The organism is Paraburkholderia aspalathi (genome assembly GCF_900116445.1).
GTDB lineage: Bacteria > Pseudomonadota > Gammaproteobacteria > Burkholderiales > Burkholderiaceae > Paraburkholderia > Paraburkholderia aspalathi.
The window spans coordinates 461,372-519,042 of sequence record NZ_FPBH01000003.1 but is presented as its reverse complement, the minus strand read 5'-3'; the positions used below and the strand labels follow the sequence as shown (position 1 = coordinate 519,042).

At 62.0% G+C, this 57,671-nt stretch carries 50 protein-coding genes and 1 tRNA gene (1 of these 51 cut by a window edge); 39 read left to right on the top strand and 12 right to left on the bottom strand.

What is annotated here, in order from left to right; translation table 11 throughout:
* From BM438_RS07285 to BM438_RS07225, 11 genes are all read left to right on the top strand, one after another.
* Positions 1-977, top strand: the 3' portion of a protein-coding gene (locus BM438_RS07285; protein WP_093633608.1) for an FAD-dependent oxidoreductase. The gene continues 697 nt to the left of window position 1, outside the view; only the last 977 of its 1,674 coding nucleotides appear in the window; its start codon lies off the left edge, out of view; its stop codon occupies positions 975-977.
* Positions 978-1,335: 358 nt separating this feature from the next.
* Positions 1,336-2,184 carry a polysaccharide deacetylase family protein gene (locus tag BM438_RS07280; RefSeq protein ID WP_167378327.1) on the top strand — a complete coding sequence of 283 codons (849 nt, stop codon included), beginning with the start codon at positions 1,336-1,338 and terminating at the stop codon, positions 2,182-2,184.
* Between the two features lie 31 nt (positions 2,185-2,215).
* Positions 2,216-2,914 (top strand): response regulator, encoded by a 699-nt coding sequence (locus tag BM438_RS07275; RefSeq protein ID WP_093633606.1) that lies wholly within the window; start codon positions 2,216-2,218, stop codon positions 2,912-2,914.
* A 3-nt stretch (positions 2,915-2,917) separates the two neighbouring features.
* Entirely contained in the window at positions 2,918-4,213 is a 1,296-nt protein-coding gene (locus BM438_RS07270) for a sensor histidine kinase (RefSeq protein ID WP_093633605.1), read from the top strand.
* Between the two features lie 143 nt (positions 4,214-4,356).
* Positions 4,357-5,664 carry a family 8 glycosyl hydrolase gene (locus BM438_RS07265; RefSeq protein WP_208620617.1) on the top strand — a complete coding sequence of 436 codons (1,308 nt, stop codon included), beginning with the start codon at positions 4,357-4,359 and terminating at the stop codon, positions 5,662-5,664.
* Between the two features lie 121 nt (positions 5,665-5,785).
* On the top strand, positions 5,786-6,961 hold the full coding sequence (locus tag BM438_RS07260) for a glycosyltransferase (RefSeq protein WP_093633604.1): 1,176 nt from the start codon (positions 5,786-5,788) through the stop codon (positions 6,959-6,961).
* Between the two features lie 35 nt (positions 6,962-6,996).
* Positions 6,997-7,392 (top strand): hypothetical protein, encoded by a 396-nt coding sequence (locus tag BM438_RS07255; protein WP_093633603.1) that lies wholly within the window; start codon positions 6,997-6,999, stop codon positions 7,390-7,392.
* Between the two features lie 108 nt (positions 7,393-7,500).
* A complete protein-coding gene (locus tag BM438_RS07250) occupies positions 7,501-7,770 on the top strand; it encodes a hypothetical protein (RefSeq protein WP_093633602.1) in 270 nt (89 codons plus the stop codon).
* A gap of 676 nt (positions 7,771-8,446) precedes the next feature.
* Positions 8,447-8,755, top strand: a complete 309-nt coding sequence (locus BM438_RS07235) for a hypothetical protein (RefSeq protein WP_054039802.1) — start codon at positions 8,447-8,449, stop codon at positions 8,753-8,755.
* Positions 8,756-9,003: 248 nt separating this feature from the next.
* Positions 9,004-9,648, top strand: coding sequence for a hypothetical protein (locus BM438_RS07230; protein ID WP_093633600.1), 645 nt, complete (start codon positions 9,004-9,006; stop codon positions 9,646-9,648).
* Between the two features lie 59 nt (positions 9,649-9,707).
* Positions 9,708-10,211 (top strand): M48 metallopeptidase family protein, encoded by a 504-nt coding sequence (locus tag BM438_RS07225; protein WP_093633599.1) that lies wholly within the window; start codon positions 9,708-9,710, stop codon positions 10,209-10,211.
* Positions 10,212-10,282: 71 nt separating this feature from the next.
* Here BM438_RS07225 and BM438_RS07220 read toward each other — a convergent pair whose 3' ends face one another.
* The gene (locus BM438_RS07220; RefSeq protein WP_093633598.1) at positions 10,283-12,601 is read right to left on the bottom strand and encodes an FdhF/YdeP family oxidoreductase; all 2,319 of its coding nucleotides are present in this window, start codon (positions 12,599-12,601) and stop codon (positions 10,283-10,285) included.
* A 168-nt stretch (positions 12,602-12,769) separates the two neighbouring features.
* Here BM438_RS07220 and BM438_RS07215 point away from each other — a divergent pair, with 168 nt between their 5' ends.
* From BM438_RS07215 to BM438_RS07200, 4 genes are all read left to right on the top strand, one after another.
* Entirely contained in the window at positions 12,770-14,203 is a 1,434-nt protein-coding gene (locus tag BM438_RS07215; protein ID WP_093633597.1) for an aminotransferase-like domain-containing protein, read from the top strand.
* A gap of 32 nt (positions 14,204-14,235) precedes the next feature.
* Positions 14,236-14,544 carry a helix-turn-helix domain-containing protein gene (locus tag BM438_RS07210; RefSeq protein WP_093633660.1) on the top strand — a complete coding sequence of 103 codons (309 nt, stop codon included), beginning with the start codon at positions 14,236-14,238 and terminating at the stop codon, positions 14,542-14,544.
* A gap of 161 nt (positions 14,545-14,705) precedes the next feature.
* Positions 14,706-15,836 carry a BMP family ABC transporter substrate-binding protein gene (locus tag BM438_RS07205; RefSeq protein ID WP_093633596.1) on the top strand — a complete coding sequence of 377 codons (1,131 nt, stop codon included), beginning with the start codon at positions 14,706-14,708 and terminating at the stop codon, positions 15,834-15,836.
* Between the two features lie 51 nt (positions 15,837-15,887).
* Positions 15,888-16,436 (top strand): nucleoside deaminase, encoded by a 549-nt coding sequence (locus BM438_RS07200; RefSeq protein WP_093633595.1) that lies wholly within the window; start codon positions 15,888-15,890, stop codon positions 16,434-16,436.
* 2 nt (positions 16,437-16,438) lie between these two features.
* Here the strand turns inward: BM438_RS07200 and BM438_RS07195 are convergent, their stop codons facing one another.
* The gene (locus BM438_RS07195; protein ID WP_093633594.1) at positions 16,439-16,993 is read right to left on the bottom strand and encodes a lysozyme inhibitor LprI family protein; all 555 of its coding nucleotides are present in this window, start codon (positions 16,991-16,993) and stop codon (positions 16,439-16,441) included.
* Positions 16,994-17,218: 225 nt separating this feature from the next.
* Here BM438_RS07195 and BM438_RS07190 point away from each other — a divergent pair, with 225 nt between their 5' ends.
* Complete coding sequence (locus tag BM438_RS07190) at positions 17,219-18,061, top strand: SH3 domain-containing protein (RefSeq protein WP_093633593.1); 843 nt, start codon at positions 17,219-17,221, stop codon at positions 18,059-18,061.
* A gap of 38 nt (positions 18,062-18,099) precedes the next feature.
* On the opposite strand, the gene BM438_RS07185 is transcribed toward BM438_RS07190, so the two are convergent.
* Complete coding sequence (locus BM438_RS07185; RefSeq protein WP_093633592.1) at positions 18,100-18,963, bottom strand: LysR family transcriptional regulator; 864 nt, start codon at positions 18,961-18,963, stop codon at positions 18,100-18,102.
* Between the two features lie 95 nt (positions 18,964-19,058).
* On the opposite strand from BM438_RS07185, the gene BM438_RS07180 reads away from it, so the two are divergent.
* From BM438_RS07180 to BM438_RS07135, 11 genes are all read left to right on the top strand, one after another.
* Positions 19,059-19,625, top strand: a complete 567-nt coding sequence (locus BM438_RS07180) for a DUF4865 family protein (RefSeq protein WP_093633591.1) — start codon at positions 19,059-19,061, stop codon at positions 19,623-19,625.
* Complete coding sequence (locus BM438_RS44685) at positions 19,622-19,837, top strand: hypothetical protein (RefSeq protein WP_143131659.1); 216 nt, start codon at positions 19,622-19,624, stop codon at positions 19,835-19,837. Before BM438_RS07180 ends, BM438_RS44685 begins: the two co-directional genes overlap by 4 nt.
* A 111-nt stretch (positions 19,838-19,948) precedes the next feature.
* Entirely contained in the window at positions 19,949-22,258 is a 2,310-nt protein-coding gene (locus BM438_RS07175) for a putative bifunctional diguanylate cyclase/phosphodiesterase (RefSeq protein WP_093633590.1), read from the top strand.
* 239 nt (positions 22,259-22,497) lie between these two features.
* Entirely contained in the window at positions 22,498-22,686 is a 189-nt protein-coding gene (locus tag BM438_RS07170; protein ID WP_054043350.1) for a hypothetical protein, read from the top strand.
* Positions 22,687-22,880: 194 nt separating this feature from the next.
* Complete coding sequence (locus tag BM438_RS07165) at positions 22,881-24,281, top strand: FAD-containing oxidoreductase (protein ID WP_093633589.1); 1,401 nt, start codon at positions 22,881-22,883, stop codon at positions 24,279-24,281.
* An 88-nt stretch (positions 24,282-24,369) separates the two neighbouring features.
* Positions 24,370-24,717 carry a cupin domain-containing protein gene (locus BM438_RS07160; protein WP_093633588.1) on the top strand — a complete coding sequence of 116 codons (348 nt, stop codon included), beginning with the start codon at positions 24,370-24,372 and terminating at the stop codon, positions 24,715-24,717.
* A 68-nt stretch (positions 24,718-24,785) separates the two neighbouring features.
* Positions 24,786-25,103, top strand: a complete 318-nt coding sequence (locus BM438_RS07155) for a hypothetical protein (RefSeq protein ID WP_093633587.1) — start codon at positions 24,786-24,788, stop codon at positions 25,101-25,103.
* A 102-nt stretch (positions 25,104-25,205) separates the two neighbouring features.
* On the top strand, positions 25,206-25,592 hold the full coding sequence (locus BM438_RS07150; protein ID WP_093633586.1) for a DUF488 domain-containing protein: 387 nt from the start codon (positions 25,206-25,208) through the stop codon (positions 25,590-25,592).
* A gap of 92 nt (positions 25,593-25,684) precedes the next feature.
* Positions 25,685-26,260 carry a TMEM175 family protein gene (locus BM438_RS07145; RefSeq protein ID WP_093633585.1) on the top strand — a complete coding sequence of 192 codons (576 nt, stop codon included), beginning with the start codon at positions 25,685-25,687 and terminating at the stop codon, positions 26,258-26,260.
* A gap of 2 nt (positions 26,261-26,262) precedes the next feature.
* Complete coding sequence (locus BM438_RS07140; RefSeq protein WP_167378326.1) at positions 26,263-27,072, top strand: hypothetical protein; 810 nt, start codon at positions 26,263-26,265, stop codon at positions 27,070-27,072.
* Between the two features lie 24 nt (positions 27,073-27,096).
* Entirely contained in the window at positions 27,097-27,585 is a 489-nt protein-coding gene (locus tag BM438_RS07135; protein WP_093633658.1) for a metallophosphoesterase family protein, read from the top strand.
* A gap of 148 nt (positions 27,586-27,733) precedes the next feature.
* Here the strand turns inward: BM438_RS07135 and proP are convergent, their stop codons facing one another.
* The 3 genes from proP to argA form a co-directional block, all read right to left on the bottom strand.
* Positions 27,734-29,236, bottom strand: coding sequence for a glycine betaine/L-proline transporter ProP (gene proP, locus BM438_RS07130; protein ID WP_234475448.1), 1,503 nt, complete (start codon positions 29,234-29,236; stop codon positions 27,734-27,736).
* Between the two features lie 712 nt (positions 29,237-29,948).
* Positions 29,949-30,224, bottom strand: coding sequence for an oxidative damage protection protein (locus tag BM438_RS07125; RefSeq protein WP_054043359.1), 276 nt, complete (start codon positions 30,222-30,224; stop codon positions 29,949-29,951).
* Between the two features lie 54 nt (positions 30,225-30,278).
* Complete coding sequence (gene argA, locus BM438_RS07120; protein WP_054043361.1) at positions 30,279-31,667, bottom strand: amino-acid N-acetyltransferase; 1,389 nt, start codon at positions 31,665-31,667, stop codon at positions 30,279-30,281.
* A gap of 23 nt (positions 31,668-31,690) precedes the next feature.
* On the opposite strand from argA, the gene hrpA reads away from it, so the two are divergent.
* Complete coding sequence (hrpA, locus tag BM438_RS07115) at positions 31,691-36,199, top strand: ATP-dependent RNA helicase HrpA (RefSeq protein ID WP_093633584.1); 4,509 nt, start codon at positions 31,691-31,693, stop codon at positions 36,197-36,199.
* A gap of 268 nt (positions 36,200-36,467) precedes the next feature.
* Here hrpA and BM438_RS07110 read toward each other — a convergent pair whose 3' ends face one another.
* Complete coding sequence (locus BM438_RS07110; protein ID WP_093633583.1) at positions 36,468-39,161, bottom strand: YadA-like family protein; 2,694 nt, start codon at positions 39,159-39,161, stop codon at positions 36,468-36,470.
* Between the two features lie 607 nt (positions 39,162-39,768).
* Between BM438_RS07110 and BM438_RS07105 the strand changes: the two genes are divergently transcribed.
* From BM438_RS07105 to BM438_RS07090, 4 genes are all read left to right on the top strand, one after another.
* Positions 39,769-40,788 carry a YVTN family beta-propeller repeat protein gene (locus BM438_RS07105; RefSeq protein WP_093633582.1) on the top strand — a complete coding sequence of 340 codons (1,020 nt, stop codon included), beginning with the start codon at positions 39,769-39,771 and terminating at the stop codon, positions 40,786-40,788.
* A 46-nt stretch (positions 40,789-40,834) separates the two neighbouring features.
* Positions 40,835-41,833: a sterol desaturase family protein gene (locus BM438_RS07100; protein WP_093633581.1), complete on the top strand. Its 999-nt coding sequence runs from the start codon at positions 40,835-40,837 to the stop codon at positions 41,831-41,833.
* Positions 41,834-41,980: 147 nt separating this feature from the next.
* Complete coding sequence (locus tag BM438_RS07095) at positions 41,981-42,811, top strand: EI24 domain-containing protein (protein ID WP_054037984.1); 831 nt, start codon at positions 41,981-41,983, stop codon at positions 42,809-42,811.
* A gap of 30 nt (positions 42,812-42,841) precedes the next feature.
* Positions 42,842-43,672 (top strand): competence/damage-inducible protein A, encoded by an 831-nt coding sequence (locus BM438_RS07090; protein ID WP_093633580.1) that lies wholly within the window; start codon positions 42,842-42,844, stop codon positions 43,670-43,672.
* A 166-nt stretch (positions 43,673-43,838) separates the two neighbouring features.
* Here the strand turns inward: BM438_RS07090 and BM438_RS07085 are convergent, their stop codons facing one another.
* Positions 43,839-44,303, bottom strand: a complete 465-nt coding sequence (locus BM438_RS07085) for a rhodanese-like domain-containing protein (RefSeq protein WP_054037988.1) — start codon at positions 44,301-44,303, stop codon at positions 43,839-43,841.
* Between the two features lie 439 nt (positions 44,304-44,742).
* Here BM438_RS07085 and glnA point away from each other — a divergent pair, with 439 nt between their 5' ends.
* Positions 44,743-46,158 (top strand): type I glutamate--ammonia ligase, encoded by a 1,416-nt coding sequence (gene glnA, locus BM438_RS07080; protein WP_063496656.1) that lies wholly within the window; start codon positions 44,743-44,745, stop codon positions 46,156-46,158.
* Between the two features lie 21 nt (positions 46,159-46,179).
* Here the strand turns inward: glnA and BM438_RS45400 are convergent, their stop codons facing one another.
* Complete coding sequence (locus BM438_RS45400) at positions 46,180-46,350, bottom strand: hypothetical protein (RefSeq protein WP_167378325.1); 171 nt, start codon at positions 46,348-46,350, stop codon at positions 46,180-46,182.
* 22 nt (positions 46,351-46,372) lie between these two features.
* Between BM438_RS45400 and glnL the strand changes: the two genes are divergently transcribed.
* From glnL to BM438_RS07065, 3 genes are all read left to right on the top strand, one after another.
* Positions 46,373-47,515 carry a nitrogen regulation protein NR(II) gene (glnL, locus tag BM438_RS07075; protein ID WP_093633579.1) on the top strand — a complete coding sequence of 381 codons (1,143 nt, stop codon included), beginning with the start codon at positions 46,373-46,375 and terminating at the stop codon, positions 47,513-47,515.
* A gap of 35 nt (positions 47,516-47,550) precedes the next feature.
* Positions 47,551-49,068 (top strand): nitrogen regulation protein NR(I), encoded by a 1,518-nt coding sequence (gene ntrC / locus BM438_RS07070; protein WP_093633578.1) that lies wholly within the window; start codon positions 47,551-47,553, stop codon positions 49,066-49,068.
* Between the two features lie 110 nt (positions 49,069-49,178).
* Positions 49,179-51,317 (top strand): prolyl oligopeptidase family serine peptidase, encoded by a 2,139-nt coding sequence (locus BM438_RS07065; protein WP_093633577.1) that lies wholly within the window; start codon positions 49,179-49,181, stop codon positions 51,315-51,317.
* 18 nt (positions 51,318-51,335) lie between these two features.
* Here BM438_RS07065 and xth read toward each other — a convergent pair whose 3' ends face one another.
* Positions 51,336-52,112, bottom strand: coding sequence for an exodeoxyribonuclease III (gene xth / locus BM438_RS07060; RefSeq protein ID WP_093633576.1), 777 nt, complete (start codon positions 52,110-52,112; stop codon positions 51,336-51,338).
* Between the two features lie 257 nt (positions 52,113-52,369).
* On the opposite strand from xth, the gene BM438_RS07055 reads away from it, so the two are divergent.
* Positions 52,370-52,657: a hypothetical protein gene (locus tag BM438_RS07055; protein ID WP_054038000.1), complete on the top strand. Its 288-nt coding sequence runs from the start codon at positions 52,370-52,372 to the stop codon at positions 52,655-52,657.
* Between the two features lie 126 nt (positions 52,658-52,783).
* A tRNA-Met gene (locus BM438_RS07050) sits at positions 52,784-52,860 on the top strand.
* A 92-nt stretch (positions 52,861-52,952) separates the two neighbouring features.
* On the opposite strand, the gene BM438_RS07045 is transcribed toward BM438_RS07050, so the two are convergent.
* A complete protein-coding gene (locus BM438_RS07045; protein WP_093633575.1) occupies positions 52,953-53,654 on the bottom strand; it encodes an aspartate/glutamate racemase family protein in 702 nt (233 codons plus the stop codon).
* Positions 53,655-53,867: 213 nt separating this feature from the next.
* Here BM438_RS07045 and BM438_RS07040 point away from each other — a divergent pair, with 213 nt between their 5' ends.
* Positions 53,868-55,169, top strand: coding sequence for an amidohydrolase family protein (locus BM438_RS07040; protein ID WP_093633574.1), 1,302 nt, complete (start codon positions 53,868-53,870; stop codon positions 55,167-55,169).
* 121 nt (positions 55,170-55,290) lie between these two features.
* On the opposite strand, the gene BM438_RS07035 is transcribed toward BM438_RS07040, so the two are convergent.
* On the bottom strand, positions 55,291-57,399 hold the full coding sequence (locus BM438_RS07035) for a M3 family metallopeptidase (protein WP_093633573.1): 2,109 nt from the start codon (positions 57,397-57,399) through the stop codon (positions 55,291-55,293).
* Positions 57,400-57,671: the final 272 nt, after the last annotated feature.

Genomic DNA, 57,671 nt, shown 5'->3' with positions numbered 1-57,671 from the left:
TGAATGGCGAGCGGTTCGACGTGGTCGTGGTAGGCGCCGGACCGGCAGGTCTTGCGGCCGCGGTATACGCGGCCTCCGAAGGCTTGAAGGTCGCGGTTCTCGACACCAAAGCGCCGGGTGGCCAGGCGGGTACAAGTTCGAAGATAGAAAATTACTTCGGGTTCCCAACGGGTATCTCGGGTCAAGCGCTTGCCGGGCGCGGCCTGTCGCAATGCCGAAAATTCGGCGCTGAGGTCGGCGTGCCCATTGAAGCGCTCGGCATCGATTGCCAGGACGCACCGCCTTTTCACATTCGGCTCAACTACGACGAGCACGTATATGCCCGCGCTGTTGTCGTTGCGACTGGCGCGCGTTATCGGAAACCGCCGCTCGACCGCCTTGAGAATTTCGAGGGGCGCGGCGTTTACTACAGCGCCACGTTCATGGAAGCCGCGTTTTGTGCCAACGAAGAATTGATCATCGTCGGCGGCGGAAATTCAGCCGGTCAGGCAGCCGTTTTCCTCGCGGGATTTGCGCGGCATGTCCACATCGTGATTCGCGGTGACGGACTCGCTACGAGCATGTCGAATTATCTGATCCGACGGATCGATGCGGCGTCCAACATTACCGTTCATCAGCGGACTCAGGTCGTAGAACTGTACGGCGATGAGCGGCTTGAATCGGTCAAATGGGACCGGCAAGGGCAGGTCGAACAAAAGCCGATCCGGCACGTCTTCCTGTTTCTTGGTGCGCAGCCCAGTACCGGCTGGCTCGGCGATTGTGTTGCACTGGACAAGAACGGCTTCGTGCTCACCGGCACCGATGCACTTAAGGCGTGTCCGCCAGATCGTCCGCCTCGATTTCTGGAGACGAGCCGACAGGGCATCTTTGCAGTTGGTGACGTTCGCAGTGGTTCGGTGAAGAGGGTCGCAGCTGCTGTCGGAGAGGGCGCCGCTGTCCTTCAGTCGCTGCATGAATATTTGGCTCTGTATGAGTGAAGTCTGACTGCAAGTGTCGGCAAAATAGCGGCGTTCTGACCATGCAACGCCGTAGCGATACGTACCTCATGCGGGTGCGTTACGACCAATCGTCGTAACGCACCCCGCGTCAAATCTGGACGACTTTTCGTCCATGCCGCATCAAGCGCATAGCTCGCGACAAAAGTACACAAATCCAGACAAACGGCTCGTGGACGGAAGAAATACTTCCGTCTAACATTCGCCCGTTCTTGTAAAAAACGGTAATACACAGTCGACAGCAATAGTTGATTTGCCCGATCTCGTCAACAGAGAGGTCTGGATTTCCGCCTGGTAATCGCTCTGAAAATCTGGAATTTCATAGTAGATGAAATCATCGATGGAATCGTTCGCTCTCTCGCTGCCGGTACTCATGTACCACCATGTTTCAGAGTCGAATGGCTCGCTGAATATCTCACCCGAGTGTTTCGAATCACAGATGCACTGGCTGGCACACAACGGATATGTCACGCTCACCGCGGACGAATTCGCGCGCTTCCTGCGCGGTGCGCCCATGCCTGATAAATCGATTCTTCTGACATTCGACGACGGATACCTGGACAACTATATTCACGCGCATCCATGTCTCGAGCGCTACGGTTTCAATGCCGTTATGTTTCTGGTGACTGGTCGCATTCATGACGGTCCAGTTCGACCCGTCATCACAGCTCGCGCGGCCAGGAGCATGTCGCACGCAGAGTGCGAGCAACGCGTCCAGGCTGGCCGATCGGACGATGTCACGGTGCGTTGGAGCGAGATCGAACTCATGCGTAAGGCCGGAACTTTCGAGTTCCACAGCCATACGCACAGTCATCGCCGCTGGGACATATTGTGCAGTGATTCGGTCAGCAAGCGGCATCGCATCGCACAGGATATCGAAATATCTAAATGTATTCTGGCCGATCGCCTGGGTATGGTATCGACGCATCTGTGCTGGCCAGAAGGCTATTACGACGACGACTATATCGCGGCTGCTCGGGTCGCTGGTTTCGAATATCTATACACAACGAGGAACACTCGCCGCAATCACGCGGGTAGCGATCCATACGAGATTCATCGTATGGCGGACAACGGCAAGAGCGCGGAGTGGCTGGCGCGAAAAGTACGCCGCTATCAGCATCCGCAGTGGGGCGCCGCTTATTACTGGTTCAAACGACTTAGAGAATTCAGAAAGGGCGTGCGTCTATGAGAATTCTCTACACGATGGACGCTGCGCCACCATGCCAGACACGCTCCTGTTGATCGAAGACGACCTTCCGCTCGCAGCATTGACGGCTGAGTTTCTGCGCTCCGAAAATTTCGAGGTTGTGATAGCTCACCGCGGCGACGTGGCTGTGAAGATGATCGATGCAGTACGCCCGGACCTGCTCGTTATGGACGTCATGTTGCCGGGCATGGATGGATTCTCCCTATGCCGCGAGATTCGGTCCTCCTATTCAGGGCGGATTCTCATGATGACGGCACTGGACGAGGACGTAGAACAGTTGATGGGCTTCCATGTCGGCGCCGACGACTTTGTCGTCAAACCGATCGATCCTCTCTTGCTCGTGGCCCGCATTCGCGCCTTGTTGCGAAGGGACATTCGCCGTCCCAAACCTGGCCGGGTGTTCGACCACACGTTCGGGCATTTCCGGCTAGACCTCCATGCTCGAAGGGCCTGGCTGGACGATAAAGCTGTCGCGTTTTCGGTGGCGGAGTTCGACCTCCTGTCGATTTTCGCTCGCCATGCCGGCACGCCGCTCAATCGGGAACAATTGCTTCAGAACCTCCGTGGCGTGGAGTACGACGGCCTCAATCGTTCGATCGATATGCGTGTGTCCCGGCTGCGGAAGAAGCTGGCGAACCTGGATTGCCCTGTGACGATCCGCACCATCACTACGCAGGGCTACCTGTTTGCCGAGCTATCGGGCGAGGAGTAGTTCATGCGGCTTTCACTGAGACGTTGGTCGATCATTGTGATCGGCGTCGGATGGACTGGCTCAATCCTTGGCCTGTTGTGGCTGTCGGCCTCCGCTGCGGTCGGCATCAGCGAGTACAGTTTCCGCCAGTTGATGACCGGACCCGGCTACCTGCTTGCGGAGCAACTTCGACCGCTGTCGACGGCGCAGCGCGAGCAGCGGTTGATACTGCTACGCCAGCACTTCCAGTATCCGATCGAGCTAGTTGCAGCCGACAGCGTCGAGCTGCCGCCGCAAGCGCGCACCATGCTCCTGCATCAGCAGGCCGCACAGAACAGTGATGAGGAGATCGCCTACTTCTCACTCGACGACGACACGTTGATTCAGTTCGGGCCGATGTGGGGCAGCGCTGCGCTGACGGATGTACTGGGTTCTCCGGTTTTTCTTTTGACCGCCGTAACCGCAAGTGCTCCCATCCTGGGCTTTTCAGTCGTCGCCTGGCGGCGCAAGCAACGATGGTGCCGCGACTTGCAGGAGATCACTGCCTGCCTTTCTGACATGGCGCGCTCGCCGGCCATCATGCTGCCCGCCGTCGACAGGGAATGGATGCCGCTGGTGCTCGCTATGCGCAGGCATGTCGAAGACCTGTCTGCGATGAGCGAGCGTCACAAGGAGGTGTCGCAAGCGGTCTCGCACGAGTTGCGTACCCCGCTTGCGCGAATGCGCTTTGCCATGATGCTGCTCGGCAGGAGCGAGGACGTCGCAACCCGGAACCGTCTCCAGGAACGACTGCAACTGGATGTCGACCGACTCGAATCGCTTGTACGCGCGAGTCTACGTTTCGCCAGACTGACCGATGCACCAGCGCGCGTTGCCCGCGAACCTATCGCGGTTCTGACATGGCTGCGTGAAGAGCGCATGGATGTCGACGACAAAGGTTTTGTGATCAACGTCACCGCACAACCGGAACATCTCCAGTTCACTGCCGACAGAGACCTGCTGCATCTGATTGCCCGCAATCTCCTTGAGAACGCGCTCGCGCATGGTCGCTCCCACGTCATTGTGGGTGCCCGCCTCGACGAGACGCGGCAGATGATCCTGGAGGTCGAGGACGATGGCCCCGGCATTGCCGCGGAAGACCGCGAACGCGTGTTCGAACCTTTTGTCAGGCTCGCGGCCGGTGGTGAAGAGAGCTCGGGATTCGGACTCGGACTCGCGCTGGTACGGCGCGCGGTGTATTTGCAGGGCGGCAGCATCGGCATTTCAACCAGCGCTTTGGGCGGTGCGTGCTTCCGTGTGACCCTGCCGTTGCCCGCATGACCCCGCGGCGGTTGCCCTGTTACGCGCGGTGACAACACTGCGTATGCCTGTCACTTATGCTCGTTTCAGACGTTGTGCGCTGACTGCGATGTTGATGCTACGCTCGATCACAACTTGTCTGCAACGAACCGACTGGGAAGCTCATGCGGGACATCAAATCAAAGTTCATGATTCTTTGCGTAACAGCGTGCCTCGGCGCCTGCGGTGGCGGCGATGATGCGACTGCCAGACCCGAACCGGCAAAGCGCAGGGTGCAGAAAGTCTTGACGGCAAAACCCTATGTTGGGGGCACGATTCTGCCCAACCATATTTCAGCGGCTGAACGTGACAGCCAGGTGCGGGCATTCTATAGAGAATGGCGAACCAGGTATGTGGTGCAGGAATGTGGAGACGGGCGCTATTTCGTCAAGGTCAATGCGGACCACCGACCTGTTGGCGGCGATACGGCGCCGAAGACAATCACCGTATCGGAAGCCCACGGTTATGGCATGTTGATCACCGTCATGATGGCGGCACATGACAACGACGCTCGCGACATCTTCGACGGTATGGTCCGGTACTTCCGCGACCACCCCGCGGTGTCGAGCCCGCATCTGATGGCCTGGAATCAGGTAGAAGGTTGCGCCAACTCGGGCGGCACGTTCCGCGGGAAAGTCAGTGCGACCGACGGCGATCTGGACATTGCGTATGCATTGTTGCTGGCCGACCGCCAATGGGGCAGCGACGGCGCGATCAACTACCGCCAGGAAGCGCGGGAAGTGATGCAAGCCATTCTGCAGTATGAAGTGCACCCCGCAGGCAAACACCTGATGATCGGTGATTGGGCCGGAACAGATGGCGACCCGGAGATCGAATACACGACACGGTCATCCGATTTCATGCAGTCGCACCTGACGGCTTTCTTCACCGACAGCGGCGATGCACGATGGCTGGCGGTCCGTGACCGAACCTATGTGATCGTCAGCGAGATCCAGCAACACTACAGCCCGAAAACTGCGTTGATGCCGGACTTTATCTTCCACCTGGATGGGGAGCCCAGGCCCGCGAAACCACGTTTGGTCGGGGACCCGAGAGACGGCGAGTATTCGTGGAACGCGGCTCGCTATCCGTGGCGGGTCGGGATGGATTATCTACTCTACGGCGAGCCGCGTGCGTTTAATGTACTCGGCACGTTCAACCGTTGGGCGCGATCCGCCACGGGTGGAGACCCCGCGTCGTTCGCCAGTACCTACCATCTGAATGGCGTGCCCGTCGCGGCTGAGGGCAGGAACAGCCTGGCTTTTGTTTCCGCGTTAGGCGTGTCGGCGATGATTAACTCGGACAACCAGGAATGGCTGAACGCGATCTGGGAAAACCTGCGCGGCCAGAGCCTGGAGAACAACGACTACTACGGCAATACGCTCAAGCTACTGTCGATGATCGTCATGTCGGGCGCGTGGCTGCAGCCCTGATAACGGTCCTAATGTAGTGAATGAAATCGCCGCGTAGGTACTGCGTTATCAGCACTTGCAGTCTGGAAACCCGCGTACTACCGGCTCGAGCAAATCGGAAATTTTGAGGCGACCTGCTGTTATGAAGATTCTCTACACCAACTTTCACACGGGTGATGGCGGCGGTCATACAACCTATATTCTCAACCTGGCTGTAGCACTAGGCGGGCGCCATCGCGTGACGATTGCGGCACCCCGGTCAAGCCGGCTCTATCTGTACGGGAGGCAGATCCCCGGTGTCGAAGTGGTGGCGATGGGTTTTCGCAATACGCTGACATCGATGGTCGGAACCGGGTTGGCGCTGCGCCGTCTGATCGAACTGAACGGGTTCGATATCCTGCATGTCAATGGCTCCGCGGATCATCGGATCGCGATGCTAGCTACGATGGGATTGGGGAAAAGCTGCCCCTGTATTGTTTATACGAAACACAATGATCTGCCTGCGAGGAGCGTGACCACATGGCTCAAAGGCACGTTGGGGACCGATTCGGTAATTTGTGTTTCAGCGTACACACGGCGCCGGCTGGCGCAAACTGTCTATGGACGCAAGGTTAATTGGGTTGTGCGGCACGGTATCGATCTTGGGCGCTTCGCACCTTTGAACACAGCTGCCGTTAGCAGGATTCGGAGCCGATTTTTGCCTGGGATTCCAGAGGATGCGCTGGTGGTCGGGAGCACTGCAGGCATGGATGACAACAAAGCGTGGCTGGACATGGTGACGGCGGTTGCCATGTTGCCCGATGCATTACGTAAGCGCGTCCGCATTGTTCTCGCGGGTCACTTACCCGATGCAACACAGCGCTCAAGAGTGGCCGCACTGGGGATGACGAGGCAGGTGATCTACACCGGAATGCTTCGGGACGTTCGGCCGGCAGTAGCGCTTCTGGATGTGGGTTTTGTGCTTTCCCAGCGGGAAACGCTGTCATTCGCGTGCCGGGAAATGATGGCGATGGGCAAGCCGGTGATTGTCTCCGATACCGGTGGCTTGCCGGAGAATGTGACCCCTGGCGAGGATGGCTGGCTTGTCCCGCCAGGTGGACACGGCTACATCGCGCAGCTTCTCATGCTTCTACTGTGCAATCCGTCCGAGGTCGAGCGTGCCGGCGCCGCTGCACGTGCCAAGAGCGAGGCGGAGTTTTCATTGCAGACTTTCGCGGCCCGTACAGAGGCGGTCTACGTCGAGTGCTTATCAAGAGTCTCGCCGTTGGCAGCAGAAAAAGGTCTCGCTCAACGGGTGACGCGGGGGCGCACCGCCTAAAGCGCGTCGTAATTGAGCGAGTGTGCTGAACACCCGTGACCACTGTGGCGCTCCAGAATCAAATCAACAACATCCAGCTACCTATGAATTTACCACTGTTATCCAACGGCGCAGCGTATACAGCTCGGGAAACCCGTAACGGTGTCCCGCTGGCCTATATCAGCGAGAAGCTGGCGTATGCGATTGAAGATGCCCATGCGGCCGGGCAGGCGCACCCGGAAATGCGCCTACGTCTTTCCCATGTGATGTATTCGCAAACTCTGGCGTTCCTCGCGCTTCACAATATGCTGGGCGCCGCCAATGACTCGGGATTGCCGGAACGCTTGCTCGATCTGGAGCGCGAGGAACTCAGGAAATGGATCAACGCTGTCGTAAGCTATGGGGATCTGCTGGGAGGGGGTGATGTCGGAACGCGCAACAGTTCTTGCTAACGCAATGGTCGCTACGGGGAAGCGGGTAGGTGGTCATGTTTGAAGCGCGATCCCTATCGATCAGCCGCTACATGCTACGATGCCTCGACGATCACGATGGAGACAGCCATGTGGGACAAGATCGAACATAACGGATACGAAGTCTGGGTCCTGCCGATCCTTGCATACGGTCCCCCGGCCCCAACCACCTTGTGGCATTACTCGGCGTACATCTGTCGCCACGGTTCCGATGCCCACCTCGCCGGGCAGAGCATTCGCTTCCAGGAACTTGTCGCCACGTTCGGCAGTGAAGAAGAGGCCCGCGAGGCTGGGTATGTCGAAGGCAAGCGGCGCGTCGACATGATGGTCGAAGGCGGCCCGGTCGCCGGCAACGGCTGATCACCGCGCTAGTTGTTCACAATGGAACTCTGGATTCAACCATGCGCACGGTGCGCTGATCTCTACGGGCAGCCGGCTACCGCGGCTGCGCACGACGACCTGAGGCCCAACGGCGTCGGCACTGTGAAGGATACGCGAGCAGAAGAGCACTACACCTGCGTGCGGTGCGGCGGCGTGTTTGCCCGCATTCTTGCAGGTGCCCCCACGCGGCAGATCTGGATGCTCCTGAACGCGGGGCAGCACTGATTCTCTTGCGCAGGAGAGTCGGCTTGCGGCTAGTATCCTTCATACGAAGATTCTTCGAAGATACCGACGGAGGCCGCTATGTGGACCTGTCGAAACTGCAATGTGTCGTTCCCCTTTGATCGCGTCGAGCCGGAAGCCGACAAACAAGGTTTCTTTTTCCTCTGTCCTGCCTGTGACTACCGCAACCAACTGGTGGATTCAGGTCCTGACGCAATAGGGCGCCCTAAGCTTGTCCAGAGCGACGACGGGGTCTCGCCTGACGATCAGTCTGACTGAAGACAACGCTGCCGAACACATTCCGCAGTTAATCGCGCTCGAGGCGCGGCGCCGTCGCCGTCGCAGATGATCCGGCAAGAAAATTGGTCAATGAACCAGAAAAAGAAGCAGCGCATAATGGTGAAATCCCTTTGGCAGAATGATGGAGGCAGATATGGCTACGTTTGCTATAGACGCCATTCGCATCAATCCGACGAACGACAGGATTACCCACGTGCGTTGGGCTCCCGTCGACCCGGCGACGCGTGACTGGTTGTCCCCCACGTCGATTGTCGAGGTGGCCGAAGTCGTGGCCGCGATCCGTCGGGGGAATGCTGTTTGGTCCCTTTTTACGCTCGGCGGCATACGGTTTCTGGGGCCAAAAATCGTGTCGGTTGCTCACGCCGACGGCCACGACGGGATTGACACCGATGTCCCTGGCGAGCACGTCGAAAAGTGTATTGACGATTTGCCGCACGTTTGACCGCACACACCCGGTCAGGCGGACCTTGGCGTAGCGGTGCTGCCGCTGCGCAAGGTCGTGGTGTCCTCGAAAATCATTCGCAAAGACCGTAAATTGACGTGCAAGGCGACGCGCCTTCCTGCTTGCCCTCGATGCGGAAAATATCGAACTGGCGGTCGCCGTGGCCCGGATAATTGCGCCGTTGCACAGAGCGTCGCCATGTTTAATGTAAATTGGTCGTTCTTGAGAGCGCCTTTTAGCGAAACACCATGAAAAACGGAAAACCAAAACTAACGCGTCGTGATGCAGACGGTCTTTTCCCCGACCTGCAGCAAAGCGGCGCCCGTCTCGCTAGCCGGCCTGATAACCCGTTCGGAGAAGAAGTATCCAGAACAACCGATCGACGCGATCGTGGCGAGGCCAAGCTTTGGAAAGATAACCTCGTTACCTTGCCTGCTGCGATCGAGTTGCCGCCAGGGTACGAGTCGGTGTCGCACGTGCGCGATGCAATGGAGCGCGCCTGGCGTATGAAATGGGTCCGGGAAAGCGGCAATGAGGTTGTGGCGGAATTTCCTGAAGGCTGGACGGCCGCTCGGCCACCCAGCGGTGCAGTGGAGTTAAAGGACGCAACTGGCGTGGTCCGGGCCGTGTACGGCTGGGCAGGAGATGCTGAAGTGAGACTCCTGCCACGATATCGGGTCGAAACGCAGGAGAACAGTTCGAGCGGTCTTGGCAGTCTGCTTGTCCGTGATCGTGAGAGCGGACAGATTCTCGAGAGGTCGTCGACGTGGTCCGCGAAGACCGGGACCAACCACCCTGATTGGACACGGCTGTCGGCGTGGCTCGACAAGCAGTATCCGCTTCACCGGGATCCGCTGCGCCTGTGGACGGATTGCGAAGGCAATCGCGGTTGAATTCGGCTCAACAAAAGTCCGTCGCCGCGAGGCCATCGTCACAAGCAAACCCCATTGCCATGCAACACCTGAAATACCTGACAGGCTACCCAGCCGGGCTGCAGGAAAAAGTCAAAAAGCTGATCGCCGAGGAACAACTCGGCTCGTACCTCGTGAAGCGCTACCCTGACACGCACCAGGTACAAACAGATCGGGCCCTGTACGAGTACTGCTCGGAGCTCAAGCGCGAACACCTTCGCAACGGCGCGCAAATCGACAAGGTCACTTACGACAGCAAGCTTGATGTTGTGCGCCACGCACTCGGCCTGCACACGAGCATCTCGCGCGTGCAGGGCGGCAAGCTGAAGGCGAAAAAAGAAATCCGCATCGCCTCGCTATTCAGGGAGGCTGCACCGGAATTCCTGAAAATGATTGTCGTGCACGAACTCGCTCACTTGAAAGAAAGCGACCACAACAAGGCGTTCTACCGCCTCTGCGAGTTCATGCAGCCGGGCTACCACCAGATTGAATTCGATCTGCGCTTGTATCTCACGCACCGGGATCTGACGAAAAATCAGCCGTGAGCGCCAAGTTTAAGATGCGGAATTTCGGGTGACGCCTACGAGCGGTCGTCCGAAGCTCCGCATCAAGAGCATCAAGCAGCAACCGCTTCAACAACCGCCGACGCCGTCAACAGCACTGGAATCGACTTCGAAGTCGGCGTCCCCGCGCCGTCGGCAACCGACGAGAGCGGCACCAACGGATTCGTTTCCGGATAGTAGGCGCCAAGACACCCACGCGGAATGTCGTATTCCACCAGCAGGAACCCAGCCGCGTGACGCTCGATCCCATCGGCCCACACGCTCTTGATATCCACGCGCTGGCCCGCAACGAAACCTAGCATCGCGAGATCGTCCTTGTTGGCGAACAGCACGCGCCGCTGCCCATACACGCCGCGATAACGGTCGTCGAGGCCGTAGATCGTCGTGTTGTACTGGTCGTGTGAACGCGTCGTCATCAAGGTCATCAGACGCTCGCCATGCTCGGCGCGCGCCTGATGAATCGGCGTGTCGACGTCGATCGCATGCACAAGGAACTGCGCCTTGCCGCTCGGCGTTTTCCAGATCCGCTCGCGCGACGCCACGCCCAGGTGAAAACCGCCCGGGTTCTTGAGTCGTTCGTTGTAGTTCTGGAAGCCGTCGATCACCTGCGCAATGCCGTCGCGAATCAATGCATAGTCAGCGGCCTGAGCGAGCCAATCAACCTTGTTGCTGCCGAGCGTGGCGTGCGCCATGCGCGCGACGATTGCAATCTCCGACAACAGATTCTCCGAAGCCGGCTTGTTCATGCCGTACGAGATGTGCACCATGCTCATCGAATCCTCGACGCTCACGCCTTGCGCCACGCCATTCTGCAGATCGATTTCGGTGCGTCCGAGCGTCGGCAGAATCAGCGCGTCGCGGCCATGTATCAGGTGACTGCGGTTCAGCTTGGTCGTGATGTGCACGGTTAACTCGCACGAGCGCATCGCTTCCCACGTGCGGGGCGTGTCCGGCGTCGCGATCGAGAAGTTGCCGCCGAGGCCGATGAACACCTTCACCTTGCCGTCGAGCATCGCCTGGATCGTGTTGACGACGTCGAGACCATGCTCACGCGGCGGTTCGAAATCGTAGACTTCGCCGAGCCGATCGAGAAACGCCTGAGTCGGCCTTTCTTCGATGCCGACCGTGCGGTCGCCCTGCACATTCGAGTGTCCGCGCACCGGGCACAAGCCCGCGCCGCGGCGGCCGATATTGCCGCGCATCATCATCAGGTTCGACAGAATCTGCACCGTCGGCACGGAATTCTTGTGCTGCGTGAGGCCCATGCCCCACGTTGAAATCACTGCGCGGCCCTTCACGTAGATGTCGGCGAGCTTCAGCACGTCTTCAAACGGCACGCCCGATTCGGCGACGATGGTGTCCCAGTTTTCGGCACGCAAATCGTCGGCGAATGAATCGAAGCCGACCGTGTGTTCGGCGATGAACGCGACGTCGAGCACGCGTTCGAGACCCGACGTCAACGCTTCGTCGTCGAGTTCGATCACGCGTTTGGCGACGCCCTTGATCAAGGCGAAATCGCCGCCCACCTTCGGCCGGATGAACACGGAGCTGATTTTTGTGCTGCCCATCGTGATCATTTCCACCGGATGCTGCGGACTCGCAAAGCGCTCGAGGCCACGTTCCTTCAGCGGATTGATCGACACAATGGTCGCGCCGCGCTTCGCGCATTCACGCAGTTCGCCGAGCATGCGCGGATGGTTGGTTGCCGGATTCTGGCCGAAGATCAGCAGCGTATCGGCGTGTTCGAAGTCGTCGAGCGTGACCGTGCCCTTGCCGATGCCGACCGTATGCGGCAAGCCGCGGCTGGTCGCTTCGTGGCACATGTTCGAGCAATCGGGGAAATTGTTGGTGCCGTACATGCGCACGAACAACTGGTACAGGAAGGCGGCTTCGTTGCTGGCGCGGCCCGAGGTGTAGAAGGCGGCGCTGTCCGGATCGTCGAGGCGCTTCAGGTGGTCGGCAATGAGGTCGAAGGCTTCGTCCCAGCCGATCGGCACGTAACGGTCGCGCATCGCGTCGTAGACAAGCGGGTCGGTCAGACGGCCATGTTGTTCGAGCTCGTAATCCGACTGCGCCATCAGTTCTTCAACCGTATGCTCCTCGAAGAACGCCGGCGTCACGCGCTTGCTGGTCGCTTCGGCCGCCACCGCCTTGACGCCGTTTTCGCAGAACTCGAAGGTCGACGCATGCTCGCGGTCCGGCCACGCGCAACCCGGGCAGTCGAAACCGTCCGGCTGGTTCTGTTTGAACAGCATGCGGTAATCGCCGCCCGTCACCTTTTCCTTGAGGAGGTTGATGGCGACGTATTTGAGCGCGCCCCAGCCAGCGGCGGGGTGGGTATACGGTTCGATGCGAGCTTCGGGTTTCTTCATGATCTGCCGCCGGATATGGCTTGGACGAGGCTTTTATGCCGATGCATGAAAGCCTACTGTGTTCCAAAAACGGCGCAGCATACAGAAAAACGGAAAGGAGAGGGATACAGTTGTGGGAAATTTGTCATAGACTGGCGTTCCGCCCATGTTTTTGTTCGAGCCAGGTCCTTGAAACTGTACGAAAAACTCGCCGACGAAATGACCGAAGCCGTGCGCCGCGGCGTGTTCGCGGCGGGCGAGCGGATTCCGTCGGTGCGGCAGGCGAGTCAGCAGCACGGCGTCAGTATCAAGACCGTGCTGCACGCGTACGCGTTGCTGGAAAGCCGGGGGATAGTCGAGACCCGGCCGCAGTCGGGCTATTTCGTGCGCGACGCGGTGGCGACGGCCGCCGCGCTCGACGAGCCGCGTCTGAACCGCCAGCCGGCAGCCCAGGCGCCGCCGGTGGCCGCTGCGGTCGACGTGAGCCGCCTCGTGCTGTCGACGCTGCGCAGCATCCGCGCACATGACGCTGTACCGCTCGGCTCACCGTATCCCGATCCGTCGTTGTTCCCGTGGCGGCGCATCAACCAGTACGCGAATGCGATTGCCCGGCGGCACGCGAGCTGGAACCTGATCGACGACCTGCCGCCCGGCAATCCCGAGCTGATCCGGCAGATCGCGCGGCGCTATGCCGAGAACGGCGTGCCGGTCGACCCGGACGAAATCATCATCACGCTTGGCGCGACGGAGGCGATCAACCTCAGCTTGCAGGCGGTCGCCAAGCCGGGCGACACGGTCGCCGTCGAGTCGCCGACTTACTACGCGATGCTGCATGCCATCGAGCGTCTCGGCATGCGCGCCATCGAAGTGGCGACGCATCCGGTCCACGGTATCGATATCGAGGCATTGGCCCAGGTCATCGCACGGCAGAAGATCGCGGCGTGCATGGTGATGCCGAACTTCCAGAATCCGCTCGGTTTCCAGATGCCGGATGAGCGCAAGCGGCAACTGGTCGAACTGCTCGCCGCGCACGACATTCCCGCCATCGAGAACGATGTCTATCAGGAGCTGTACCTCGGCGAAGCGCGGCCGTCGACCTTGAAGAACTACGACACCAAGGGACTGGTGCTGCATTGCGCGTCGTTTTCGAAGAGCCTGACCGCGTCGTACCGGATCGGCTGGGCGATGCCGGGGCGCTACCGCGCGCAGGTCGAGAAGCTGAAGTTTCTCAATACGCTGACTACGCCTTCGGTGCCGCAAGTCGCCGTCGCCGATTACTTGAAACAGGACGGCTACGACCGGCATTTGCGGCACGTGCGCAAGGTCTACCGGCAACAGGCGAGCATCATGATGGCGATGGTGCAGCGGTTTTTTCCGGCAGGCACGCGCATGTCGACGCCGCAAGGCGGCTACGTGCTGTGGGTGGAGTTGCCCGAAAGTGTCGATTCGATGCGGCTCTATCAGGCGGCGCTCGCGCGCAGTATTACGATCGGGCCAGGCATGATGTTTTCGATGCGCGACGATTTTCGCCACTTCATGCGGCTCAATTACAGCTATCCGTGGACGGCACAGACCGAGGCGGCATTGAAGACGCTGGGAGAACTGGTGGCGCAGATGGCTTGATCGGCCTTCAGAAAAGCGAGGAGACATTCACGATGGAAGACGATGAACTCGATCCGGTACTGGTCGCCGTGCTGGCGCAGTTGTGGCGCGCGCATCTGGAAACGCCTGGTGGCGCGTGGTCGCTCGCCAAGCTGTCCAAACAGGCGGATGTGCCGATGAGCGGCTTGCGACGGCAACTGACGGCGTTGGTCGACGGCGGCCTGGTGGACACCACGTTCAACGAGGAAGGCACGGGAACGGCGCGCCTGAGCGAGATCGGCCAGGACTTGTGTGCGGATCTGTTCGGTGAGGGCGATTCGCCCGACGATGACGAGGCGGACCCGCCGCCACGCGTTCATTAAGTGTTCTGGCTACCAAAATACAGATTCCGTTATGGGCGGGATAACGAGAAATAATTTTTCCGCGGAAATTGACCTTCGAATATGGCCCCCTATGCTGGAGCCTTGCCCGGGACAGTCCCGGGCACTGTGGCAGGCACCTGGAAACCATCTTCGGAGAATTCATGAAAGCAAAGCTGGCGCGAGTGCTGCATCACTCATTGCGCATCAAAACCGTTCGCACTGTTCTTGCTGCAGCGTTCGGCGCGTCCCTCGCGCTCGGCGCCGGGGCGGCAGCCGCTGCGACTGCGCAGCCGCTCGGCATCGCCTTCGTCTACCTCGGCAATCCGGGCGACGCCGGCTGGACCTACGCGCACGAACAGGGCGTGAAAGAGGTCGAGGCGAAATTCGGCGACAAGATCAAGGTGACGCGCGTTGAGAACGTGCCGGAGTCGGCGGATTCGGAACGCGTGTTTCGCGATCTGGCGGCGAAGGGCAACAAGATCGTGGTCGGCTCGAGCTTCGGCTTCCAGGATTTCGAACTAAAGGTCGCCAAGGACTTCCCTGACGCCGTATTCGAACATGCGACCGGCTACAAGAAGGCCGCCAACTTCGCCACCTATGACGTGCGGACTTACCAGAGCGCATATCTGGCCGGACTGGTCGCCGGTTATACGACGAAGTCCAACACGCTCGGCTTTGTCGGCTCGGTACCGGTGCCGGAGGTGGTGCGCAACATCAACGCGTTCACGATGGGTGCGCGCTCGGTCAACCCGAATGCGCGCGTAAAGGTCGTGTGGATCAATAGCTGGTTCGACCCGGGCCTCGAAAAGCAGGCCGCCGAGACACTGATCGGCCAGGGCGCCGACGTGCTGATCCAGAACACCGATTCGACGGCGACGATGCAGACCGCCGAGCAGAAGAAAGTGCATGCATTCGGCTGGGACTCCGACATGAAGAAGTTCGGGCCGAACGCGCAGTTGGGCGCATGCGTGAGCAACTGGGGCGTGTACTACACGCATCTGGTGCAGCAGGTAATGGCGGGTTCGTGGAACAACTCGCCCGTGTGGTGGGGGCTGAAAGAGAAGGCGATCGATCTCGCCAACATCAACACGAATGCGGTGTCGCCGACCGCGCAAAAGGCGTTGAGCCAGAAGCGTGACGACATCATCTCCGGCAAGTTCAATCCGTTTGCCGGTCCGATCGCGGATCAGTCCGGTGTGGTGAAGGTCGCCGCGGGCAAGTCGTTGAGCGATGCCGAGCTGCTGCGTTTGAACTGGTTCGTGCAAGGCGTCGACGGTACTCTGCCGAAGTAATGCATTGATTGGCTTGCCTAACTATTATTAAAAAATTGAAGGAGATCGCCCGTGAGTCTTACCGTCCCGACCGATGCCGGCGCCGCTGGAGTGGCGCCAGCTTATCCGCCGCAGGGTTTAACGCCGACGCACGAGCAGGTCGTGCGGCATCTGCGGCATTCGAGCCGGGTGGCCGAGCGGGCGACGCTGCTGGGACACCATCCGTTCGGCGCGGTGCTGGTCGGCCCGGATCAGGAGACCGTGTTGATGGAGCAGGGCAATGTCGATACGGTGAATCACGCCGAGTCGGTGCTGGCTCGCGTGGCGGCGTTGAACTTCACGCCGGAGTACTTGTGGAGTTGTACGCTGTACACGTCGGTCGAGCCCTGCTGCATGTGTGCCGGCACGATGTACTGGGCCAATATCGGCCGCGTCGTGTTTGGCATGACCGAGAAGCGCCTTCTGGAGGCGACCGGCGATCATGCCGAGAATCCGACCATGAGCGTGGATTGCCGGTATGTGTTCGATCACTGCCAGAAGCCCGTCGAGGTGATCGGGCCGGTGGCCGAAGTGGAGACTGAGGTGCTGGAAGTTCAGCGGAAGTTCTGGAGCGGCAGGTAGTGCTATTGCACGTCCGCTGGCGCGAGCATCGCCAGTCCGCAGAACCAGTCGCCGCCGTGCGGCTGATATTTCCACTTACCGTTGTTCTCCTTGATCACAGTGGAGCACTGGTCATTCACGACGATTCCCGGATCTGCCGCGGTGCATCGAAGCATCGCGGTTTCGGTTTGCTGTAGCGCAGGCATCACCACCTTACGCTGAGTGTTCGGTTCAGTCGGCCCATCCGGGTTTCCCGTTTGGATGCTTTCGATCAGCCGTTGCAGTTCCTCGATCCGGGTCTCGTACCACGTCCCCAGACACGCCGCATCGCGGCAATTCGCTTCCCGCCACGCCCACTTGCTGTCGCTGTCCGTGAGGAAGGCGCGACGGTTGACGACCCGTCGCCGCGCTTTCCAGTACAGTTGCCCAAGCGTGTCATCGAGCTTCGAGAGCGCAGGGTCGTTGCAGATCATCCGTTCGGTGAGCGAGCGTCCCCTCGTGCAGTCGAAACTGGTAGCGTGAGCGGGCAGATACGTGAGCATCAATGCGGCGACAAGGATAGGGCGGAAAATTTTCATGGTGCTCCCGGCAGTGCATGGGTTTTTCATGCAATGGATGATCGGCCGAGTCGCCGGAATACAGAGGCCCGAAAACAGCGTGAATTCGGGTGGGTGATTACCAAATCTTGCTTTGCTCGGGGTGCACTGGAACGGCTAGGGCAATTCCATAAGCATTTGCCGGCTGGTTTCAGGCATGCGCATTGCCGACGTGGATGAGTACGGGACGTAAAAACGGGAGAAAAAATGAAACAACACCTCGTTCGATGCATGTATGCGGCGGTCAGCTTGCTGGCGCTGCCAGCAGTGGCGTCCGCGCAGTCGCAGGCTTATACGAATGGCACGGTCAACGTGCGCGCCGGGCCGGCTTCGGATTACCCGGTCGTGACGCAATTGCCGGGCGGTGTCCCGGTAAGCGTGATGGGTTGCATCAGCAACTACCAATGGTGTGACGTCGCGGCTGAGAATCTGCGCGGTTGGGTCTACGCAGCGCGACTCAGCTATCCCTATCAGGGCAGCAATGTGCCGGTGATGAGCTACGGCACGGTGATCGGCTTGCCGATCGTGACGTTCTCGATCGGCACCTACTGGGGCAATTATTATCGGGGCCGGCCGTGGTACGGGCAGCAATCGCGCTGGGCGCATCATTCACCGCCACCACCCCCGAGACCAGGTGCAGGACGGCCACCAGGTTGGCGTCCGCCCGGAGGTCCGCCGCCCGGAAATGCGGGTGGTCGGCCGCCAGGCGGTCGGCCACCGGATAACGCAGGCGGACGTCCACCGGGCGGGCAGCAGGGCAATGGAGGCGGACGCCCACCGGGCGGGCAGCAGGGCAATGGAGGTGGACGCCCACCGGGCGGCCAGCAACCGGGCAATGCAGGCCGTCCACCGGGCGGGCAGCCGGGCAATGCAGGCGGACGTCCACCGGGCGGGCAACCGGGCAATGCAGGCGGACGCCCGTCAGGCGGGCAGCAGCCGGGCAATGCAGGCGGCCGTCCACAGGGAGGGCAGCAAGGCGGCGGGAATAACCGGCCTCAAGGTGGGTCTCAACGGGGCGGCGATCGGCCGCCCGGAAGCGGAAACAACTGAGGCAAGGTGGACCGGTCCGTCCGGTCCACCCATTCTCTTCAGTAGATTGCGTTCATAAACGCCGAGCTGACCGCTCGCAAGGTTTCCTGCGAGCGTGGGTCGCTCAGCCGCGTATGCAGTACGACCTTCGAATTCGGCAGCGTCGGCAAACCGAGTTGTTCGCCGACCTCCACAGCTCCCGCCGGCGCCACGCGCTGCGCCAGCGCGGCCACGGCGAGCCCTGCACTCACGGCAGCGCCGACAGCCATCACGCCTCCACCAACGAACACCTCGGTCCACGCAATCCCGGCCGCATCGAGCGCGTCCGTGGCAATCGCGCGAATCCCGCATGGCGCGGCGAGCGTCGCCAGTTTTAGCGGCTGCCCCTCGCGATGCTGCCAGCCCGGCGCCGCGAACCAGCCGAGCCGCTCCTCGGCCAGCAGTTGTCCATCGCGGCGATCGCCTTCGCGACGGCCGATCGCCGCGTCGACTTCACCGCGCTCGAACCATGCAAGGACGTCGCGTGACGCGGCAATGCGCACTTCGATGACGAGGAGCGGATCGTAAGCCGCGAGCCGCCCCAGCAGCGCCGGCAGATTCGGCCCTGCCACGTGGTCGCTGATGCCGAGCTTGAGCCGGCGCTCCGGCGCGTCGGCGGTCCCCGCCAGCGCTCGCTCATGAGCGAGCAGCAATTGCCGGGCGGCGCCGATGAAGGCGTCACCGCGCGGCGAGAGTCTCACCGCGCGCGGGGTGCGCTCCAGCAAGCGGTAACCCAGACGCGCTTCGAGCCGTTTGAGCTTGAGGCTCATCGCAGCTTGTGACGTATCCATGACTTCGGCGGCGCGCGTGAAACTGCCGAGATCCGCGACCAGCACGAAGGCCTGGATCGCATCCAGATCGAGAGGACGTGCGAGAGTGCTCATATCGAAATTTTATCGCAGATATAAATCACCATATCTTGATGTAATGATTGCGCCGGCGCAAGCTCACCTTCAGTCGAAACCACAAGGAGTTCGCCATGCTTGCCAAACAGTATTCGCACCGTCTGCCGTCCACCTATGACATGGGGATCATCCGCGAGCGCGCGACGCGGCGCGGCCCGCTGTGGGACGCGACCGAGGGGCTGGGATTCAAGGCTTTCGTCGTCCGCGAACGGGGCCACTACGGCGCTACCGCGAACGTGTATTCCGCGGTGTATCTGTGGCTCGATGCTGAGCAGACCGCCGACTTCTTCATGGGCTCGCGCTTTCAGAACGTTATCGACGACTTTGGCCGTCCCGACGTCGAAACCTGGCTGCCGCTCGATGCCCGCAAGGGGCCGGCGCAACGGGCGCTCGCGTTGTATCGCGAGGAACAGCCGATCGGCGAGCAGGACAACCGCGCCGAGTTGCGCGCCGCACTGATCGAGCAGAACCGTCGCATCGCGGAGCAGGACGACACGGTCGCCGTGGTCTCCGCACTCGATGTCGCCAATTGGAAGCTGATCCGTTTCACGCTGTCGTCGTCGCCGCCGGTTGCCACGGCGGGGCGCACGGTCTACGAGGTGCTGCATCTCGCGCGGCCCGGCGTCGCGAGCCTGAAGTGAGCGCTAGCGGGGCGTTCAACGGCAGAGCGGCTGAGACCGGTCCGGCAGCCGTTCCGGCGGCCCCCGCTCAACCCGTGCGGTTAGCGCCGCTCGATATCCGCGTGGCGCTGGCCGCGCATCTGGCAGGGCTGGCGCTGACAATGGCCGCGATCGCCGGCTTCACCGTGCTCGCCGTGTTAACGGGGCAGTCGCTTCATTGGCTGACCGACTAGCCGGTCACACGCTTAGCACGCTATGCATCGTAATTAAAGTGCGCTAGCCTCGCGTAAACCCCGGTGTGCCGCTTACACTAACTTGCCGATGTGGGGTTAGGGGGCGCACATATGACACGCGAAGCGACATCAGATAGCACGATGGGAGCAACGCCTGAGGGCACCCGCTACGGGCCGGACCGGGCCGAGGGGGTGTTGGCGTCGGAGCGTACGGTGTTGCGGCTGATTACGCGCAACACACCGCTGCCGGAATTGCTCGACGAAGTATGCCGCCGCGCGGAAGCGCTGCTAGGCGATGGTGCGACCTGTTCGATCCTTCTACTGGACGCGGACGGCGTACGCGCGCGCGTGGGCGGCGCGCCTTCTCTGCCGGCGGACTTCAGCGCCGCGATCGACGGTGTCCCGATCGGCCCGCGAGCCGGGTCCTGCGGCACCGCGATGTACGAGCGGCGCATGGTCGCCGTCGAAGATATCGAAACCGATCCGCTGTGGGCCGATTTCCGGCACCTCGCGTTGCCGCTCGGTTTGCGCGCGTGCTGGTCGGTGCCGTTTGAAAACGATGCCGGCGCGGTGCTGGGTGCGTTCGCGGTCTATCACCGCACGTCGCGCCGGCCGACCCCCGAAGAAGCGGCGATGCTCCACGACATCAGCCACAGTGTCGGTCTCGCTGTTCATCAGGACGCGATGGCGCAACGCCTCGCGCACAGCGAGGAGCATCACCGGCTGGTCGTGAACCATCTCAACGAAGGCATCATCGTGCAGTCGCGCGAAGGCGTGGTGCTGGCCTGCAATCCGAGTGCGCAACGCATTCTGCGGGCGAGCGCCGACCTGGTCGGCCGCGACATTCAGACGGTGATGGTGCGTGCATATCACGAGGACGGTTCAATCGTCACCGACGCCGATCGTCCCACCAGTCAGGTGCTGGAGACCGGCAAATCCAGGCTCGGCATCACGATCGGTCTGGAACTGACGGACGGCGATGTCGTCTGGATTACTGAGAATGTCGTGCCGATCATCAAACCGGGCGACAGCGAACCCAGCTCCGTGCTGATCTCGTTCACCGACATCGGGCCGGTGCGCGAGGCGCAACGGCAGCTCAAGTTTCTGGCCACCCGTGATCCGCTCACAGGCCTTTACAACCGCGCTTACCTGGCCGAGCGGATGCGCGATCTGTTCACGCCGGGTGATGTGGCAGGCATGGGCGAGCTGGCGCGGGTCGCCGTGCTGTTTGTCGATCTGGACGGTTTCAAGAAGGTCAACGACACCGCCGGTCACGAGGCCGGTGATGCGCTTCTGTGCAGCGTGGCGGAGCGGCTGTCGGCGTGTGTCGCGCGCGACGATACGCTCGCGCGCGTGGGCGGCGACGAATTCGTAATCGTGGTCAGCGCTTACGAAAACACGGGTCGGCTGATCGCGCTTGCCCAGCGTATTCTCGATACGATCGCGGTACCGTTCGCGGTGGCGGACAACGAGTACTACATGGGGGCATCGATCGGCATCAGTCTGTTTCCCGAGGACGGCCAGGACGTGCCCACGTTGATGCGCAACGCCGACTCGGCGATGTATCACGCGAAACAATGCGGCCGCAACAATTTTCAGTTCTTCACCGCCGAGCTGAATCGGCATCTGCAACGCCGCTTTATGATCGAGCAGGCGTTGCGGCGCGCGCTCGCCACGGATGAACTGAGCCTCGTGTATCAACCGATCGTCGACAGCCAGTGCGGCCGTACGATCGGCGCCGAGGCGCTGCTGCGCTGGTACAACAGCGAGCTGGGCAACGTCTCGCCGGTGGAGTTCATCCCGGTGGCCGAAGATGCCGGCCTGATCGTCGAGATCGGCTCATGGGTGCTGGCGCGGGCCTGCGAGCAGGTCGCGCAATGGCGGCGCACGCTGGCGCCGGATCTGATCGTCGCGGTGAATCTGTCACCGCGCCAGTTCAAAGGCGGACTGGTGGAGCGCATCGAGCGCTGTCTCGAGGAGTCCGGGCTCGAGCCGGCGGCGCTGGAGCTGGAGATTACCGAGCGGCTGTTGATGAGCGACAGCGACGCCGTCCTGCCGATGCTCACCGCGTTGAGCGCGATGGGCGTGCGGATTTCCGTCGACGATTTTGGCACCGGTTATTCGTCGCTGTCGTATCTGAAGCGGTTTCCGCTGCATAACCTGAAGATCGACCGTTCCTTCGTCGCGGGCTTGCCGGATCATCGCGATTCGATCGCGATCACGCAGGCGGTCGTGGCAATGGCCCATTCGCTCGGCATGAATGTCACGGCGGAAGGTGTGGAAACCGCCGAGCAGGCGGCGTTTTTGCGCGGGATCGCTTGCGACAAGCAGCAGGGCTATTTTTATAGCAGGCCTGTGGGGGCGAGCGCTTATGCACGCAGCCTGCATGACGCGCAGGTGGGGCTGGCCAGCGCTTCATAGCTGCCCTGACGTCTCGGGGCACGGCTGTAGGCGCCGCAAACCCATTTCGCCCGAGGGACTAATTCAGCAATCGGACCTCACTGCTCACTGCCGCGGGGATCCAGATTCGATTGTTCAGATTCCCAAACAAGTGCCTTCGCGTTCCCGGTATTTATCCGCGGCCCCGGTCTCCCTAAAATCCTCCCATCGAATGTACATTCCGCGTCGTGCCAGAACGGCCCAGCGCGATGGGAGCCGTTATGCCAGCCTTAATTCAGAACCAGCTTTATCGACCCGCGGTGATTCTGCCGATGGTCGCGCTCATGCAGGTAATGGTCTCGCAGGATTTCAACCTCGGCCAGGTCGGCTGGGTTGTGGCCGCTCGCGGCGCGCAGGCCGCGCTGCAACGCTCGCGCGAGTTGATCTGCGCCGTGCATTGCCACGCCTGAACCTAAGCGGGCGCAATTTGCAGCAATTGGCCGCGCCGGCCCATTGGCGGCGCGAAAACAGATCTGCGGCCGGTGCGCGAACGCCACCGCGCGTGACAGAAACAACGAGAAGCAAACAGAAGGAGCGATAGCGGCAACGCGAGGCGCTGAGGGTAAGATGCTACGACCAGCACCCCAGCCTCGGGAGATCTGCCATGCCACAGCACTTCGACGCAGTCGTGATCGGTACGGGACAAGGCGGGGCGCCGCTCGCTGTCCGTCTCGGTCAAAGCGGCCGCAAAACCGCGGTGATCGAACGCGCGGCTTTCGGCGGGACTTGCGTGAATGTCGGCTGCACACCCACCAAGTCGTATGTAGCTAGCGCCCGCGCGGCCCACGTAGCGCGCCACGCCGCGGACCTGGGCGTGCAGGTGAGTGGGGCGGTCAGCGTCGATCTGGCAGCGGTCAAGGCGCGTAAGGACAAGATCATTGGCCAATCGCGCGACGGCGTCGAGAAATGGCTGCGCGGCACGGATAACGTCACCGTCTTCACCGGCCATGCGCGCTTCACCGGCGCGCATACGCTTGCCATCAGCGGCCCGGACGGCTCGGTGCGCGACGAACTCAGCGCTGACGAAATCTTCATCAATACCGGTACGCGCGCCGTCGTGCCGCCGCTCGAAGGGCTTGAGCGCGTTCGCTACTACACCAACTCCAACCTGCTTGAACTGACGGAATTGCCGGACCATCTGGCGATTGTCGGCGGCAGCTATATCGCGCTCGAATTTGCGCAGATCTTTCGCCGCTTCGGCAGCCGGGTGACGGTGCTGGTGCGCGGCGAGCGCGTGCTGACGCGCGAAGATGCCGACTTCGCCAACTCGGTGCAGAAGGTGCTGGCGCGTGAAGGGATCGAGTTTGTCTTCGGCGTACAGCCTGCGCGGGTCGAACCGCATCCACATCACGAGAACGAGGTGTGCATCGGCTTCGAGCAGAACGTGCCCGCGCTCGAAGCGTCGCACCTGCTGTTCGCCACCGGCCGTGAACCGAACACCGACGACCTTGGCCTCGACGCTGCCGGCATCGCGACGGACAAGCACGGCATGATTCCCGTCGACGGCCAGTTGCGCACCAACGTGCCGGGCATCTGGGCGATTGGTGACATCAACGGACGCGGCGCCTTTACCCACACTTCCTACGATGATTTTCAGATCGTCGCTGCTAATCTGCTCGACGGCGGCGCGCGCAGCGTCGATACACGGATCATGACGTACGCGGTGTTCGTCGACCCGCCTCTCGCGCGCGTCGGGCTGTCGGAAACCGACGTGCGCAAAGCCGGCCGTGAGGCGCTGATCGCGACCATGCCGATGACGCGGGTGGGCCGCGCGCGCGAACGCGGCGAGACGGATGGTTTCATGAAGGTGCTGGTCGACCCGCAAAGCAAGCAGATTCTTGGCGCGGCGATCCACGGCATTGAAGGCGACGAAGCGCTGCACACGTTCATCGACATCATGACGGCCGGCGCGCCGTATCCGACCTTGCAGTACGCCATGCACATTCATCCGACCATCAGCGAACTGGTGCCGACCTTGCTCGATGGCCTCAAGCCGATGAAGTGAGCGCCGCACCGGTGGTATTCCGGGAGCGAGCGTGCTCGGCGAAAGCGTGTAGCGAACTCAGATAGCGAGCCTAGCCGGAGCACAAGCGATGAAACGCACGATCAGCAGCGGCAACCTCTTCGATCCCGGCGCGCCAGCAGGCCCTGACGAGCAGGTCGACGCGCTCGTGGAACAGGTCGGCGTGACCATCGAACGGATCGTCTCCCGAGGGCACGCAAGCCCGCCGGACTTCTGGTACGACAGTCCGCGCGCAGAGTGGGTCGTGCTGCTGAGCGGCGCGGCGGCGCTGGAATTCGAAGGCGAGCCTGAACTGCATCCGATGAAACCCGGCGACCACGTGCTGATCGACGCACATTGCCGGCATCGGGTGGCATGGACCAGCGACACGGAGCCGAGCGTGTGGCTGGCGGTGTACTACCCTGGCGTTTGCCAGTGACCGATAGCTGAGATCACGTCGCCATAACGGGATTAAACTCGAACTGGCACGTATCCTGGAGCGAGATCATGAATGATGCTGACCCCAAAAGCACTTTTCGCGGTCTTCCGTTGACCCCGGAACAGGACGCGGAAGTCAGACACTACATAAAAAAGCAGAAGCAGCAGGGCGCGGCGTGGGACACGCCGGAACTGGCGTCCATGCTTCGCGACATGCTGGAACCGCCGGGCGATGACGACGGAGAATTCGATCCCGACTTCGACGAAACGAAAGCCGCCGCGGAACGTGCAGCGGCCTCGATCGACGAGGCGATGGACCCGATCGAGGCGAGCGAAGAGCGCAACGCCGCGATGGAAATCGAGGCCATGAAGGGCTTGAGACGCTGAGCCTGGATTGCAGGACGCATTGCATTGCAGAACCACTGACGAGCGGCGTTGATCGACCCGACGGGAGAAGGTCGCGAGTCCACCACGGATCAGGAAAACAACATGAGCATCAGCATCGTTCAGCTTGGGTCTCCGAGAGCGGCTGACGAGGGGCTGCGTATCGGCACCGTTCGGCGGCCGCCGCGCGGCGTACCCCGGGCCGAATTCGCCACCCGTGACTATTACGACGTGTGGCTGCCCAATCTCTCGCCTGACGCGGAGCTGGTCAAGGAAGCAAAGGCGGTGACGAGCGACCGCGATTGGGCCGCGTTCGCGAAGAAATTCCGCACGGAGATGAATGGTGGCGATGCCAGCAAGGTGTTGGACCTGCTTGCGGCCTTGTCAAAAACGACCAACTTTTCGGTCGGTTGCTACTGCGACGACGAAAGCCGCTGCCATCGCAGCATTCTTCGTCAGTTGTTGGACGAGCGGGGCGCGCTGATCAGGTGAGGCGCGCATGCGCCGCCGGCCGCATTCGACAAGTCCGGTTGTCATCACCGATAATCGGCGGCGTAACGACTACACAATCAGGAAACCGACCGATGGGCAAGGGACGCGTCGAAGCCTTCAGCGATGGCGTGATCGCCATCATCATCACAATCATGGTGCTCGAATTGAAGGTGCCGGACGGCTTCGATCTCGCCGCGCTGCGCCCCGTGATCCCCGTGTTCTGCGCCTACGTGCTGAGTTTCATCTACGTCGGCATCTACTGGAACAATCACCACCACCTGTTCCATACCGTGCAGAAGGTCAACGGCGCGGTGCTCTGGGCCAATCTCCATCTGTTGTTCTGGCTATCGCTGCTGCCGGCCGTCACGCATTGGGTCGGTGAAAACCATCTCGCCGCCTGGCCGACCGCGATGTACGGCGCCGTGCTGTTCATGTCGGCGATTGCGTATTTCATTCTGACCCGCGTGCTGATCCGCGAGCACGGTACGGAGTCGACGCTCGCGAAGGCGGTCGGCAACGACTTCAAGGGCAAGGTGTCGGTCGTCATCTATCTGGTGGGCATGGCGCTGGCATTTGTTCAGCCGTGGCTCTCGGCCGCGCTCTACACGCTCGCCGCGGCCTGGTGGCTCATTCCCGACCGCCGTATCGAACACCTGATGGAAGCGTAAGCATGTTGCTTGCGCTCAAGCTCACGCTGGTGCCCGCGTTTCTCGCCGCGCTGACTGTGGCGGGGCGGGTGTGGGGACCGTCGGTGGCGGGATGGCTCGCGGGGCTGCCGGTGGTGTCCGGCCCGATCGTGTTGCTGCTCGCGCTGGAGCGTGGGCCGGCGTTCGCGGCGTTGGCGTCGGTGGCATCGATTGCGGCGATTGCCGCCTCCGAGGCGTTCAATTTTGCGTATGCGTGGACCTGCCGGCGTTCAGCATGGCCGCTTGCGCTTGTGGCCGGCATGCTCGGATGGGTTGGCGTGGCGATGTTACTCACACATTTGCCGGGTGGACTGATGTGGGCGGTGGCCGCGAGTTGCGTGGCTGTCGCCATTTCGCAAAGCGGCTTGCCGCGCGTCACCGGCCATGTGCGGGCGACGCGTCTCGGGCTCGGCGATCTTGCGCTGCGCATGCTCGCCGGCGCGGTGCTGACGTTGGCGGTGACGACGCTGTCCGCGTCGATGGGCGCGACATGGAGCGGGCTGCTGTCGGTGTTTCCGTTGCTCGGCATCGTGCTCGCGGTATCGGCCCAGCGCGCGCATGGCTCGGACTTCGTTGCGTTGTTGATGCGCGGCATGGTGATCGGCCGCGGCTCGTTCGCGGCGTTCTTCGCCGTGACCGCGACGATGTTGCCACACTACGGTGTGTGGGTCAGTTTTGCGTGCGCGGCGGTGGTGTCGATGGTGGTGCAAGGGGCGACCAGGCGATTGCTTCGCGCAAAGCGGCCGGCGCAGGTTGTGACGCGTGAGCTTGCTGAACAGCAGTCAGCGGATTGAGGCCGTTTGGCCGATACTGAGATCATGACTTCGCGCACCCAAAGCTTTCCGGCCACCCGAATCGGTTTGATTTCCGACACGCATAACCTCGTGCGTCCTGAGGCCCTGCAGTACCTCGCAGGGTGCGACGCGATCATCCACGCGGGCGATATCTGCAATCAGGCGGTGCTCGATGCGCTCGCGCAGATCGCGCCGGTCACCGCCGTGCGCGGCAATAACGATATCGGCGACCCGGTTGCCTTGCTACCGACGCACGTCAAGCTGACCGTCCAGCAGGTGACGATCCTCGTCGTGCATGACATTGCCGATGTGGGTGACAATCCGCGCAGCGAAGGCATCGACGTGGTCGTGACGGGCCACTCGCACAAACCCGCAATCAGCGAGCGCGACGGCGTGCTGTATGTCAATCCAGGCAGCGCAGGGCCGAGACGTTTCAAGTTGCCGATTTCCGCCGGCACGCTGATCGTTGAAGGTACGCACGTCAGCGCAACCTTCGATTCTCTGGTGACATAAAAAAGCGGGCCGACAAATATTTGCCGGCCCGCTTTCGAACATGTTCACGCTTATAGCTGTGGAACGCAGCCGCTAGTTGTAGCGCTCGCGGACGATACGCGTACAACTTCGGCGGCTAGTTACTGAGCAACCTAGGCACAAGCCAGGATCAGGCACGCGCCGTAGCCGCAGACGCGTAACCTTCATCCATTTCCGCCGCCTCACGCTCGCCGCGCAGCACCGCATGCGCTTCGGCACGCGTTGCAACACACGGACCGGAGCCGAGTAACGGCTTGCGGGCCGTTTCACGCAGCGCGAACACCGACACGATACCGATCAGCGACGCGCCCATCAGGTAGTACGCGGGCATCATCAGATTGCCGGTGCTGTCGACGAGCCATGCCGTTACGAGCGGCGTTGTCCCACCGAACAGCGACACCGAAATGTTGAAGCCGATCGCGAGCGCGCCGTAGCGGATCTTGGTCGGGAACAGCGCCGGCAGCGCCGACGGCATCACACCGGTAAAGCACGACAGCAGCACGCCGAGAATCATCAGGCCGCCGAACACCGGCAGCACCGTGCCCATGCGAATCAGCAGCAGCGCGGGAATCGAGAGCACGAACAGACCCACGCAGCCGAACAGCATCACCGGCTTGCGGCCGATCGTGTCGGACAGGTGGCCGGCCGCCAGCGTCATCGGCATCATCAGCACCATCACGAGCAGCACGAGGAAGAGACCGTGCGTTTCGTTGAAGTGCAGCGTGGCCGACAGGTAGCTCGGCAGATACGAGAGCGCCATGTAATCGGTGACGTTGAAGATCAGCACAAGGCCGACGCACAATAGAAGCGGCTTCCATTGCTGCATCAGCAACTCGCGGAACGATTGCTTCGGGAGCGCCTTGTCTTCGGCTTCGCGTTGCTCGGCCTGCTTCTTGAACGCGGGCGTTTCTTCGAGCTTCATCCGGATGTAGAGACCCACCAGACCCAGCGGACCCGCGATCAGGAACGGCACACGCCAGCCCCACGAGAGCAGCGCCTCGTTCGAGAGCGTTGCCGTCAGAACCGCAACCGTACCGGCGCCGAGCACATAGCCGATCAGCGTGCCGAACTCGAGGAAGCTGCCCATGAAGCCGCGGCGCTTGTCCGTCGAGAATTCGGCGATGAAGGTCGCAGCGCCGCCGTATTCACCACCCGTCGAGAAGCCTTGCACGAGGCGCGCGACCAGCAACAACGCCGGCGCGAAAATGCCGATCGTCGCATAGCTCGGAATCAGGCCGATCGCGAAGGTGCCGAGCGCCATCATGATCATGGTCATGGCCAGCACCCGCTGACGGCCGATGCGGTCGCCCAGCGGCCCGAACACCATGCCGCCGACCGGCCGCACGAGGAACGCCGCGGCGAACGTGCCGAAAGTGGCGATCAACTGGGCGGACGGGCTCGACGACGGGAAGAACACTTTGCCGAGCGTGACAGCGATATAGCTGTACACGCCGAAATCGAACCATTCCATCGCGTTGCCGAGCGCCATGGCGCCGACGGCCCGCTTGAGGAGAGATTTGTCGACGACGGTGATGTCGTCGAGTGAGAGGCGTTGTTCTTCTTTGTGATGTCGCCAGAAGCCGTTGCTGGAAGCGGTCAAGGTGAAAACTCCAATGACTGCGACGAAACTCATGAAAACGCGCATGAACGTTCCGCCACGGGTGCTGGGGAAGTGCAGTTTCGCGAGCAGAGCGATGGCGTCTCTCTCGCCCGAAGGCGATAGAAGGGGGCGTGAAAAAAGAAAACGGAACGCCCGTGCCTCGCGAATCATTCGCGAAAAAACACTCGTCTAGATTGTGCTGACTGTTGCATCTGCGTGGCCGTGGAAGGGGGGCAGATGCATGAGGACGCTGGGGTGGCTGAAAGCTGGCCCATGCGCCGCTGAAAGGCTCGAAACGAAAAAGGCCGGTGCTGGATCGCCGCTCATAGTGCGAGCTCAAGCGGGGAAACGACCGACAAGCCTTCTTGTATAAAAACTATTCAATCCGGCCCTTGGTACGCACTGCATGCCAAGTGTGAACTGAATGTGAATGAAGGTAAATTGCTGTTGGAACGGTGCACATGATAGCACGATGACGGACGATCGTGCAAACCTGGGATTCGGCCGACAGCCCGGGGAGGGCGCTCAATCCCTTGCGTGGCGGGGGATTCGGCGGATTGTGGCGGTATGGAAAAGAGGCTTAAAAGTGGCCGGAAATGGTCCGGTTAGTGAATTTTTCCAAGGCTTGAAAGTGGCGAAATGCGCGACGAAATTCGCGGCCAGACAGGCGAAAAAAATCCGCGCTCGCGGCGCGGATTTTTTGTCAGGCTGGTCGCCAATTCTGGCTTGTAGCTCAGAAAAGCGCTTACTCGGCTGCCGGCGGCACGTAGCCCTGCGCCGTATCCGCGCCTTCGCCAAAGAAGAACTTTTCGGTCTGCTTCATCAGATACTGGCGTGCGCGCGGATCGGCCATGTTCAGGCGGTTTTCGTTGATCAGCATGGTTTGCTGCTTCAACCAGGCCTGCCAGGCTTCCTTCGAAATGCTTTCGTAGATCCGCTTGCCAAGTTCGCCCGGCAGCGGCGGGAAATCGAGGCCTTCGGCTTCCTTGCCGAGCTTCGCGCATTGAACCGTACGAGTCATGCTGTGCTTCTCCTATATCGATGTGGGGCGGGCAGTCGCTTTATATGGGGACGCTCAGAGCTGTTTCATCAGCACGAGCGACTTGCGCTGCCAGTTATAGAGTCGGCGGCGGTCTTCCGGCAGGTCGTCGACCGTGACCTTGACGAAGCCGCGCTTGAGGAACCAGTGTTCGGTACGCGTAGTGAGCACGAAAATCCGCGTGAGGCCGCGTGCCCGGGCGCGTTGTTCGATGCGTTTGAGCAGGCGCTCGCCGTCGCCGGTGCCTTGCGCTTCAGGCGCGACCGTGAGGCAGGCCATTTCGCCGATGCGCTCCTGCGGGTACGGATACAGCGCCGCACAGCCGAACAGCACGCCATCGTGCTCGATCACCGAGAAATGGTCGATGTCGCGTTCGATCTGGTGGCGGCCGCGCCGCACCAGCGTGCCGTCGGATTCGAGCGGCTCGATCAGCGAGAGAATGCCGCCGACGTCGTCCGGCGTGGCTTCGCGCAGGCTTTCGAGGTTCTCGTACGAGATCATCGTGCCCACGCCATCGTGCAGGAACAGTTCGAGCAGCAGGCTGCCGTCGAGCGCGTAGGGGATGATGTGTGCCCGCGCCACGCCGCCGCGGCAGGCGCGGATCGAATGTTTCAGATAGAAGCCCGCGTCGCCGGTGACCTCGCCGCTTTCATGCAGCTTGTAGGCGTCGTCGAGCGACAGTTCGCGAACCAGCACCGGTCCGTCTTCGCCGGTCTCCATCAGGCCCGGGGTCTCGGTCAGGAACACGATCTTGTCGGCGCGCAGGGCGATCGCCGCCGCCGAGGCGACGTCTTCCATCGACAGATTGAATGCCTCGCCGGTGGGCGAGAAGCCGAGCGGCGAGAGCAGCACCAGCTTGCGGCTCGCGAGCGAATGGCGGATCGAATCCGCGTCGATCTTGCGCACTACGCCCGTGTGGGCGAAATCGACGCCGTCCAGAATGCCGACCGGGCGCGCCGTCACGAAGTTGCCCGACACCACGCTGATGTGCGCGTGCGCCATCGGCGTGTTCGGCAAGCCCTGGCTGATCGCCGCCTCGATATCCAGACGCACTTCGCCGGCCGCTTCTTTCGCGGACTCCAACGCGCGTGCATCGGTAATGCGCATGCCGTGCGAAAACTCGGATTCCACGCCGTGCAGGCTCATCTGCTCTTCGACCTGCGGTCGCGAGCCATGCACCAGCACGATCTGGATGCCCATGGCCTGCAGCAGCGCGATGTCGGACACGAGCGCATTCAGGAGCCCCTGATGCACCACCTCGCCGCCGAAACCGACGACGAACGTCTTGTTACGGAACGCATGGATGTAAGGGGCGACTGAGCGCATCCAGTCGACGAATTGCGCGTGCTGTGCGAGGTCTTCCGTTGCTCCGGCGGGGGCCGGAACGCTCGCGGGCGCGGGGACGAGGTCGGTTTGGGAATTCATGCCGGGGATTATAATGCGCCCCCATGTCGAATGTACCCAAAAGTCCCGCTACGGCGAACGAGAATGTGACGCCGGCCGCCGATCGGGCGAAGCCCGGCGACGCCCGCCGCCGCGATGCGCAGGACGCTAACCGCAACACGCCACCCGCCGCGCGTGAGTCCCTGCGCTCGGCGGATGACGCGCGCGTGTCCGCACAGAAAAATAATCCGCCGCAAGAGGCGCGCCGCGAAGCGGGCGCGCAGGCGCCGAAAGCCGCTCATAAGGGGCAGAAGCACGCGCCACCGGGCGACGCTGCGCTCAGTCAGCCGACTTCCGGCGGCGTGGAGAAGCCCGCGCGCCGCGACGATGGACGCGCGCAGAACGCGCCTCGCGGCGAACGCCAGCAGCAGGGCGATGAACGGCGCGCGCAGTCCGAAAACGCGCGGACTCCAAATCAGCCGAAGCGTGGCGATGGGCGTGCCAATCAGCAAAGCGGTGCGCCCGCGCAAAAATCGCCGCAAGCAGGCAATGCGCAAAACGGGCAGCCGCGTCGCGAGCCCCGTCCGCCGCGCGTTCAGCGCGTCGTCGAGCCGAATCAGATTCCGCCGATTACGTTTCCCGAAGCGCTGCCAGTGTCCGGCCGCCGCGAGGAGATCGCGCGGGCCATCGCACAGAATCAGGTCGTGATCGTCTGCGGTGAGACCGGCTCGGGTAAGACAACACAGCTACCGAAAATCTGCCTCGAACTCGGGCGCGGCCTCGGCGCGGGTGGCTCCGGTCTGATCGGCCACACGCAGCCGCGCCGGATTGCGGCATCGGCAACGGGCCGCCGCATCGCCGAAGAACTCGGCACGCCGTTTGGCGAAGTGGTCGGCTACAAAGTGCGGTTTACCGACAATCTGTCGCCGGGCGCGTCGGTCAAGTTGATGACCGACGGTATTCTGCTCGCCGAAACGCAGACCGATCCGCTGCTCAACGCCTACGACACGCTGATCATCGACGAAGCGCACGAGCGCAGCCTGAACATCGATTTTCTGCTCGGCTATCTGAAGGAAATCCTCGTCAAGCGGCCCGATCTGAAGCTGATCGTGACGTCGGCGACGATCGACGCGGACCGCTTCGCGCGCCATTTCGGCCGCGACGACAAGCCAGCGCCGGTGATCGAAGTGAGCGGGCGTTTGTATCCGGTCGAGGTGCGCTATCGGCCGGTCGCAGAGGACAGCCCGGCGGTGAAGGCGGCGGAGGGTTCTTCTTCCGCGTCGCGTGAATCGCGTGACAGGCCGAAGACGCAGCGCGAAACGGATCGCGATCTGATGGAAGCGATCGTCGATGCGGTCGACGAACTGTGCCGCGAAGGCCCCGGCGATGTGCTGGTGTTCCTGCCCGGCGAGCGCGAGATTCGCGATGCCGCCGAAGCGCTGCGCAAGCATCATCCGCCGCACACGGAAATTCTGCCGCTGTTCGCGCGTTTGTCCGCGGCCGAGCAGGAACGCGTGTTCCGCACCTCGAACGCGCGCCGCATCGTTCTGGCCACTAACGTCGCCGAAACTTCGCTGACAGTGCCCGGCATTCGCTATGTGGTCGATACGGGACTCGCGCGTGTGAAGCGCTACTCGTATCGCAACAAGGTCGAGCAGTTGCAGGTCGAGTCGATCTCGCAGGCCGCCGCGAATCAGCGGGCAGGGCGTTGCGGCCGCGTCGCGGATGGCATCTGTATTCGTCTGTACGAGGAAAGCGACTATCAGGGTCGCGTGCGTTTCACCGACCCGGAGATTTTGCGTTCGTCGCTGGCGTCGGTGATTTTGCGGATGAAGTCGCTGCATCTGACGGCGATCGAAACCTTTCCGTTCATCGAGCCGCCGCCGGGCCGCGCGATCGCCGACGGCTATCAACTGCTCAACGAACTGGGCGCCGTCGACGACGACAACCAGCTCACGCCGCTCGGCCGCGAACTCGCGCGCTTGCCGCTCGACCCGCGCGTCGGCCGGATGATTCTCGCCGCGCGCGATCAGCAGGCATTGAAGGAAGTGCTGATCATCGCCAGCGCCTTGTCTGTGCAGGACCCGCGTGACCGGCCGATCGAGGCGCAGGAGCAAGCCGACCAGGCGCACCGCCGCTTCGCTGACGAGCGTTCCGAGTTCCTGCAATGGCTGAAGATCTGGAACTGGTTCGAAGAAGCGATTGCGCACAAGAAGTCGAACCGGCAATTGCAGGACGAGTGCCGCAAGAACTTCCTGTCGCAACTGCGTCTGCGCGAATGGCGCGACGTGCACTCGCAACTGCTGACCGTGGTGCGCGAGCACGGTTGGCGTCTGAACGAAGCCGAAGCGACTTTCGAGCAGATTCACCTCGCGTTGCTGACCGGCCTGCTTGGCAACATCGGTCTGAAAGCCGACGACGAGCCGTATTTCCTCGGCGCGCGCAGCATCAAGTTCTATCTCTGGCCGGGCTCGGCGCTGGTGAAGAAGGCCGGTAAGTGGGTGATGGCCGCTGAACTGGTCGAGACGAGCCGTCTGTACGCACGCTGCATCGCGAAGATCGAGCCGGAATGGATCGAAAAGATCGGCGAGCATTTGCTGAAGAAATCGTTGTCCGAGCCGCATTGGGAAAAGCGCGCGGCACAGGTGTCGGCGTTCGAGCGCGCGGTGCTGTACGGTCTGCCGATCTACCACCGGCGGCGCGTGAGCTTCGGCAAACAGGACCCGGCGCGGGCGCGCGAGCTGTTCATTCGCGGCGCGTTGGTGGAAGGCGAGTTCGATACGAAGCTTGCGTTCTTCGCGCACAACCGCAAGCTGCTCGCCGATATCGAGCAGCTCGAACACAAGTCGCGCCGCCAGGACGTGCTGGTCGACGACGAGCTGATTTTCGGCTTCTACGATCAGGCGCTGCCGAAAGGCATCTATACGGGCGCGTCGTTCGAGCGCTGGTATCGCGACGAGGTGAAGAAGAGCGGTCAGCCGGAAGATAAGCTGCGTCTGCTGTACCTGTCGCGCGACGATCTGATGCGGCACGAAGCTGCCGGCGTCACGACCGATCTGTTCCCGAAGCGGATGACGATGGCGGGCGTCGAGATGGCGCTCACGTATCACTTCGAGCCCGGTTCGCCGCGCGACGGTGTGACGCTCGCCGTGCCGCTGTATGCGCTGAATCAGGTCGATGCGCGGCGCTGCGAATGGCTCGTGCCCGGCATGCTGAAAGAGAAGACGCAACTTCTGCTGAAATCGTTACCGCAGAAGCTGCGGCGCCATTGCGTGCCGCTGCCTGAGTTCGCGGCGGGTTTCGTCGAACGGCATAGTGGTCCGCGCTTCGGCGCGGGCGGTTTGCTTGAGACCTTGATCGCCGATGTTCGCGAGCAGACTCAGGTCGCGATGAAGCAATCGGACTTCAAGCTCGAGACGCTGACGCCGCATCTGTTCATGAACTTCAAGGTCGTCGACGAGCACGGGCGGCAGCTTGCGATGGGCCGGAATATGTCGCAACTGCGTGCCGAGCTTGGCGGTCAGGCGCAGCAGCACTTCCAGAAGATCGCGTCGGGTGCGGCTGGGGTGGCGTTGGCGGATGCCGGAGGCGGTGGCGGCGTGGCTGTTGGCGCGCAAGCGGGCGGAGCAGCCGGCGCGGCAAGCGGTGCGGTTTCGCGAGGTAAGGGCACTACTGCGCCAGGTCCGCAAACTGCGCCGCAAGAAGGCGCAGCCGGCACCGCGTTGTACGAAAAGCTGACGACGTGGAATTTTGGCAAGCTCCCCGAGTTGCTGGAAATTCGCCGTGGCGGGCAGACCTTGTTCGGTTATCCGGCGTTGGTGGATCGCGGCACGCACTGTGACGTCGAAGTGTTCGATTCACCCGACGAAGCCGCGCGCATTCATCGTGCAGGGCTGCGGCGTTTGTTCGCGTTGCAACTGAAAGAGCCGATCAAGTATCTGGAGAAAAATCTGCCGGGTTTGCGCGAAATGGCGATGCAGTTCATGCCGCGTGGCACGCAGGAGGAACTGCGCGATCAACTGATCGACACCGCGCTTGATCGCGCGTGCCTGCAAGACCCGCTGCCAGCCGATGACGTCAGTTTCCATACACGCCGCGACGAAGGCCGCAGCCGGTTGACTTTGTTGGCTCAGGAAATCGCCCGGCTCGTCGGCCAGATACTGACCGAGTACGCGACCGTGACGAAGAAACTGGTGCAGGCGAAGTCGTTCGCGGCCGCGCATGCGGATATGCAGAACCAGCTGGATGGGCTGATCGGCAAGCGTTTTGTGGTCGATACGTCGTACGCGCAGTTGGCGCACTTTCCGCGCTATCTGAAGGGCATTGCGTTGCGCATCGACAAGCTGAAGGCGGACTCCGCGCGCGACGCACGGCAGTTCGCCGAATTCCATCCGCTGTTGCAGAACTACCAGCGTGCGCTTGCACAACGCGGCGGTGTGCTGGATCCGCGCTTGTCGGAATTCCGCTGGCTGCTCGAAGAATTGCGGATTTCGCTGTTCGCGCAGGAGTTGCGGACGCCGATGCCGGTGTCGGTGAAGCGTCTCTATAAGGTGTGGGAGTCGATGCAGCGTTGAGCGATGGCTGGGGCGGGACCGATGCGGCGCCTGGCGGCACAGGAAGTGGGGCGGCGCAACTGTCCGCTTCGTTCGTCCAGGGTTAGCCGATGCGGTTCTACACGTGGTGTCGAGCAAAAAAACGCGCGACGCCACTCCTTTTGAGAATGTTGTCACGCGCAAAAGGCGCGAGTTCTTGCGGGCCCGCGCCTGCTCGCTAAGTACGGCAATGCTATCGGCGTCGGCGTGACTGATTCAGATCGAGCCAATCACGTTTTCCGCCGAGCTGTTACCAGTGCATGCCCGCGCCGACCGACGCACCGAACTGGCCACGCGAGTCGGTCGTCCCTTGCACCTTGTAGACCCACTTGCCGGTTTCCGACAGTTGCGAAACGCCGATGGCCATCGCCGACTGGCCGCCATACGTGCCACCCGCAATCGCCACCATCCCGCGACCCGGCAAGACCGCCTGCGGCAAACCTGCTGCGGCCAGCGCCGATGCCGTGCCACCGTACGAATCGCGGCGAGCCGAGCGGATCTGGTCGTCGGTGTAGCTGTTTGCCTGGCCGACCGCGCCGCTTACGCTTTGCTGTAGTTGATTGACGTTGACCGCGTCCGTGCCTTGTACGCCGGCTGCGACGTTGGTGATCTGACGTTCCTGGCCCGCTGCGCCAACCGATACTGTGTTCGCCCGATCCGCGACTGAGCCCTGACCCAATGCCACTGAGTTGTCCGCGCTGGCGTTTGCTGCTGCGCCGAGTGCGGTGGCGTTGTTGCCGCTTGCGACGGAGTTCGCGCCGATGGCCACGGTATTGGCGCCTGCCGCTTGTGCGTTCGCGCCCGAAGCGACCGAGTGCGCGCCGCTTGCCAGCGCGCCTTCTGTCCCGCGGTCGCCTTCCGCGCTGTAGAACGGATTGGCCGTGTTGACCGTGATGTCGCTGACCGCGCCGTTGATGGCCGCGTTCAACTGGCCGAGGTTGACGGCGTCGTTTGTGTCCACGCCGTCGGCGACGTTATGGATCACTGTGCCGCCGCTTGTTGCATCGCCGAGCGTGACGCTGTTCTTGTTGACGCTGCCGTCGGCGTTCCTGTCGTACATCACGGCGCCGTCGAGCCTGGCGTCGGTCTGTGACGTAACTTCCTTCAACTGGGCAACGTTGACGGCGTCGGTGTCGGCGGTACCGGCTGCGACGTTGGTGATTTGACGTTCTGCGCCGCTTGCACCGACGGAGACGGTGTTGGCACGATCGGAGATCGAGCCGTTGCCGAGGGCGACCGAGTTGGCAGAGCTGGCAATGGCCTGATAGCCGAGCGCCGTTGAATTGTCGCCGGCAGCCGTCGCGAGGGTGCCGACAGCCGTGCTGTTGCCTCCCTGTGCCCACGAGGAGGTGCCGGCTGCAAAAGAGGCGTCGCCGGAAGCGTTGGCGTAGGCGCCGATCGCGACCGAGTGGTCGCCGTTTGCGGTGGCGTCGTCCGAGCCGTCATTGGCACCGCCTGCCTTGAAATAGCGCGATGCGTCGGCGGCAGCGGCATTCAGCTGGCTCAGGTTGACGGCGTCTGTAGCTTCGGTGCCGGCTGCAACGTTGGTGATTTGACGTTCTGCGCCGCTTGCGCCGACCGAGACGGTGTTCGCACGATCGGCGATCGAGCCTTGGCCCAGTGCGACCGAGTTAGCCGCGACGGCGCTAGCGTTATAGCCGAGCGCCGTCGAGCCGTCGCCTGCTGCCGTGGTAAGCGTGCCGACAGCCGTGCTGTTGTCTCCCTGTGCCCAGGAGGACGTGCCGGCTGCAAAAGAGGCGTCGCCGGAAGCATTGGCGTAGGCGCCGATCGCGACTGAGTGGTCACCGCTTGCGGTGGCATCGTCCGAGCCGTCATTGGCGCCGCCTGCCTTGAAATAGCGCGAGGCGTTAGCGGCAACGGCATTCAGTTGGCTCAAGTTGACGGCGTCTGTAGCTTCGGTGCCGGCTGCGACGTTGGTGATCTGGCGTTCTGCGCCCACTGAACCGACAGATACGGTGTTGACGCGATCGGCGACCGAACCGTTGCCCAACGCGACCGAGTTGGCGGAGCTGGCATTTGCCTGATAGCCGAGCGCCGTCGAATTGTCGCCCGCAGCCGTCGCGAGGGTGCCAACGGCGGTGCTGTTGTCTGCCTGTGCCCGCGAAGACGTGCCGAGCGCCAATGACTCAGCGCCGGAAGCGTTGGCGTAGGCGCCGATCGCAACCGAGTGGTCGCCGCTTGCGGTGGCGTCATCCGAGCGGTCATTGAGGCCGTCTGCCTTGAAATAGCGGGATGCGTCGGCGGCAACGGCATTCAACTGGCTCAGGTTGACGGCATCCGTTGCTTCGGTGCCGGCTGCGACGTTGGTGATTTGACGTTCCGCGCCGCTTGCGCCGACAGAGACGGTGTTAGCACGATCGGCGATCGAACCTTGGCCGAGCGCAACGCTGCCGTCGGCGAAGGCGCTAGCGTCAAGGCCAATGGCGACCGCGCCGCTTCTATTCGCGAGCGCGTTGGCGCCGAGCGCCGTTGCGCCCACGCCCGTCGCGCTAGCATAGTTGCCTATGCCGGTGCTGAAATCGGCGTCGGCCAGAGCTGTCATCCCGGCCGCGAATGCACCTTCGCCCCGGCTTTCCGCCTTGAACCCAATCGCGGTCGCGGCCGTGTTCGTTGCCGTTGCCCAGTTACCGATCGCGATGGACCCCGAACCCGATGCACTCGATCCAACGCCCGCCGCCACCGAGCCCGGTCCCGAGGCTGTCGCATCGGGATCCACACCTGGAATGACCGAGCCGGCAGCGAAATAAACCGTAGCCGCCTGCGCCACCGGCACACCGCCCAGCAAAGTTGCCGCAGCCAGCACAGCCTGCGCCATGACCAACTTCCGCGATGCCCCGCGTTTCGTTTTCGAGCGAGCCGTCTCCGACGCGGCGACCCACGAGCCCGTCGTCTCACACCAAACCGATTTGTAGATTTTATTCATTTTTCAGAAAACTCCGCCGGAATTAGATCGTGGACGGCACACGAAAGCATTCTGAGTCGGAAAAGGCGTCATCGCCCCAAGTGTGTCGCGCATAGGCAGAACACGTCGGCTACGGTTATTTATTCCGACCGCTTTTTGTGTTCTGTTGATTTCCTCGCGCGTCCGAATTACCTGCATCACGCTTTCATGTCCACGGGATTAAGTGCATGGGCGATGAACGGCGAAATTGTCAGTTCTGGTGGGGCGAAGCCGAAATAAGCCAATTCTTAAATCGTTGAAAATAAATGGCGGGATGTAATTGGGTTTGGATAAGTGTTTTTTAATTGTATAAAGTAAAGAATAATCTTGTTTTGTCTTATGAAAAACGGAATGGCATAAGAATTTAATGAGCTGTTATTATGTGGATTAAAATGGATTGATATGAATCGCCACGGATTTTTCTACGTAAAACCGTCGTCGGGTTGTCAGTGACTCGGAATTCACTGACAGATTTGCCGCCGGATGCGCCGCGTCCCTTCGTTTTTCCACGCGTCGTACCCGCATCCAGGTCAACCGCTGGTCACAGCAAACGTTCTACAATGACGGTTGTTCTCCGAAGTGAGTTTTCATGCGTAAATTTTTTCTTCCCGGCGTGACTGCCACGTTCGCCGCAGGCGCAGCGCTGGTCGCCGCCGCAGGCTTTTTTTCTCCGGCGGCTCTCGCCAACAACGTGATCGTGCTCAATTCCGGCGAAGCCACGCTGAGCCTGATCGACGAGACCACCCGCCAGGTCATCGGCACGGTGCCGACGGGCAAGGAACCACACCACCTGATGGCCACGCCGGACAACTCGTCGTTGATCGTCGCCAACTCGGTGTCGAACAACCTGATGTTCGTCGATCCGAAATCGGGCCAGGTCCAGCGCTGGGTCGAGAACATCGAGGATCCGTACCAGATCGGTTTTTCGCCCGACCGCAAGTGGCTCGTCACCACCGGGCTGCGTCTGGACCGCCTCGACATCTATCATTACGACAGCCAGAAGAACCAGATGACGCTGGCCTCGCGTCTGCCGCTCGCGGTGATGCCGAGCCACATGGCCTTCACCAATGACAGCAAGACGGTGTTCGTCACGCTGCAGGTTTCGGGCGAGCTGGCCGCTATCGATCTGGCCACGCAAACCGTCAAGTGGAAGATGAAGGTCGGCAAGGTGCCGGCCGGCCTGTGGATGACCCCGGGCGAGAAATATCTGCTGATCGGCATGACCGGGGCGGATTACGTCGCGGTGGTCGACTGGCGCAACCAGAAAATCGTCAAGACGATCCAGACCGGCAAGGGCGCGCACAACTTCCGCTCGCTGGTCGACGGCAAGCATGTGGCGGTATCGAACCGCGTCGCGAGCACGATCAGCATCATCGACGAAGACACGCTCACCAATGTCGGCGATATCACCGGTTTGATGCCGGGGCCGGACGACATGGAACTTTCCGCGGACAAACGCTATCTGTGGGTGACCTTCCGCTTTGCGAAACATGTCGGCATCATCGACCTGAACACGCGTAAGCTGATCCAGACGATAGCCGTCGGCCGTTCGCCGCACGGTATCTATTTCTTCAATCGCGCGCCGATTACGGCGCCGAACGGCGCGTGACGCTGTAACAGGCAGACCGCGAGGAATGAAGTAACAGGCCAGCACCATGTTCCATCTGATTTTTTCTTCTCTCGACAGCTTCGTCTCAGCCGTGCAGACGCTGCTGTACGTCGACGTGGTGCAGCCGCTGCTGTTCCACTTCAATCTGATGGACTATGACGAAGACACTTACGACAGCCTGTATTGGGTGATCGTCGGCGTTTTCGAGGTGCTGGCGATGTACGCGATCCTGCGCCCGCTCGAAATGCTCCGCCCGGTGGAGCGGTGGGAAAACCGCAAGGCCGTGCGTGTCGACGTGATTTACACGTGGATCGCCAAGCTCGGCATCCTGAACCTGTTCTTCTTTTTCGCGCTGCAGCCATTATTCGACAACGTGCAGGCCTGGCTGCGGCTGCACAACATCGCGAATATCGAATTCGACAATCTGTGGCCGGGCGTCACCACGCAGCCGCTTGTCACATTCGTGATGTACCTGCTCGTACTCGATTTCGCGGGCTACTGGTATCACCGCTGGGAACATCGGATCGGTGTGTGGTGGGAATTGCACGCCGTACATCACAGCCAGCAGCAAATGTCGCTGTGGTCCGATGACCGTAACCATTTGCTCGACAGTTTGTTGCAGGCTTCGTTTTTTGCAGCGATCGCGTTGGTGATCGGCGTGCCACCGTCGCAATTCGTCGTGCTGGTGGCAATCACGAACCTCGCGCAGAGCGTGCAGCACGCGAACATTAGTCTGTACTTCGGCTGGCTCGGCGAGCGCCTGTTGGTCAGCCCGACCTTCCATCGCCGGCATCATGCAATCGGCTATGGCCACGAAGGGCTGAAGTACGGTTGCAACTTCGGCGTGCTGTTCCCCTGGTGGGACATGCTGTTCCGCAGCGTGTCGTGGAGCCGCGAAATGGAGCCCACCGGCATCCGTGACCAACTCGAAGGCCGACGCTACGGCGACGGTTTCTGGGCGCAGCACTGGCTTGCCTTCGTGCGCATCGCCGGGCGGCTTTCGCCGAAGCGGCGCACCGAAGGCAGCGACGCCGCCCCGGTTTGAGCATTCTTCCTCTTGCGCCGTCGGTTTTCCCGGCGGCGCGTCACGTGGTTTATCCTGTTCACGTTTGTGCGCGCAGCCTTGGCCTCGTGGCCGGTGCGTTGCGGCATTCTCCTTATTCCATCGTTTCGTCCACCGGCACTGGCTCGCATGAATGATTTGTTGCGCTCGTTCGGACGTGCGCTCGCAAGCGCGCTCCACCCGCGCATGCTCTGGTTGACCTTCCTGCCGTTTCTGGCGGCAACGGTCGGGTGGGGCGTGATCCTGTGGTTTTCCTGGCAGACGCTGATCGGCGCCACCCGCACGTGGCTCGAAAGCTGGTCGTTCACCGTCACGCTCTATCATCTGTTCGACTGGCTCGGCTTTTCGGCGCTGCACACGGCAATCGCGCCGTTTATCGTGATTGCGATGGCGATTCCGCTGATCGTCGTCACGGTGTTGCTATTGATTGCCACGCTGTCGATGCCGGCCGTGATCCGCTTTCTGTCGGCGCGGCAATTCCCCGGCCTTGAAATGCGTCGCGGCGGAACGTGGTACGGTAGCTTGGGCCAGGCATTGTGGACCACGCTGGTTTGTCTGGTGCTGCTGATCGTCACGTTGCCGCTCTGGCTGGTGCCGCCGTTTTTTGCGCTGATTCCGCCGCTCCTGTGGGGCTGGCTGACGTATCGCGTGATGAGCTACGACGCGCTCGCGCTGCATGCCACGCGTGACGAGCGGCGCGCGCTGGTGAGACGCTTCCGTTTGCCGCTGCTGTTGATCGGCATCGCGAGCGGACTGCTGGGTTCACTGCCGACGCTGCTGTGGGCATCGTCGGTATGGCTGATCGTGCTGTTCCCGGTGATCACCGCGGTGACGATCTGGATCTACGCGTTCATCCTCGTGTTTTCGGCGCTGTGGTTCGGCTACTACTGTCTGCGCGCGCTGCAACGCATGCGTGCGGAAGAGCACGGCCCGCGGCACGCGGCGCCGGTTCCCTACTGATGAATTACTGACAAAGCGAAAGAGGCGGCAATGGCATTTGGCGTCATCATCATCGGCGACGAAATCCTGTCGGGCAGACGTATCGACAAGCATCTGCCGAAGGTCATCGAATTGCTGGGCGCGCGCGGGTTGTCGCTCGGCTGGGCTGAATATATCGGCGACGAGCCGGAGCGCATCACGGCGACGTTGCGACGCACGTTCGCGTCGGGCGACATCGTGTTTTCCACGGGCGGCATCGGCGCCACCCCGGACGACCACACCCGTCAGTGCGCGGCAGCCGCGCTCGGCGTGCCGCTCGAACTGCATCCGGAGGCCGCGAAGCTGATTCAGGAGCGTATCCGCGATATGTATCCGGCGAACGCCGCAGCGCCGCTCGATCTGAATTCGGCCGAGAACCGGCATCGTCTGAATATGGGCACGTATCCGCAGGGCGCGTCGATCATTCCCAACGGCTACAACAAGATTCCTGGCTTCTCGATCAAGCAGCATTACTTCGTGCCGGGCTTTCCGGTGATGGCGTGGCCGATGATCGAGTGGGTGCTGGATACGCAATACGCGCATCTGCATCATGCGATGCCGCACGCGGAAAAGTCATTGCTGGTGTTCGAGCTGCCGGAGTCACGCCTCACGCCGTTGATGGAAAAAATCGAACACGATTTTCCGGGTGTGCGGGTGTTCAGCCTGCCGAGCGTGGGCGATGCGGAGCGTGGCGGCGTGTATGCGCGGCATCACATCGATCTCGGTGTGAAGGGCGAACCGGAAGCGGTGGCAGCGGCGTTTGTGAAGCTGCGTGAAGGCGTGCACCTGCTGGGCGGCGATATCGTCGAGCCGGAGGCGGCTGGGGCTAAACCGCGCGCTTGAGCGCTGGTCGTGCAGCGGTTAATCGCCGCGCACACCATCCTTCCTTCGGGCGCGCTTGCGTCCGTACCTGACATAACACTCAACGCATCATCGGCCTGTCACATGCAGCGCCGACGATGCGTCTAATTGTCCCGCCCATCTCCCGAAGGCCCCTGCGGATCAACAATCAGGCGCCGATCCACGGCAACCCGCGAAAGCACCAGCCCGACACCGTCTTCCGATGCCCCTGGCCGTCCTTGTCGCCTTCGAAGCCTTCCAGCAGGTCGTACGCCTTGGTAAAGCCGGCTTGGGTAGCGGCAATCGCGGCGAGCTTCGAGCGCGCGGCGCTGCGGCACAAGAACAGCACCGGCGTGTCGGGCGAAGCGATATGACTCAGTTGCTGAAGGAATTCCTGGTTCGGCACGGCGCCTGGGTAGCGCGTCCATTCCACGTGGGCGTATTGTCCGTCGCCGATAACCGGCCGGCCAACCCAATCGAGTTCGGCACGGGTGCGCACGTCGACGAGACGCGTGCGCGGGTCGAGTTGCAGCAGTTCGAACGCCTCGGCGGGCGATACCGCGCCCGCGTAGGGCAACTGGTTCTCGGTGCGGCGCTTGTCCGCCTGGGCGTACAACTGTTCGAGCGTGCTCATGAGCGCAAATCTCCGTCGGACCAAATGAACATTCTAGCGCGCGGCGTGCAACGCGCATGCGGTTCAGCGCGGGCGTCCAGTCCGCACGAAGCAAGGAGATGTGCGCTCTGTAATGGTGCATATTCCGAAAAATGCACCAGAATAGAGATGTCACCCGTTGTCGATTTTGTGAATGCACTAATTCGGTGCGATGCGCAACGTGAAGATTTCGGGGCCGCATGCGGTTCGGTGCGCCCATTCCCCGCAAACGCGCGCGCAGTGTGGTTCTGCGCCGGGTTGGCGCACACATGGCACAGAAGCTGCTTTATTGGTGCCGATCGATTTGTTCCAGCAGGCTTTTATGTTCATCCTCAACGATAGAGGGGTGGACGCGCCGGGACGGGTCAGCTAGATTGGGCGGCGGCTGAATCCGCCGAATTCGTTAATCAGGAGATAGGTTATGAGTAAATCCGTGGCCGACGTCGTTCAACTCGTCAAAGACGAGGACGTCAAGTTTGTCGACTTCCGTTTCACCGACACGCGCGGCAAAGAGCAACACGTTTCGGTGCCGGTGTCGGCATTCGATGAAGACAAGTTCGAAAGCGGCCATGCGTTTGACGGTTCGTCGATTGCCGGCTGGAAGGGCATCGAAGCATCGGACATGCTGCTGGTCCCGGACGCGAACACTGCCTTCATCGACCCGTTCTATGAAGAGTCGACCCTCGTCTTGACCTGCGACGTCGTCGAACCGGCTGACGGCAAGGGCTATGAACGCGACCCGCGTTCGCTCGCAAAGCGCGCTGAAGCGTACCTGAAGAGCACGGGCCTTGGCGACACGGCCTTCTTCGGTCCGGAACCTGAATTCTTCATTTTCGACTCGGTCAAGTGGGGTACGGACCAGTCGGGCACGTTCGTCAAGATCGGTTCGGAAGAAGCACCGTGGTCGTCGGCGATGGACTTCGAAGGCGGCAACACCGGCCACCGTCCGGGCACGAAGGGCGGCTACTTCCCGGTCGCACCGGTCGACACGTTCCAGGACATCCGTTCGGAAATGTGTCTGTTGCTCGAACAGATCGGCATCCCGGTCGAAGTGCATCACCACGAAGTCGCGGGCCAGGGCCAGAACGAAATCGGCACGAAGTTCTCGACGCTGGTGCAACGCGCCGACTGGCTGCAGCAAATGAAGTACATCATCCAGAACGTCGCGCACACGTATGGCAAGACGGCAACGTTCATGCCGAAGCCGGTGGTCGGTGATAACGGTTCGGGCATGCACGTTCACCAGTCGATCTGGAAAGACGGCACGAACCTGTTCGCAGGCAACGGTTACGCAGGTCTGTCGGAATTCGCGCTGTTCTACATCGGCGGCATCATCAAGCATGCTCGCGCGCTGAACGCGATCACGAACCCGTCGACCAACTCGTACAAGCGCCTCGTGCCGCACTTCGAAGCACCGGTGAAGCTGGCTTACTCGGCGCGCAACCGTTCGGCATCGATCCGCATTCCGCACGTGTCGAACCCGAAGGGCCGCCGTATCGAAACGCGTTTCCCGGATCCGATGGCGAATCCGTACCTGTGCTTCTCCGCGCTGATGATGGCGGGTCTGGACGGCGTGCAGAACAAGATTCACCCGGGCGAAGCTGCCGACAAGAACCTGTACGACCTGCCGCCGGAAGAGGATGCAAAGATCCCGACCGTGTGTGCCGGCCTCGATCAGGCGCTGGACGCACTCGACGCGGACCGCGAATTCCTGACGCGCGGTGGCGTGTTCACGGATTCGATGCTCGACGCGTACATCGAACTGAAGACGGGCGAGCTGCAACGCTATCGTCAGTCGGTGCACCCGATCGAATTCGAAATGTACTACTCGCTGTAAGCGGCAATGGCGCTTCGCCCTTCAAACGGCGAAGCGCTTTGCCCGACGCTCGCGATCGGTCACGAAGGGACGGCGGCGCCGTCCCTTTTTTGTTAGGCGCGAATGAGTCCATTCGCGGCGTTCGTGACGTACAGGGGCAAAGAAGTAGCGCATCAGGCAGGACAATAAGCGGTACACCTGATTGATCACCATCTCCTATCGGCCAGACTGCAAGATGGTTCTGAAGAATCTGATGAAGGCAAGGAAAGGGCACGAGCAGACGCTGTCGGACGACGCTCAGCTCGTGGGTTCCGGTTTGCTGCCGGGCTTCGAGGCATTGCCGACGGTCGCGCTGGTGCTCGAGAAACGCACGTTGCGCGTGGTGTTTGCGAACCCGTCGGCGGAGTCGATGCTGGAGCTCTCGCGCAAGCAATTGACGCAGATGGCGTGGCCGGACATCTTCTCGAACGCGGACGAACTGCTCGCTACGATTTCGGCGATCGCCGCCCACCGTTTTCACGCGACGCATCTGGACGCCGTACTCGAGCGTCCGGGCCACGAGCCGCTGCATGTGCATGCGGTCGTCGGTCACCTGGAAAGCGCGCAAGACTATGTGCTGCTCGAACTGTTCGAGAACGAGCGGCATATCCGCACCGACCGCGAGGAGCGCATCAACGACCTCACGGCGGTCAACAAACAACTGATCCGCAACCTCGCGCACGAGATCAAGAATCCGCTCGGCGGGATTCGCGGCGCGGCGCAACTGCTCGAATTCGAACTCGGCGAGCGTCAGCGCGACGAGTTGCGCGAGTACACGCAAGTCATCATCAAGGAATCGGACCGGCTGCAAACGCTGGTCGATCGCCTGCTGGAGCCACACCGTCATCCGCATATCGTCGGTGACGTGAATATTCATGAAGTGTGCGAGCGCGTGCGTCAGGTGATTCTCGCGGAGTTTCCGCGCGGTCTCACGATCGAGCGCGACTACGACGTGAGCGTGCCGGACCTGCGCGGCGACAAGGAGCAACTCATCCAGGCGTTGCTGAACATCGTGCGCAACGCTGCCGAAGCATTGCGCGAACGCATCTCGCAAGGCGATGCGCGCATCGAATTGCGCACTCGCATTGCGCGCAAGATCACCGTGTCGAAACGTTTATGTAAGCTGGCACTGGACTTGCATATCACTGACAACGGGCCAGGCATTCCCGAAGAAATCCGTGACCGCATTTTCTATCCGCTCGTGTCGGGGCGCGAGGACGGCAGCGGTCTCGGCCTGACGCTCGCGCAGACTTTCGTGCAACAGCACGACGGGCTGATCGAAGTGGAAAGCCGGCCGGGCCACACCGAGTTTCAGATTCTGCTGCCGCTCGACTGCTAACACCACAAGCCTCTCAAGACTTCTGAACGACCTATATGAAGCCGATCTGGATAGTAGACGACGATCAATCGATTCGCTGGGTGCTCGAAAAAGCGCTCGCCCGCGAAAACTTCGCGACTCGCAGCTTCGCGAACGTGCGCGAGGCATCGGCCGCGCTCGATCACGACAGCCCTCAGGTGCTGGTGTCCGACATCAGGATGCCTGGCGGCTCCGGCCTCGAATTGCTGCAGACCGTTCGTGACAAGGTGCCGGGCCTGCCCGTCATCATCATGACGGCGTTCTCGGACCTGGACAGCGCGGTCGCCGCATTCCAGGGCGGTGCATTCGAATACCTCGCCAAACCGTTCGACGTCGACAAGGCGGTCGAGTTGATCCGTCGCGCGGTCGACGAAAGCATGCGCGGCGAACAGACGTGGGACGACCGCGTCGCCGATGCACCGGAAATGCTCGGCCAGGCGCCGGCGATGCAGGACATGTTTCGTGCGATCGGCCGGCTGTCGCATTCTGCGGCCACCGTGCTCATTACCGGCGAATCAGGCACCGGGAAGGAACTCGTTGCTCGCGCGTTGCACCGACATAGCCCACGCGCGAATGGTCCCTTCATCGCGTTGAATACGGCGGCGATTCCGAAGGATCTGTTGGAATCCGAACTGTTCGGTCACGAGCGCGGAGCGTTTACCGGCGCGCAGGCTATGCGCCAGGGGCGCTTCGAGCAGGCCGAAAACGGTACGCTGTTTCTCGATGAAATCGGCGACATGCCGTTCGATCTGCAGACGCGCCTGTTGCGCGTGCTGTCGGATGGGCAGTTCTATCGCGTCGGCGGCCACAATCCGTTGCGCGCCAATGTGCGCGTGATCGCGGCGACGCACCAGAACCTCGAATCGCGCGTGCGTCAGGGCCTGTTCCGCGAGGACTTGTATCACCGGCTCAATGTGATCCGTTTGCGTTTGCCGGCCTTGCGCGAGCGTAGCGAAGACATTCCGCTGCTTACGCGCCACTTCCTGCAAAAGAGTGCGCGCGATCTGGGCGTGGAGCCTAAGCGCGTGTCGGAAGAGGCGCTCGCTTATCTGGCATCGCTGCCGTTTCCGGGCAACGTGCGTCAACTGGAGAATCTCGCCAACTGGCTCACGGTGATGGCGCCGGCGCAGACCATCGAGATCAAAGACCTGCCGCCCGATCTGGGCCCCGCGCAAGTTGGCGTGGCCGATCTCACGGGCGGTGGCACCGGCGTGATCGGTACCGGTGAAGTAGGGCTCGCCGGCGGTGCGCCGATCAACGGCATCAGCGCAGCCGCGCATCCGGCCAGTGCTGCCGGCATGCCCGTCGCGACTGCTGTTGCTGCCTGGGAAGGCGGCTTGCGCACCGAAGTCGCGCGGATGTTGCGCGAGAATGCGGCCGACGTGATGGACGAACTCGCGCGCCGTTTCGAAGCGGCAGTGATTCGCGAGGCGCTGGATTTCACGCGTGGCCGCAAGGTTGAAGCGGCGGAGCGGCTCGGCATTGGCCGCAACACGATTACGCGCAAGATTCAGGAACTCAATCTTGAGCCCTGAGGTTTGCGCGGTCAGCCGGGGCGGCTTGGCAGCCGCTCCGGCGCGCAGCGTCAAAGGCTCTCCGGCTCCCACAAGGCATAATCAACGCTGTTTTCATTCAACAGCTGACGATGCCCGCTTCTGCCGCTTTTTTCTCCTGGCCGCTTTCTCCCGATCCCTTTCTGTCGCTCGAAGCGCTCGACGACCCTGACGCACTCGCATGGGTCGAAGCGCAGAACGCCCGCACGCGCGCCGCGTGGTGCAGCAGCGCGGAATTCGAGTCGCTCAAACAGCGGCTTGCCGACGCTTATCTGCCGCGCGAGCGCCCGGTCATCCCCGATCGCTGGAAGGACTGGGCCTACGATCTGTGGCAGGACGAACGCAATCCCAAAGGCATCTGGCGGCGCACGGCGTGGGCGGCCTGGCGCAGCGGCGCACCTGTCTGGCAGAACCTGCTCGACTTCGATGCGCTCGGTGCGGCCGAAGGCACGCCATGGGTCTGCGCCGAACTCGACATTCTTTATCCGGATGGCGATCGCGCGCTGGTCACGCTGTCGCCGGGCGGCTCGGATGCGCTGGTTGTACGCGAGTTCGACATCGACGCGCGACGGTTCGTGGACGACGGCTTCGTGATTGCGAAGGCCGGCAAGCACACGGCTTCGTGGATCGATCGGGACACGCTCTACGTCGGCTGGGACAACGGCCGCAAGACGCTGACGCGCTCCGGCTATCCGCGCGAAGTGCGGCGCTGGACGCGGGGGAGTGCACTGGCCGACGCGCCGGTGGTCTTCAAGGGGGCGTTTGGCGACATCGGCGTCGAGGCCCACTACGATCCGATCGAGCGGCGCCACACGGTGGTGAGCAGCGTCGATTTCTTCGATTCGCAGACGTACTACCTCGATATCGATACCAACGACGGCGCCGCAGACAGGGCCGATGCATGGCACCGGTACGACGTACCCTCGCACGTTGCGGTCGGCGGCTGGCAAGGCTGGCTGCTGCTCGAGCCGCGTCTCGATTGGGACTGCAATGGCGTGCGCTATCCGGGCGGCGCGTTGCTGGCGATCCGCGAAGCCGCGTTTTTGCGTGGCGAGCGTGACGTGGTGCCGCTTTTCACGCCGACATCGCAAACCTCCGCCTGCGAGTGGACGCACACGCGCAACTACCTGATCGTGTCGTACCTGGAAGATGTGCAGAGCAGGACCTCGCTGTGGATCCCGTCGCAAGCGGCCGATCAAGTCTGGCACTGGCATCAACGTTTCTTTCCCTCACGTGACGATGTGCAGGCCGACGTCTCACCGATCGAGCCGACGCTGAACGACGAAGTGTTCGTCGATACCGACGACTATCTGCAGCCGCCTGCGTACTGGCTCACCGATCTTGCCCAGAACGACCTGACCGACTGGACGTTGCTCGACCGCTGGCCGACCCAGTTCGATGCGACGCCGTTCGCGGTGACGCATGGGCACGCGGTGTCCGCGGACGGCACGCGGGTGCCGTACACCGTGATCGGACCGCGGGTAGCGCAACACGCTGTGCAAGGGCAGACGGCGCAGACAGACGAGCAACCACGCCCATGCCTGCTCAACGGTTACGGCGGTTTCGCGATTCCGCTGCTGCCGGGTTATCTGACCGGGCCGGGGATCGGTTGGTTGGAGCGCGGCGGCGTGTACGTTGTGGCGCATATACGCGGTGGCGGCGAGTTCGGCACGCAGTGGCATACGGCGGCGCAGGGCGAGCATCGGCAGCGCTCGTTCGACGATTTCATCGCGGTGGCCGAGGCGCTCATCAGCACAGGCGTGACCAGCGCCGCGCAACTCGGTATTCAGGGCGGCAGCAATGGCGGCCTGCTGGTCGCGGCGTGCATGGTGCAGCGTCCCGAGTTGTTCGGCGCCGTAGTGTGCGAGGTGCCGCTGCTCGACATGAGCCGCTATCACCTTTTGCACGCAGGCGCATCATGGATCGATGAATACGGCGATCCGGACGAGCCAGACGAGGCACGCGTGCTGGCCGCTTACTCGCCCTATCACCGCGTGAGTGCGGACGTCGCGTATCCGCCGGTGCTGTTCACCACATCGACTGCGGACGACCGCGTGCACCCCGGACACGCCCGCAAGATGGCCGCGCGCATGCAGGCGCTGGGCGCAGAAAAGGTCTGGTATCGGGAGAACACGGAAGGAGGACACGGCGGCTCCGATGAGCTGGAGCAGGCCGAGCACGATGCGATGGTGTTCGAATTCTTGTGGCGCTGTTTGAGCGGGGCGGCGTAGGCTCCGCTCGCCGTGCGTTCAGCCGATCTGGGCGACGACCGGCGCGTGGTCCGACGGCTGCTCCCACTTGCGCGGCACCTTGTCGACATCGCAGGACGAGCACGCCTCGGCAAGCGCTTTCGACAGCAGAATGTGGTCGATACGCAGCCCCGCGTTGCGGCGGAATGCCATCATCCGGTAGTCCCACCACGAATAAATCTTCTCCGGCTGCTCGAACTGACGGAACGCATCGACGAGACCGAGTGCGACCAGCCGCACGAACTCGGCGCGCTCTTCGGGCGACACCAGATTCTGGCCTTCCCACGCTTTCGGATCGTGCACGTCGCGATCTTCCGGCGCGATGTTGTAGTCGCCGAGCAGCGCGAGTTTCGGATACAGCGCCATTTCGCTCGCGACCCAGTCGTGCAGGGCGGCGAGCCAGCCCAACTTGTAGGCGAATTTGTCGGTGCCCGGCGCCTGGCCGTTCGGGAAGTAGGCGGAAATGATGCGCACGCCCTCGATGGTCGCGGCGATCACGCGTTGCTGCGGGTCTTCGAGGCCGGGGATATTGCGCACGATGCTGCTTTCGTCGACGTTCAGGCCGTCGCGCACCAGGATGCCGACGCCGTTATACGTCTTCTGGCCCGCGAACCAGCTCCGGTAGCCTTTCGCTTCGAGTTCGGCGCGAGGGAATTTGTCGTCGGTCAGCTTCAATTCCTGCAGGCACAGCACGTCTGCGTGGCTGGTTTCGAGCCAGTCGATGACGTGCTGCAGGCGCACTTTGAGGGAGTTGACGTTCCAGGTGGCGATTTTCATAAAGTTCTCACATTCTTGCTGGGCAAGGCTTTGTGGGGCGCTGGCCCCGCGTTCCGCTTTATTTTTGCTTCAGCGACGACCCGTCTGGCGACCCGGATCCGGATTGGCAGGATCGGGTCGATTCCGATAGTCCCGCATCTTATCGCGCGAGACGACCGACGGTGAAAATTGCCCCGGCGGCCGTCAAAAATAAAAGCCCGATGCCGTCATGCCACGGCGTATAGTGGGATCACATTTACGCGCATCGGGAACGCATCATGGCCCAACTATATCCAGCCCTTTATAAGGACTTCGAAGTGCATCCGCTGGTGTTTTCGCGGCAGTTCGACAAGTTCGACGGTCACAAGCGTCATGCCGAAGGTTACGACGTTGCAGTACGCGTGTGCCGGCCGGGCGCGATCAGCGGCTCGAAGGCAAGCCGCGTATTCCGTCTCGTGCTGGCGTCCACGTTCTCCGATTTCGGTGTCGCGAAACGCAGCGCGAGCCAGTACGGCGCGGACATCATCGACGGCAAAGTGGAAGGCGCGACGGTCGAGGATCTCTGAGTGGTCCGCTTATGTGCGGCGTTCACCTGCTGCATGAGCGCGACCCGCAACAGGCACCGCATTTGAAATTATTTCGTCCGATTGTTTGACGTCTCGCGAACCACCCTATATACTCTTTTTCTCTGACGCGGGGTGGAGCAGTCTGGCAGCTCGTCGGGCTCATAACCCGAAGGTCGTAGGTTCAAATCCTACCCCCGCAACCAAGCATTGTTGAAAGCCCGCTAGCGCAAGCTACGCGGGCTTTTTAACTTCTGGCGTTCGCTTTCACGCGTGCATGCGCCGCGTGCACTTGCATTCACTCCTCCGACTCGATCGCCCAGTCCACTGCCGCTTGCGCATGCAATTCGGTCGTGTCGAATACGGGTAACGCCGAATCTTCCGGCTTGATCAGCAAGGTGATTTCCGTGCAGCCGAGAATCACTGCCTGCGCACCGCGCGCGGCCAGTCCTTCGATCACACGTTGATAGACCGCGCGCGAGGCGTCATTCACGTTGCCGTGGCACAGTTCGTCATAGATGATGCGGTGCACATCCGCGCGTTCGGCTTCTTCGGGAATCAGCGTCTCGAGGCCGTAGCGTTCGCTCAAGCGCCCCGTGTAAAACGTCTGCTCCATCGTGTAGCGTGTACCCAGCAAGCCCACCCGCGCGATTCCTGCGGCGCGCAGCGCCTTGCCGGTCGGATCGGCGATGTGCAGGAAGGGCACGTCAATCGCCCGTTCGATCGATTCGTACACGCGATGCATGGTGTTGGTCGCCAGTATCACCAGGTCGGCGCCGCCGCGTTCGAGTTGGCGCGCGGCGTCGGCCAGCTGATCGCCGAGCGCCGTCCAGTTGCCGGCGCGCTGGTTGGCCTCGATCGGCGCGAAGTCGACCGTCAGCATCAGGCTGCACGCGTTGTGGTGGCCGCCAAGGCGCGCCTTGGCGTGGCGGTTCAGGAGCCTGTAGTACTCGGTGGACGACTCCCAACTCATTCCGCCGATCACGCCGATGGTTTTCATGGTCTTGCTCCGTTGGTGGATGATGCAGGCCGTTGCATGTGGAATGCCAGGCATCGAACGTGTGGAAAGTCGAGTATAGGCGGGCGTTGTCATTCGTAGCCGGTACGCATTCCTCTCCGCCTGCCGGTACGGCGTCCTGCTAAAACGCGGGCACACACTTTCTGACGCCGATAAAATCGCAATCAGTCAAAGAGCGGTCAACAGGAGCGAATCATGGATCTGATTATCCGCCGCGCGACGCTGCCGCCGAGCGCCACATCACAGCACAAGCAGCACAAAGAGCCGGTCGACATCGGCATCGAAGCGGGCCGCATCGTCGCCGTCGAACCGAATCTGGCCGCGAGCGCGCATGAAGAAATCGACGCCGCCGGTTCGCTCGTCACGCCACCATTCGTCGATCCGCATTTCCACATGGACGCGACGCTGTCGTACGGTCTGCCGCGCGTGAATGCGTCGGGCACCTTGCTGGAAGGCATCGCGCTGTGGGGCGAACTGAAGCCGGACCTCACGCAGGAGGCGCTGATCGAGCGCGCGCTGCAGTACTGCGATTGGGCTGTCGCGCGCGGTCTGCTGGCGATTCGCAGCCACGTTGATGTATGCGATCCGCGCTTGCTCGCCGTCGAAGCACTGCTCGAAGTGAAGCGCCGCGTCGCGCCTTATCTCGACTTGCAACTGGTCGCGTTTCCGCAGGACGGCGTCTTGCGCAGCGCAGGCGCATTCGAGAATCTCAAGCGAGCGATTGCAATGGGCGTCGACGTGGTTGGTGGGATTCCGCATTTCGAACGCACGATGGCCGACGGCGCGCAGTCCGTGCGCATGTTGTGCGAGTTCGCGGCGGAGCAGGGCTTGCGCGTCGACATGCATTGCGACGAATCGGACGATCCGATGTCGCGTCACATCGAAACGCTCGCCGCCGAAACGCACCGGCTCGGCTTGCATGGGCGCGTCACCGGTTCGCATCTGACCTCGATGCATTCAATGGACAACTATTACGTCAGCAAGCTCTTGCCGCTGATGCGCGAGTCGGGCGTCGCGGCGATCGCCAATCCGTTGATCAACATCACCCTGCAGGGCCGCAGCGATACGTATCCGAAACGGCGTGGCATGACACGCGTGCCGGAGATGATGGCGGCGGGCATCAACGTCGCGTTCGGCCACGACTGCGTGATGGATCCGTGGTACAGCCTCGGCTCGGGCGACATGCTCGAAGTCGCGCACATGGGTTTGCATGTTGCGCAGATGACGGGCGTCGACGGCATGCATGCGTGTTTCGACGCGGTCACGGTGAATGCCGCGCGTATTCTCGGGCTGGAAGACTACGGCGTCGCGCCGGGTTGCGCGGCGAATCTCGTGCTGCTCGATGCGCGCGATCCGGTCGAAGCGATCCGCTTGCGCGCCGCGCGGCTTGCAGTGGTGAGCCGCGGCAAGGTGGTGAGCCGTGCGCCTGCTGCGCGCGCGGCGTTGTCGCTGGAAGGGCGTCCTGCAGAGGTCGATTTCAAACTGCATCGCGGTTAGCCGCAGCGCACCGCTCGCGGCGCGCGTTCATGAAAAAAGCCGGTGCCTGCTCTCGCAGGTCACCGGCTTTTTTATCGATGTCGGCGCTATCTACAAAGCCGACCGATGCTTCACCACAAGCTCAATGCGCGGCGCCAGGCGCCATGCCGTTGTGCCGCAACAAGGCGTCGATATTCGGCTCGCGGCCGCGGAACGCCTTGAACGATTCCATCGCGGGACGGCTGCCGCCCACTTCCAGAATCTCCTTGCGGTAGCGCATGCCGGTTGCCTGATCGAGCACGCTGCCGCTCGCGGCCTGTGCGGCTTCTTCGAACGCGGCGTACGCATCGGCGGACAGCACTTCAGCCCACTTGTAGCTGTAGTAGCCTGCTGCATAACCGCCCGCGAAAATATGGCTGAACGTATTCGGCCAACGCGAGAACGAAGCTTGCGGCACCACGTGGAAACGCTCGTTGATCTCGCTCGCGAGTTCGGTGGCGTTCTTCGTGCCGGACGCATCGAAGCCGGTATGCAGTTGCATGTCGAACATCGAGAACACGATCTGGCGCAGCGTGCCGAGACCGCTCTGGAAATTCTTCGCGGCGAGCATCTTGTCGAACAGATCGCGTGGCAACGGCTTGGCCGTGTCGACGTGCGAGGTCATGTCGCTCAATACGTCCCATTCCCAGCAGAAGTTCTCCATGAATTGCGACGGTAGTTCGACTGCGTCCCACTCGACGCCGTTGATACCCGACACGCCCAGTTCATCGACACGCGTGAGCATGTGGTGCAGACCGTGGCCGAACTCGTGGAACAGCGTGATCACTTCGTCATGCGTGAAGCAGGCGGGCTTGCCGCCGACCGGCGCCGAGAAGTTGCAGGTCAGATACGCCACCGGCGTTTGCACGCTGCCGTGCGTGTGCTTGTGACGGCCGCGTGCATCGTCCATCCATGCGCCGCCGCGCTTGCCTTCGCGTGCATACAGGTCGAGATAGAACTGGGCGACGAGGCCGCCGTCCTGATTCTCGACGCGGAAAAAGCGCACGTCCGGGTGCCACACGGCTGCTTCGTCGCGACGGATGCGCACGCCGAACAGCGTTTCGGTGACCTTGAAGAGGCCCTTGAATACGACGTCTTCCGGGAAGTACTGTTTAACTTCGTTCTCGGAGAACGAATAGCGCTTCTGACGCAGACGCTCAGCAGCGAACGTCATGTCCCACGGCTGCAGCTCGGCCATGCCGAGTTCGTTCGCGGCAAATTCGCGCAGTTCCTTCCAGTCCTGTTCAGCGTGCGGCCGCGCGCGCGTGGCGAGGTCTTCGAGGAAGGCCATGACTTGCGCCGGCGACTCGGCCATCTTCGGCGCGAGCGAGACTTCGGCGAAGTTGTTGTAGCCGAGCATGTGCGCTTCTTCGGCGCGCAGCTTCAACTGATCGGCGAGCACGGCCGTGTTGTCCCAATCCGGCTTGCCGTTGCCATATTGCGGGCCGAGTTCCGATGCGCGCGTCACATACGCGCGGTAAATCGTTTCACGCATCGCGCGATTTTCCGAGTACTGCATGATCGGGAAATACGACGGGAAGTGCAGCGTGAATTTGTAGCCGGTCTTGCCTTCGCGTTCGGCTGCTTCCTTCGCGGCTTCGATCACGTCTTCGGGCAGGCCGGCCAGTTGCGCTTCATCGCCGGCTTCGACGATGTAGGCGTACGCGTTGGTCGCGTCGAGCACGTGATCCGAAAATGCTTTCGACAAGCCCGCCTGCTTTTCCTGCAATTCGGCGAAATGCGGCTTCTGGTCTTCCGGCAACTCCGCGCCCGACAGGCGGAAATCGCGCAGCGCATTACCGAGGATTTTCTTGCGCTCGCCGGTCAGCGAGGAAAAATCGCTGCTGGCGTGGAGCGCCTTGTACTTCTCATAGAGCGCGAGATTCTGGCCGACGCTCGACCAGAATTCGGTGACGCGCGGCAGATTCTCGCCGTACACCGCGCGCAGCTCCGGCGTATCCGCCACGGCGTTCAGATGGCCGACCACGCCCCAGGCGCGCGACAGCGGTTCGGTGGCGCGTTCGACCGGCTCGACCACGTCGGCCCACGAAGCGGGCGTAATGGGCTGGGCGGCGCGCTCGACGGCGGCGGCCGCATCGGCGAGCAGGATATCGAGGGCGGGGGTGACGTGTTCGGGGCGGATTTCGCCAAAGCGCGGCAGGTCGGAGAAATCGAGGAGCGGATTGTCGTGCTTCGAGGGGGTATTGGACATAAGGCTTCCTGTCTGACGCGGGTGAACGGGTAATCGGTGCATCGACGGGCGCGCGATGGCGCCCCAATGACACTCCATAGAGACATTATTGGGGCTGGGCGCGCCGATTCCAATCCGTCGGTAGACAAATTATCAGATGTCGCGTGACTGTGCGCGGAGGAGCCGGTGCCACACGCGGCTCCGGCGGCTGCAAGGCAATGCGCCAGGCAATGCGCCAGCGGGTTGCCGCCGCCAGAACCGCTCTCGCAGTGCCGCGGCGCTCTGTGCGAAAG

Excerpts from the sequence above, each read along its gene's own strand:
- BM438_RS07280 (WP_167378327.1), top strand. The coding sequence starts at position 1,336 with ATGGAATCGTTCGCTCTCTCGCTGCCGGTACTCATGTACCACCATGTT.
- BM438_RS07275 (WP_093633606.1), top strand. The coding sequence starts at position 2,216 with ATGCCAGACACGCTCCTGTTGATCGAAGACGACCTTCCGCTCGCAGCA.
- BM438_RS07270 (WP_093633605.1), top strand. The coding sequence starts at position 2,918 with ATGCGGCTTTCACTGAGACGTTGGTCGATCATTGTGATCGGCGTCGGA.
- BM438_RS07265 (WP_208620617.1), top strand. The coding sequence starts at position 4,357 with ATGCGGGACATCAAATCAAAGTTCATGATTCTTTGCGTAACAGCGTGC.
- BM438_RS07260 (WP_093633604.1), top strand. The coding sequence starts at position 5,786 with ATGAAGATTCTCTACACCAACTTTCACACGGGTGATGGCGGCGGTCAT.
- BM438_RS07250 (WP_093633602.1), top strand. The coding sequence starts at position 7,501 with ATGTGGGACAAGATCGAACATAACGGATACGAAGTCTGGGTCCTGCCG.
- BM438_RS07235 (WP_054039802.1), top strand. The coding sequence starts at position 8,447 with ATGGCTACGTTTGCTATAGACGCCATTCGCATCAATCCGACGAACGAC.
- BM438_RS07230 (WP_093633600.1), top strand. The coding sequence starts at position 9,004 with ATGAAAAACGGAAAACCAAAACTAACGCGTCGTGATGCAGACGGTCTT.
- BM438_RS07225 (WP_093633599.1), top strand. The coding sequence starts at position 9,708 with ATGCAACACCTGAAATACCTGACAGGCTACCCAGCCGGGCTGCAGGAA.
- BM438_RS07220 (WP_093633598.1), bottom strand. The coding sequence starts at position 12,601 with ATGAAGAAACCCGAAGCTCGCATCGAACCGTATACCCACCCCGCCGCT.
- BM438_RS07210 (WP_093633660.1), top strand. The coding sequence starts at position 14,236 with ATGGAAGACGATGAACTCGATCCGGTACTGGTCGCCGTGCTGGCGCAG.
- BM438_RS07205 (WP_093633596.1), top strand. The coding sequence starts at position 14,706 with ATGAAAGCAAAGCTGGCGCGAGTGCTGCATCACTCATTGCGCATCAAA.
- BM438_RS07195 (WP_093633594.1), bottom strand. The coding sequence starts at position 16,993 with ATGAAAATTTTCCGCCCTATCCTTGTCGCCGCATTGATGCTCACGTAT.
- BM438_RS07190 (WP_093633593.1), top strand. The coding sequence starts at position 17,219 with ATGAAACAACACCTCGTTCGATGCATGTATGCGGCGGTCAGCTTGCTG.
- BM438_RS07185 (WP_093633592.1), bottom strand. The coding sequence starts at position 18,963 with ATGAGCACTCTCGCACGTCCTCTCGATCTGGATGCGATCCAGGCCTTC.
- BM438_RS07180 (WP_093633591.1), top strand. The coding sequence starts at position 19,059 with ATGCTTGCCAAACAGTATTCGCACCGTCTGCCGTCCACCTATGACATG.
- BM438_RS07175 (WP_093633590.1), top strand. The coding sequence starts at position 19,949 with ATGACACGCGAAGCGACATCAGATAGCACGATGGGAGCAACGCCTGAG.
- BM438_RS07170 (WP_054043350.1), top strand. The coding sequence starts at position 22,498 with ATGCCAGCCTTAATTCAGAACCAGCTTTATCGACCCGCGGTGATTCTG.
- BM438_RS07165 (WP_093633589.1), top strand. The coding sequence starts at position 22,881 with ATGCCACAGCACTTCGACGCAGTCGTGATCGGTACGGGACAAGGCGGG.
- BM438_RS07160 (WP_093633588.1), top strand. The coding sequence starts at position 24,370 with ATGAAACGCACGATCAGCAGCGGCAACCTCTTCGATCCCGGCGCGCCA.
- BM438_RS07155 (WP_093633587.1), top strand. The coding sequence starts at position 24,786 with ATGAATGATGCTGACCCCAAAAGCACTTTTCGCGGTCTTCCGTTGACC.
- BM438_RS07150 (WP_093633586.1), top strand. The coding sequence starts at position 25,206 with ATGAGCATCAGCATCGTTCAGCTTGGGTCTCCGAGAGCGGCTGACGAG.
- BM438_RS07145 (WP_093633585.1), top strand. The coding sequence starts at position 25,685 with ATGGGCAAGGGACGCGTCGAAGCCTTCAGCGATGGCGTGATCGCCATC.
- BM438_RS07140 (WP_167378326.1), top strand. The coding sequence starts at position 26,263 with ATGTTGCTTGCGCTCAAGCTCACGCTGGTGCCCGCGTTTCTCGCCGCG.
- BM438_RS07135 (WP_093633658.1), top strand. The coding sequence starts at position 27,097 with ATGACTTCGCGCACCCAAAGCTTTCCGGCCACCCGAATCGGTTTGATT.
- proP (WP_234475448.1), bottom strand. The coding sequence starts at position 29,236 with ATGAGTTTCGTCGCAGTCATTGGAGTTTTCACCTTGACCGCTTCCAGC.
- BM438_RS07125 (WP_054043359.1), bottom strand. The coding sequence starts at position 30,224 with ATGACTCGTACGGTTCAATGCGCGAAGCTCGGCAAGGAAGCCGAAGGC.
- argA (WP_054043361.1), bottom strand. The coding sequence starts at position 31,667 with ATGAATTCCCAAACCGACCTCGTCCCCGCGCCCGCGAGCGTTCCGGCC.
- hrpA (WP_093633584.1), top strand. The coding sequence starts at position 31,691 with ATGTCGAATGTACCCAAAAGTCCCGCTACGGCGAACGAGAATGTGACG.
- BM438_RS07110 (WP_093633583.1), bottom strand. The coding sequence starts at position 39,161 with ATGAATAAAATCTACAAATCGGTTTGGTGTGAGACGACGGGCTCGTGG.
- BM438_RS07105 (WP_093633582.1), top strand. The coding sequence starts at position 39,769 with ATGCGTAAATTTTTTCTTCCCGGCGTGACTGCCACGTTCGCCGCAGGC.
- BM438_RS07100 (WP_093633581.1), top strand. The coding sequence starts at position 40,835 with ATGTTCCATCTGATTTTTTCTTCTCTCGACAGCTTCGTCTCAGCCGTG.
- BM438_RS07095 (WP_054037984.1), top strand. The coding sequence starts at position 41,981 with ATGAATGATTTGTTGCGCTCGTTCGGACGTGCGCTCGCAAGCGCGCTC.
- BM438_RS07090 (WP_093633580.1), top strand. The coding sequence starts at position 42,842 with ATGGCATTTGGCGTCATCATCATCGGCGACGAAATCCTGTCGGGCAGA.
- BM438_RS07085 (WP_054037988.1), bottom strand. The coding sequence starts at position 44,303 with ATGAGCACGCTCGAACAGTTGTACGCCCAGGCGGACAAGCGCCGCACC.
- glnA (WP_063496656.1), top strand. The coding sequence starts at position 44,743 with ATGAGTAAATCCGTGGCCGACGTCGTTCAACTCGTCAAAGACGAGGAC.
- BM438_RS45400 (WP_167378325.1), bottom strand. The coding sequence starts at position 46,350 with ATGGTGATCAATCAGGTGTACCGCTTATTGTCCTGCCTGATGCGCTAC.
- glnL (WP_093633579.1), top strand. The coding sequence starts at position 46,373 with ATGGTTCTGAAGAATCTGATGAAGGCAAGGAAAGGGCACGAGCAGACG.
- ntrC (WP_093633578.1), top strand. The coding sequence starts at position 47,551 with ATGAAGCCGATCTGGATAGTAGACGACGATCAATCGATTCGCTGGGTG.
- BM438_RS07065 (WP_093633577.1), top strand. The coding sequence starts at position 49,179 with ATGCCCGCTTCTGCCGCTTTTTTCTCCTGGCCGCTTTCTCCCGATCCC.
- xth (WP_093633576.1), bottom strand. The coding sequence starts at position 52,112 with ATGAAAATCGCCACCTGGAACGTCAACTCCCTCAAAGTGCGCCTGCAG.
- BM438_RS07055 (WP_054038000.1), top strand. The coding sequence starts at position 52,370 with ATGGCCCAACTATATCCAGCCCTTTATAAGGACTTCGAAGTGCATCCG.
- BM438_RS07045 (WP_093633575.1), bottom strand. The coding sequence starts at position 53,654 with ATGAAAACCATCGGCGTGATCGGCGGAATGAGTTGGGAGTCGTCCACC.
- BM438_RS07040 (WP_093633574.1), top strand. The coding sequence starts at position 53,868 with ATGGATCTGATTATCCGCCGCGCGACGCTGCCGCCGAGCGCCACATCA.
- BM438_RS07035 (WP_093633573.1), bottom strand. The coding sequence starts at position 57,399 with ATGTCCAATACCCCCTCGAAGCACGACAATCCGCTCCTCGATTTCTCC.